This window comes from Psychrobacter halotolerans (genome assembly GCF_039680845.1).
GTDB lineage: Bacteria > Pseudomonadota > Gammaproteobacteria > Pseudomonadales > Moraxellaceae > Psychrobacter.
In genome coordinates this window covers 115,344-173,014 of sequence record NZ_JBDKWD010000007.1, presented here as the reverse complement: position 1 = coordinate 173,014, position 57,671 = coordinate 115,344, and the positions used below count along the sequence as shown (strand labels likewise).

43 protein-coding genes (2 of these 43 cut by a window edge) are annotated in these 57,671 nt (G+C 41.5%); 33 read left to right on the top strand and 10 right to left on the bottom strand.

Features of this window, described 5'->3' with window-relative positions; all coding sequences use genetic code 11:
• Window positions 1-733 carry the 5' portion of a type I methionyl aminopeptidase gene (gene map, locus AAJP47_RS12825; RefSeq protein ID WP_497198732.1) on the bottom strand. It extends 59 nt beyond the left edge of the window, so 733 of the gene's 792 nt are visible here — the first part of the coding sequence; the start codon lies at window positions 731-733; the stop codon falls past the left edge of the window.
• A gap of 339 nt (window positions 734-1,072) precedes the next feature.
• On the opposite strand from map, the gene AAJP47_RS12820 reads away from it, so the two are divergent.
• The 12 genes from AAJP47_RS12820 (at window position 1,073) to AAJP47_RS12765 (ending at window position 20,273) form a co-directional block, all read left to right on the top strand.
• Window positions 1,073-2,146 (top strand): esterase/lipase family protein, encoded by a 1,074-nt coding sequence (locus tag AAJP47_RS12820; RefSeq protein ID WP_346718283.1) that lies wholly within the window; start codon window positions 1,073-1,075, stop codon window positions 2,144-2,146.
• A 244-nt stretch (window positions 2,147-2,390) separates the two neighbouring features.
• A complete protein-coding gene (locus AAJP47_RS12815; protein WP_346718282.1) occupies window positions 2,391-3,497 on the top strand; it encodes a lipase secretion chaperone in 1,107 nt (368 codons plus the stop codon).
• Between the two features lie 158 nt (window positions 3,498-3,655).
• On the top strand, window positions 3,656-4,144 hold the full coding sequence (locus AAJP47_RS12810; RefSeq protein ID WP_346718281.1) for an META domain-containing protein: 489 nt from the start codon (window positions 3,656-3,658) through the stop codon (window positions 4,142-4,144).
• Window positions 4,145-4,305: 161 nt separating this feature from the next.
• A complete protein-coding gene (gene fos / locus AAJP47_RS12805) occupies window positions 4,306-4,704 on the top strand; it encodes a fosfomycin resistance glutathione transferase (protein WP_346718313.1) in 399 nt (132 codons plus the stop codon).
• Window positions 4,705-4,843: 139 nt separating this feature from the next.
• Window positions 4,844-5,854 carry a Xaa-Pro aminopeptidase gene (locus AAJP47_RS12800; protein ID WP_346718280.1) on the top strand — a complete coding sequence of 337 codons (1,011 nt, stop codon included), beginning with the start codon at window positions 4,844-4,846 and terminating at the stop codon, window positions 5,852-5,854.
• A 149-nt stretch (window positions 5,855-6,003) separates the two neighbouring features.
• Entirely contained in the window at window positions 6,004-6,660 is a 657-nt protein-coding gene (locus AAJP47_RS12795; RefSeq protein ID WP_346718279.1) for a hypothetical protein, read from the top strand.
• 142 nt (window positions 6,661-6,802) lie between these two features.
• Complete coding sequence (locus AAJP47_RS12790; protein WP_346718278.1) at window positions 6,803-8,815, top strand: flotillin family protein; 2,013 nt, start codon at window positions 6,803-6,805, stop codon at window positions 8,813-8,815.
• Window positions 8,816-9,265: 450 nt separating this feature from the next.
• Complete coding sequence (locus AAJP47_RS12785; RefSeq protein ID WP_346718277.1) at window positions 9,266-15,526, top strand: DNA repair ATPase; 6,261 nt, start codon at window positions 9,266-9,268, stop codon at window positions 15,524-15,526.
• A 231-nt stretch (window positions 15,527-15,757) separates the two neighbouring features.
• Complete coding sequence (locus AAJP47_RS12780) at window positions 15,758-15,919, top strand: DUF2256 domain-containing protein (RefSeq protein ID WP_075106903.1); 162 nt, start codon at window positions 15,758-15,760, stop codon at window positions 15,917-15,919.
• A gap of 174 nt (window positions 15,920-16,093) precedes the next feature.
• The gene (locus AAJP47_RS12775) at window positions 16,094-16,240 is read left to right on the top strand and encodes a DUF2256 domain-containing protein (RefSeq protein ID WP_346718276.1); all 147 of its coding nucleotides are present in this window, start codon (window positions 16,094-16,096) and stop codon (window positions 16,238-16,240) included.
• Between the two features lie 99 nt (window positions 16,241-16,339).
• On the top strand, window positions 16,340-18,505 hold the full coding sequence (locus AAJP47_RS12770) for an ATP-dependent nuclease (protein WP_346718275.1): 2,166 nt from the start codon (window positions 16,340-16,342) through the stop codon (window positions 18,503-18,505).
• A complete protein-coding gene (locus AAJP47_RS12765; protein WP_346718274.1) occupies window positions 18,495-20,273 on the top strand; it encodes a UvrD-helicase domain-containing protein in 1,779 nt (592 codons plus the stop codon). The genes AAJP47_RS12770 and AAJP47_RS12765 overlap by 11 nt, the downstream gene beginning before the upstream one ends.
• 166 nt (window positions 20,274-20,439) lie before the next feature.
• Here AAJP47_RS12765 and AAJP47_RS12760 read toward each other — a convergent pair whose 3' ends face one another.
• The gene (locus AAJP47_RS12760) at window positions 20,440-21,369 is read right to left on the bottom strand and encodes a bile acid:sodium symporter family protein (protein ID WP_346718273.1); all 930 of its coding nucleotides are present in this window, start codon (window positions 21,367-21,369) and stop codon (window positions 20,440-20,442) included.
• A gap of 469 nt (window positions 21,370-21,838) precedes the next feature.
• Window positions 21,839-25,633, bottom strand: a complete 3,795-nt coding sequence (gene metH / locus AAJP47_RS12755) for a methionine synthase (RefSeq protein WP_497198731.1) — start codon at window positions 25,631-25,633, stop codon at window positions 21,839-21,841.
• Window positions 25,634-26,439: 806 nt separating this feature from the next.
• Between metH and AAJP47_RS12750 the strand changes: the two genes are divergently transcribed.
• Both AAJP47_RS12750 and AAJP47_RS12745 read left to right on the top strand, forming a co-directional pair.
• Window positions 26,440-26,994, top strand: a complete 555-nt coding sequence (locus tag AAJP47_RS12750) for a fasciclin domain-containing protein (RefSeq protein ID WP_346718272.1) — start codon at window positions 26,440-26,442, stop codon at window positions 26,992-26,994.
• Between the two features lie 583 nt (window positions 26,995-27,577).
• Entirely contained in the window at window positions 27,578-28,204 is a 627-nt protein-coding gene (locus AAJP47_RS12745) for a fasciclin domain-containing protein (protein WP_346718271.1), read from the top strand.
• Window positions 28,205-28,367: 163 nt separating this feature from the next.
• On the opposite strand, the gene AAJP47_RS12740 is transcribed toward AAJP47_RS12745, so the two are convergent.
• Entirely contained in the window at window positions 28,368-29,915 is a 1,548-nt protein-coding gene (locus AAJP47_RS12740) for an alanine/glycine:cation symporter family protein (RefSeq protein WP_346718270.1), read from the bottom strand.
• Between the two features lie 1,069 nt (window positions 29,916-30,984).
• On the opposite strand from AAJP47_RS12740, the gene AAJP47_RS12735 reads away from it, so the two are divergent.
• From AAJP47_RS12735 to AAJP47_RS12720, 4 genes are all read left to right on the top strand, one after another.
• A complete protein-coding gene (locus AAJP47_RS12735) occupies window positions 30,985-31,617 on the top strand; it encodes a LemA family protein (protein WP_346718311.1) in 633 nt (210 codons plus the stop codon).
• 231 nt (window positions 31,618-31,848) lie between these two features.
• Window positions 31,849-33,036 (top strand): TPM domain-containing protein, encoded by a 1,188-nt coding sequence (locus AAJP47_RS12730; RefSeq protein ID WP_346718269.1) that lies wholly within the window; start codon window positions 31,849-31,851, stop codon window positions 33,034-33,036.
• Between the two features lie 51 nt (window positions 33,037-33,087).
• The gene (locus tag AAJP47_RS12725) at window positions 33,088-33,612 is read left to right on the top strand and encodes a TPM domain-containing protein (RefSeq protein ID WP_346718268.1); all 525 of its coding nucleotides are present in this window, start codon (window positions 33,088-33,090) and stop codon (window positions 33,610-33,612) included.
• Between the two features lie 255 nt (window positions 33,613-33,867).
• Complete coding sequence (locus AAJP47_RS12720) at window positions 33,868-34,866, top strand: adenosine deaminase (protein ID WP_346718267.1); 999 nt, start codon at window positions 33,868-33,870, stop codon at window positions 34,864-34,866.
• Window positions 34,867-35,001: 135 nt separating this feature from the next.
• Here the strand turns inward: AAJP47_RS12720 and AAJP47_RS12715 are convergent, their stop codons facing one another.
• Window positions 35,002-35,796: an SIR2 family NAD-dependent protein deacylase gene (locus tag AAJP47_RS12715; RefSeq protein WP_346718266.1), complete on the bottom strand. Its 795-nt coding sequence runs from the start codon at window positions 35,794-35,796 to the stop codon at window positions 35,002-35,004.
• Between the two features lie 34 nt (window positions 35,797-35,830).
• Between AAJP47_RS12715 and AAJP47_RS12710 the strand changes: the two genes are divergently transcribed.
• The 9 genes from AAJP47_RS12710 to AAJP47_RS12670 all read left to right on the top strand — a co-directional run bounded on the left by AAJP47_RS12710 (window position 35,831) and on the right by AAJP47_RS12670 (window position 43,543).
• Window positions 35,831-36,190 carry a hypothetical protein gene (locus AAJP47_RS12710; RefSeq protein WP_346718265.1) on the top strand — a complete coding sequence of 120 codons (360 nt, stop codon included), beginning with the start codon at window positions 35,831-35,833 and terminating at the stop codon, window positions 36,188-36,190.
• Window positions 36,191-36,793: 603 nt separating this feature from the next.
• A complete protein-coding gene (locus AAJP47_RS12705; protein ID WP_346718264.1) occupies window positions 36,794-37,237 on the top strand; it encodes a type IV pilin protein in 444 nt (147 codons plus the stop codon).
• Window positions 37,231-37,716: a pilus assembly FimT family protein gene (locus AAJP47_RS12700; protein ID WP_346718263.1), complete on the top strand. Its 486-nt coding sequence runs from the start codon at window positions 37,231-37,233 to the stop codon at window positions 37,714-37,716. Before AAJP47_RS12705 ends, AAJP47_RS12700 begins: the two co-directional genes overlap by 7 nt.
• Window positions 37,694-38,119: a prepilin-type N-terminal cleavage/methylation domain-containing protein gene (locus AAJP47_RS12695; protein WP_346718262.1), complete on the top strand. Its 426-nt coding sequence runs from the start codon at window positions 37,694-37,696 to the stop codon at window positions 38,117-38,119. Before AAJP47_RS12700 ends, AAJP47_RS12695 begins: the two co-directional genes overlap by 23 nt.
• Window positions 38,116-38,757, top strand: coding sequence for a PulJ/GspJ family protein (locus AAJP47_RS12690; RefSeq protein ID WP_346718261.1), 642 nt, complete (start codon window positions 38,116-38,118; stop codon window positions 38,755-38,757). Before AAJP47_RS12695 ends, AAJP47_RS12690 begins: the two co-directional genes overlap by 4 nt.
• A 12-nt stretch (window positions 38,758-38,769) precedes the next feature.
• Window positions 38,770-40,791 carry a hypothetical protein gene (locus AAJP47_RS12685; protein WP_346718260.1) on the top strand — a complete coding sequence of 674 codons (2,022 nt, stop codon included), beginning with the start codon at window positions 38,770-38,772 and terminating at the stop codon, window positions 40,789-40,791.
• A 335-nt stretch (window positions 40,792-41,126) separates the two neighbouring features.
• On the top strand, window positions 41,127-41,579 hold the full coding sequence (locus AAJP47_RS12680) for a DoxX family protein (RefSeq protein WP_346718259.1): 453 nt from the start codon (window positions 41,127-41,129) through the stop codon (window positions 41,577-41,579).
• A 57-nt stretch (window positions 41,580-41,636) separates the two neighbouring features.
• Entirely contained in the window at window positions 41,637-42,590 is a 954-nt protein-coding gene (locus AAJP47_RS12675; protein WP_346718258.1) for a glutathione S-transferase family protein, read from the top strand.
• Between the two features lie 134 nt (window positions 42,591-42,724).
• Complete coding sequence (locus AAJP47_RS12670) at window positions 42,725-43,543, top strand: DODA-type extradiol aromatic ring-opening family dioxygenase (RefSeq protein WP_346718257.1); 819 nt, start codon at window positions 42,725-42,727, stop codon at window positions 43,541-43,543.
• Window positions 43,544-44,088: 545 nt separating this feature from the next.
• On the opposite strand, the gene AAJP47_RS12665 is transcribed toward AAJP47_RS12670, so the two are convergent.
• From AAJP47_RS12665 to AAJP47_RS12655, 3 genes are all read right to left on the bottom strand, one after another.
• Window positions 44,089-44,535 carry a TM2 domain-containing protein gene (locus AAJP47_RS12665; RefSeq protein ID WP_346718256.1) on the bottom strand — a complete coding sequence of 149 codons (447 nt, stop codon included), beginning with the start codon at window positions 44,533-44,535 and terminating at the stop codon, window positions 44,089-44,091.
• A 560-nt stretch (window positions 44,536-45,095) separates the two neighbouring features.
• On the bottom strand, window positions 45,096-45,716 hold the full coding sequence (locus tag AAJP47_RS12660) for a hypothetical protein (protein WP_346718255.1): 621 nt from the start codon (window positions 45,714-45,716) through the stop codon (window positions 45,096-45,098).
• Between the two features lie 133 nt (window positions 45,717-45,849).
• Window positions 45,850-46,149 carry a contact-dependent growth inhibition system immunity protein gene (locus AAJP47_RS12655; RefSeq protein ID WP_346718254.1) on the bottom strand — a complete coding sequence of 100 codons (300 nt, stop codon included), beginning with the start codon at window positions 46,147-46,149 and terminating at the stop codon, window positions 45,850-45,852.
• A 196-nt stretch (window positions 46,150-46,345) separates the two neighbouring features.
• On the opposite strand from AAJP47_RS12655, the gene AAJP47_RS12650 reads away from it, so the two are divergent.
• The 4 genes from AAJP47_RS12650 to AAJP47_RS12635 all read left to right on the top strand — a co-directional run bounded on the left by AAJP47_RS12650 (window position 46,346) and on the right by AAJP47_RS12635 (window position 51,732).
• Entirely contained in the window at window positions 46,346-46,762 is a 417-nt protein-coding gene (locus AAJP47_RS12650) for a DUF8426 domain-containing protein (RefSeq protein WP_346718253.1), read from the top strand.
• Window positions 46,763-47,029: 267 nt separating this feature from the next.
• Complete coding sequence (locus AAJP47_RS12645; RefSeq protein ID WP_346718252.1) at window positions 47,030-49,402, top strand: type I restriction-modification system subunit M; 2,373 nt, start codon at window positions 47,030-47,032, stop codon at window positions 49,400-49,402.
• Window positions 49,402-50,739, top strand: coding sequence for a restriction endonuclease subunit S (locus tag AAJP47_RS12640; RefSeq protein WP_346718251.1), 1,338 nt, complete (start codon window positions 49,402-49,404; stop codon window positions 50,737-50,739). The genes AAJP47_RS12645 and AAJP47_RS12640 overlap by 1 nt, the downstream gene beginning before the upstream one ends.
• Window positions 50,740-50,781: 42 nt before the next feature.
• On the top strand, window positions 50,782-51,732 hold the full coding sequence (locus tag AAJP47_RS12635; RefSeq protein ID WP_346718250.1) for an SMEK domain-containing protein: 951 nt from the start codon (window positions 50,782-50,784) through the stop codon (window positions 51,730-51,732).
• Window positions 51,733-52,162: 430 nt separating this feature from the next.
• Here AAJP47_RS12635 and AAJP47_RS12630 read toward each other — a convergent pair whose 3' ends face one another.
• Complete coding sequence (locus AAJP47_RS12630) at window positions 52,163-54,373, bottom strand: KAP family P-loop NTPase fold protein (RefSeq protein ID WP_346718249.1); 2,211 nt, start codon at window positions 54,371-54,373, stop codon at window positions 52,163-52,165.
• A 439-nt stretch (window positions 54,374-54,812) separates the two neighbouring features.
• On the opposite strand from AAJP47_RS12630, the gene AAJP47_RS12625 reads away from it, so the two are divergent.
• Window positions 54,813-55,436 (top strand): hypothetical protein, encoded by a 624-nt coding sequence (locus tag AAJP47_RS12625; RefSeq protein WP_346718248.1) that lies wholly within the window; start codon window positions 54,813-54,815, stop codon window positions 55,434-55,436.
• Between the two features lie 22 nt (window positions 55,437-55,458).
• Here the strand turns inward: AAJP47_RS12625 and AAJP47_RS12620 are convergent, their stop codons facing one another.
• On the bottom strand, window positions 55,459-56,175 hold the full coding sequence (locus AAJP47_RS12620) for a hypothetical protein (protein WP_346718247.1): 717 nt from the start codon (window positions 56,173-56,175) through the stop codon (window positions 55,459-55,461).
• Between the two features lie 167 nt (window positions 56,176-56,342).
• Between AAJP47_RS12620 and AAJP47_RS12615 the strand changes: the two genes are divergently transcribed.
• Window positions 56,343-57,671 carry the start of a type I restriction endonuclease subunit R gene (locus AAJP47_RS12615; RefSeq protein WP_346718246.1) on the top strand. 1,926 nt of this gene lie beyond the right edge of the window, so the window shows 1,329 of its 3,255 coding nt (coding positions 1-1,329); its start codon is at window positions 56,343-56,345; its stop codon lies off the right edge, out of view.

Below are 57,671 nucleotides of genomic sequence, written 5' to 3'. Positions count from 1 at the left end.
TGTCAGTCACAACCATCGTGTGTTCCCACTGAGCAGACAGCTTACGATCTTTGGTAATCGCTGTCCATTCGTCTGGTAAAATTTTGGTCTGCCACGTGCCTTGGTTAATCATCGGCTCGATCGTAAAGGTCATGCCTGTTTTTAGCTCAAAGCCTGTGCCTTTTTTGCCATGATGCATAACTTGTGGCTCATGATGGAACTCGTTACTGATACCATGACCACAAAACTCGCGCACGATACTAAAACGCTCAGGCTCAACCACTTCTTGAATAGCCGCGCCCACATCGCCCAAGCGTGCGCCGTTTTTGACCACACTCATGCCAGCATATAGCGCCTCTTGAGCCACTTTGCAGATACGCTGTGCCATGATAGAACCCTCACCAATGATCCACATTTTTGAGGTATCGCCATAGTAGCCGTCTTTGATAACGGTCACATCAATATTGATGATATCGCCATCTTTAAGCAATTTGCTTTCGGTTGGAATACCGTGACAGACCACATGGTTGACAGAGGTACAAATAGATTTTGGGAAGCCATTGTAGTTGAGCGGGGCAGGAATGGCTTTTTGAACGTTCACGATATAATCGTGGGCAATTTGGTTCAGTGCCTCAGTACTGACACCGAGCTTTACGTGCTCATCAAGCATCACCAGAACATCGCTGGCAAGTTTTCCGGCCACACGCATTTTTTCTATGGCTTCGGGGGACTGAATAAGGGATTTTTTAGTCATCATAATCTTACTTATAGTTATGGAATGAATGTGAGAGATTATAGCATAAATGTAGGGCTTACGGTTTTGAGAGAAGCACTGTATTTATCACTATATCTCCTTACTTTTGTGAAATTTTTCAATGCCTATATGGGTGTTTATATATTCGCAATTGTGACTATAAAGTCACTAAAATATTGAATATATTCAATAATGTGATTGTATATTGCAAATTATAAAAGTATGGTAATTCTAGTGGCTAAATGGATTAGCGCTGGTTTTTAGAGCTTTTTTGCGGTATGAAACAAATAAGCTCATACATAAAAACGACCAACCTCTAATGATAACAAGGATGTTATTATGATTCTCAAAGCATACTTCTCAAAGTCTGTATCAGTAAAACTCCTACCGACGCTAGGCGCGCTCAGCACAGGCGTTCTTCTAATGACCATGCAAACGACTTCTGCACAAGCAGCAGGCCAATATTATAATTGTGCCAATGCCAACGGTTGTCAGCTGGTTGACAGTCAATATTTTACCTCTAGTTATACTAAGACTCAGTATCCAGTCGTTATGGCTCATGGACTTGGTGGTTTTACGACATTCTTTGGACTTATCGATTACTTTAATGGTATTCCGGATGAGTTGATGAAAGGTGGTTCAACGGTATATACCACCAAAACCTCTGCCGTCAATAACAGTGAAGTGCGCGGTGAGCAACTGCTACAACAGGTCAAAACCATCACCGCCATTTCAGGCAAACCTAAAGTCAATTTATTTGGGCACAGCCAAGGCGGTATCGATATTCGTTATGTCGCTGGGGTCGCGCCAAAATACGTCGCTTCAGTCACGGCAGTCTCAAGTCCAGAGCAAGGTTCAAAAACAGCAGATTTTGTTAAAGCAACGCTTGAGCCGAACAATAATACAGACCAGTCAGCAAACATCACCACGGAGTTGGTCGCAGGTGTGTTCAACCTAATCGGTGGCTTTACAGATATTGGATCAGGTATCAGTTATAGAGATATCCAAGAGCAAGACGGCTGGCAAGCGCTAATGGCTTTATCGACCGATGGTGCGGCTAAATTCAATGCAAAATTCCCAGCGGCGATGCCAACCTCATATTGTGGCATGCCAACCAGCACTAAAGTAAACGGTATCAACTATTATTCATTTAGTGGGGTTGGACAACTTACCAGCGGACTCGATCCTAGCGATTATCTGTTAGTGGCGACGGGCGCACCATTTGGCAGTGATGCAAACGATGGTTTGGTTTCTGCTTGTTCAAGTCGGCTTGGTTATGTCATTCGTGACAATTATAAAATGAATCACTTAGATTCAGCCGATCAAGTATTGGGTTTGACCGCATGGGGTGAGTCTGAGCCAAAATCTGTTTATCGCACGCAAGTGAATCGTCTGAAAAACGTCAATCTATAATGCGTGTTCTGGATGCTATAGAAAACAGAGTCAACCGCGATTCTGTTTTCTATCTATTAACCCTAGATAGTTAATCCAAAATAAAAGTGGTATATACGGCAATCACGTTCTAGTGGTATTAACTTTCCTTGCTGGCTGTTCGCAAGCGTGACAGAGGCTTTGGAAAATCAATACCAGTAGAACCATACTCTTTTTACAGTAAATGAACGATATAAATTGACCCATCAAATAAGACGTTTTTGCTATGTCAAATAACCGCCGTTTCCCTATTTTCCCTATCATTATTATCGTAGTGATCATCGCGCTCACGATAGCGATTATTCTATGGTTTAAACCCAATGATAGCAGCGTAGCTTCTTCCGAGCTGGCGTCTACAGCAACGGATAACCAAGACAACAATAGCGCGCTAGACATGGCCAATCCTAATAACACGGCTACTTCGACATCTCAAAGTAATAAGCCGTTTGTCACGGGGCTAGAGAACCTACCGCGCTCTTTGCAAGGGACAAGTATCGATGGTGAAATTATCATTGATGAAAACAAGCAATTGGTCGTCACCGAAGGCTTACGGCGCTTGTTTGATTACTTTTTATCAGCGCTTGGTGAAGAAGAGGAGAGCGTTATCTACGCACGCGTAGAGAGCTATATTCGCAATCACACGCCGGAGCCGGCCGCCAGTCAAGCGGTTGCGATATTTAATCAGTATGTGGTGTATCTCAAAGCGCTGCAAGGAATAGAAAAGCGCTATGGCAATTTGCAATTACAAGCCACCAAAAGCGGCGAGTTGGATTTAAATGTCGTCGCGCAACAAAAGCAAGATGTGACAAGATTACGTCAGCAGTATTTCTCAAAAGAAACCATTACTGCCTTCTTTGGCGCAGAAGATGACTATAATGAGTATAGTACCGAGATGATCAGAATTAACCAAAACGATCAGCTATCGGCGGCTCAAAAAGAAGCAGCTCAGCAAGACTATATCAGCCGTATGCCAGACAATGCTACCAAAGCCAATATCACCCAGCAAGCCAATCTAAACGAGTTGATAGATCGGACAGAACAGATGAAAGCAAAAGGTGCCACCGCTGAGGAGTTGTACAAAATGCGGCGGGATCTGGTAGGCGCACCAGCTGCTGCAAGATTGGCGCTAGTAGATCAAGAAGATGCCAACTTCGATCAACGCTTTAATCAATATCAAGCTCAAAAGCAGCGTCTTCTCAGTCAAGGTGCTGATCCGGCGCAAGCGCAAACCCAAATCAGCCAAATTGAGCAACAACTATTCAATGAAGAGGAGCGCAAACGTTTATCAGGTTATGCCGCACTGCAACAGCAAAAATCTACCACGCCTGATTAGGTGGTTATAAAACGGTAGTCGTTATAAAGCAGCGATCGTTATCAAACAGCGATTGTCAACCCAAAACAAAAGTGGTACATACAGTCCTATCCTCTACTGGTATAAACTTTTCTCACGAGCGGTTCTTTATATTGAGTAAAACCATTAAAGGAGTTGAGATGAAAACTATGACGAAAACCATGGGCGTCGCTATTCTTGCGGTTGGCACATTGGCTGCTGGTTGCCAAAGTATGCCTAGCATTACGTCACTAGTCGCCAAACCGGTAACCGTTAATGCCTTGCAAGCCTATAATTGGCAGCTGGTCGATGCCAAACGTACCAATGGTGATAAAGTCGATCAGCTGTTTATTAATCCTGCCAAACCATTGACGTTAAACTTCTCTAAAGACAACGGCAATAACCGCGTCAGATTTATGAATACCTGTAATAACATGAGTGCTGAATATACGGTAATGAATGGTACAGTACAGATTAAAAACGGCATTAGCACGTTAATGGCCTGTCCTGAGCCGCAAGCAAGCTTTGATAAAGCCACATTAGAGACGGTACAAGGTAAATACAGCCTTAATAATAACGTCAATAATATGCCTATCTTGACCATTAGAAATGACAACCAAGTCGCTTATTTTAAAGCCGTTGCTAGATAAGCCAATCATCAAAGATAAGAGCTTAAGACGTTCCGCTCATTTCAAATCTTATTCAAGATGCCTCACTAACAAGTGGGGCATTTTTTTGTCCAAATGAAAGTCCAATGTACGTTACACTGAATGCTTGTCACTACAAAAAAATCTACGATGGAGCTATGCCAATGCTGAAAGGATTAAATCATATTACAATAGCTGTCAGTGATTTGGAGCGCTCATTACACTTTTATACTCATATTCTAGGTTTTACTGCACATGTAAAATGGCAAGGCGGTGCATATTTAACGCTCGGTGAGTTATGGCTTTGCTTATCTTGCGATACGCCCTGTGCAAAACGAGACTATACGCATATTGCGTTTGATATAAGCAGCAATGATTTTGAAGCGTTTGTGATTAAATTAAGAAATTTTAATGTAACTGAGTGGAAAGAAAATAGCAGTGAAGGGCAGTCTTGCTATATTTTAGACCCAGATGGAAACAAGCTGGAGGTTCATGTCGGAGATTTACAGTCAAGGCTTCAAGCGTTAAAGCTACAACCTTATAAAGGGTTAGTGTGGCTATAATCTATAAAGTATTGTCTCAAGTAAAATAAAGACCGAAAAGCATTTAATCTTCTAGACTAAGGTTACTGTCTAGATAAGAAATTCTAAATTTGCAGTTATTTTATAACGCGTTTATCAACGTTCTACTGGAATCGCTCTTATGTTAAAAACCTCTGCACCACAGCCTAGTATAAGAATAATAAGTAGCACCATTGCGTTGGCATCCTTCAGCGTATTAACGGGCTGTCAAACGCTACCAAACTTGTCTGCCACTAATACTCATATAAAAACAAGCAGCAACCAAGTGAGCAATCCGCTGACGGCACGTATGTCCGCCATCGATCGTCAAGGACGTATTGCTTATGTAGAAGAACAAGGCGTCGGCACCGCCAAAATATCGACACTTTATAGTATTCGTCCGGATGGTAGCGATCGCCAACTGATTGATCAGCTAACTGGTTATATTTACGCGCCTGCGTGGTCAGCAGATGGGCAACAGCTTGCCTATAGCAAACAAGCCCCACGTGAGCACCCCAAGATTTATATCTATGATCGCAACCGTAAGACACAACAATTAGTCGTCAATAGCGAGGGCAGCAACCTGTCAGCGTCATTTTCACCTGATGGACAAAAAATACTGTATAGCTCAACGGTTGGTGGTAATGCGGATATTTATGAGAGACGTTTAAGCGACGGTAGTACCAAACAGCTCACCACCTTACCCAGTACCGAGGTGCAGCCAAGCTATGCTGTTGATGGCAAAAGCTTTGTTTATACCAGTGACAAAGTCCGTGCAGGTCGCCCAAGCGTCTATCGTTATAACTTTGCGACAGAGAGTGCGACGCTCGTATCGACGGGCAGCTATGCGGCCAGCCCGCAGCTTAGCTTAGACGGTCAGCGCATGGCATATCTCAATGGTCGTAAGGCGGCGGTCATGATGCTCGCTACTGGCCAAGTCATTAATTTGGCTGACACGGGACTCGATGAACCAGCACGTCTCTCACCCTCTGGACAGTATGCTGTCTATCCCACACGTAATGCCAATTTGGGCGGGCAAGTCGGTAGTCAAAACGGCGGCAGCTTGGTCATTCACTCGTTAACTGGCAATACCAGCTATGCCATCAGTGGTCAGGCAGGCGGGCTAGTGCGTTCACCCGTTTGGGGACGTTAATGGCAAAACCTATGTATTATCTCATGCAATGTATATATAATCCCCTATAAAGAAACATAAGTTGATTCTATCTCATAAATATTAGAGGTTGTTATCTAGCGATTCAAGCAGTTGAATCCAGTTGGACAAGCAAAAGGAGCACGCATACCATGCAAGAGTCTTTTTTAGTATTCATTACTAAAATCAGTTTATACCCGACTGTGGTTTTTACGGGTCTTGTGATGTTCGTGACTTTGTATTGGCTGGTGTCTTTGCTTGGGATGGCAGATATGGATTCTGTCGAGTTTGGGGAATCAGGCAGCGATGCCGATGTCTCCAACTTAACATCGACCGGATTTTTTACTGGCCTTATGCTCAAATTCGGTCTGTACGGCGTGCCTTTAGTTATCATTTTGACCTTAATTAGTTTGATTGGTTGGGTGCTCAGCTACTTATACACCAGCTTTTTACATCAGTATTTTGACTCAGGTCTTTTGTATTATGTATTTGGCACAGGTGCTCTCATTTTTGTCTTAGTGATATCGATGTGGCTTACCGGTCTTATTATCTCCCCCATTCGTAAAAACATTGCCAATATTCCCAAGCGCAATGCCGCCAGCAATATCGGTAAAATCGCTATCGTGCGTACGCTGAGTGTGACTGACAAACATGGCGAAGCAGAACTGCATGACGGCGGCGCTGGACTTATCTTAAAAATTCGCTCAGATGCTGATGCCAGCTTGCTTAAACAAGGGGATGAAGTGGTGTTGGTCGAGTATCTAGAGGCCGCCAATACCTATCGCGTGGCACCTGCTAAACACAAATAACTATAAAATTTATCCCAGTCGCCCTACAGTTTTAAAATAAGTAGATGACAGTTTAATAAAGCATATTAATAAGAGATTTAACTTTAGAAATAGTAGGAGCAGTTTTACATTTGCTTGGAATGTTTTCATTAAAGGAATGAACATGGATATACTCATTATCGTCGGCGTGGTTGTGGTGCTGGCGTTTGTTTTTATTATGGCAGCCCTACTCATGCTCAAAGCCTTTTACATCAAGGTGGAGCAGGGTACAGCACTAATTATTAACGGCGTTAACAAGATCGCCGTACGTTTTGATGGCGGCTTTGTTTGGCCAGTCATCAACAAAAAAGAATTGATGAAAATCTCGCTAATCACTTTAGAAGTGGATAGACGGGGCAAAGAAGGACTGATTTGTGCGGACAATATGCGCGCGGACATCACGGTCGCGTTCTATTTGCGCGTTAACGAAACCGAAGAAGACGTGCTCAAAGTGGCCAAATCGGTTGGGGTGGATAGAGCTTCAGACAAGGTCGCGGTCAATGAGCTGTTCAATGCAAAATTCTCAGAAGCCCTAAAAACGGTCGGTAAGCAGATTGATTTTGTCAAACTGTTCGAAAACCGCAGTCAGTTCCGCGACAGTATCGTCCAAGAGATCGGCAATGATCTAAACGGCTATATCCTAGAAGATGTGGCAATTGACTACCTAGAACAAACGCCAAAAGTATCCTTGGATTCCAGCAATATCTTGGATGCCGAAGGTATCAAAAAGATCACCCAGCTAACGGCTTTCCAAAACGTCATCACCAATGAGCTTGAACGTGATGAAGAGCTGGCGGTCAAAAAGAAAAATGTCGAAACCGTAGAAGCTATGCTGGAGCTGGAGCGTCAACAAGCGGATGCTGAAGCCAAGCAAAAACGTGAAATTTCATCAGTCATTGCCCGTGAGACCGCTGAAACACGTAAGATTGAAGAAGAGGAGCGTAAAAAGTCCGAAACTGCCATCATCATGGTTGAGCAAGACCTAGCGATTCAGCGCGAAAACCAACAGCGTGAAATCGAAGTCGCGGGTCAGAATCGTCTGCGTGCTGTGGTTATCGAAGAAGAAAAAGTCACGCGTGCTCGCGATTTAGAAGTCGTCTCGCGTGAGCGTGAAGTTGATCTGCAACGTATCGAAGCTGAGCGTGCGATTGAGCTTGAGAAAAAAGAGATTGCCAATGTCATTCGTGACCGTATCGCCGTAGACAAAACGGTCGCGCAAGAAGAAGAGCGTATCAAAGAAGTTCGCGAAGTCAGCGAAGCTGAACGTTCTAAGCAAACGCGCGTACTGGCAGCAGAAGCGGACGCAGAAGAGATCAAAGTGCGTCAGGTCAAAAAGGCCGAAGCAGAAGAGCTGTCTGCCAAGCACAAAGCGGTTGAGATTACGACGCTTGCCAATGCCAATCTAGAAGCGGCTGCCAAAGACTCAGAAGCCAAAATTAGAATGGCGGAAGGCATCAAGGCAGAAGAGTCAGCGCACGGCTTTGCTGAAGCGGCGATTCAAGAAGCTAAAGCATCTTCTTTAGAAAAAGAAGGCATTGCCAAAGCCAATATTATCAAAGCGACTGGTCAGGCAGAAGCACAATCAGAGCGCGAAAAAGGCATGGCAGATGCCGAAGTCATCGCCGCTCGCGGTGAATCTAACGCCAAAGCTGAGCGTGATATCGGTCTGGCGAATGCTCAGGTTATCGCGGCGCAAGGTGAATCCAATGCTAAGGCCGAACGCGACGTTGGCTTGGCCAAAGCCGAAGTTACTCGCGCGCATTTCCAAGCCGAAGCAGATGGTCTGGTCGAGAAATTCAATGCGATGGGCAGCATGAGCGTCGAGGCACGCGAGCACGAAGAGTTCCGTATGGGTCTCGAAACGGCCTTGCAAGAAGCCATGGCATCGATTGACGCTGGTAAAGAGATCGCCAAAGAAAACGCCGAAGTCTTGGCAGTGGCGCTCCAAAAAGCCAAAATCGATATTGTGGGCGGCGAAGCGCACTTCTTTGATAACTTTGCCAAGTCACTATCGATAGGTAAAGCCATTGATGGCCTCGCTGGCAAGTCAGACACGTTGAGCGGTCTTATCAATACTATGATGGCCAATCAAGTTATGACTAAAGCCAATCAGTCAAATGACGACAAGCCTGCTTAAATGACGCGCGACTGGTATAAATTTTCTTTGCTTGCTGCTAGCACAGAGGCTGCAAAAAATTCATCCCAGTCGCCTCGTAATGCTCTCGAGGTGAGTCAGCTATATAAATAAGCACTCTGCCGCTTAGGTGGCAAAGTGCATTAGGCAACCTATTAATCGTATTACCAATATAGTCAGTTCGAAATAAGATCGATACGTTAATAGTGATAGGCTTCTGGTATAAATTTTCCTTACTTGCTGTTCAACATAGGCTGCGAAAAATTTACCCCAGAAGCAATCATCCCAGTAATAGAGTAACGGCTCTAAAATGAATCAACTATGATCATCGCAACTTTAATAATTTGGCTCATCTAAAAAAATCCGCTGTTGTGACTGTTTTTTTAGATGAGCTTCTTTTTTAAACTTTCTCCTATTTTCTTTATTGCTAACAATAAACACGGACGAGCAACGATGGCGGATACGCAAAAACCAACCGATTCGGCTAGCAAAAACACTGACCACCAAGCTGAGCAAACCGATCAGGCGGTGGCATCAGGTAATGCTTATGAGCTGATAAAAAAACGCCTGACCGAACAAGGCAGCCGCTTAGAGCAGCAAACGGCCAAGCTCAATCAAGCGCGTCTGACGGAATTTGGTAGCACGCAGATGCAAGTCATTGCGCGCACGCGGATTCGTACCGAATACAACTGCGTGGCGCAGGACATGGTGCAAGTCGGCGGCTATTTGTTGTTTGGCTACAACGTGTTTATGGGTCTCAAACGCGCAAGCAACATCAAAGACGTGTTATCGCTGTATCGCTTGGTCGAACCTGCTGACCCACAAAACGAGCGTGAGGTAAGTGCTGACCGTAGTAGTGAACATATCAATGAAAACGATGATAGCGACGATCATATTAATGAGCAAATCGCTAAAACATCGGACACAAATGACATTAGCGACAGCGTAAGCAGCAACGAGCAAGACTATCGCTTAGAAGAAGTGGATTTAACAGACACCTTTTTAGATCAAGAGTCGTTCGTCCAAGATTTTAATGAGCTGTATCGCTATTACAAACAGACGCGCCTGATTCAGTTGACGGTCAAAGACAGCAAACTGCTCTTGGCGTTTCAGATTGGTGAGCGCATTACCGATATCCGCGTTTTTCGTTTTGCGCTGGATTTTAGCCAAGGCACGCCAGAATCTGCGCAAGTCGCCTACGTCGACAATCGCGGCGAGCGCGACATTGAGCTGCCGCCTGCTTATGATTTCGACTGGATTGACACCACGCGCGATCAGATGATCAATGGTAAGTATCCGCATATGAATATCTTGGATACGATATTCGTAGAGACCGTGAATGGTGACTTGACCATTAAGATTGAGGATAACACGCAATCGGGGCAGGGCATTTATAGCGAACCTGTCAATGACCGCACTCAGTCGCTGACTGATGCTGAGATTGCTTATGCCAAAGTCGGCAGCTTAATATTGCTAAAAATACGGCCTTATCGCGAGGACAGTTATCGTTATTTTGTTTATAACACTTTGACCGAAGCGGTGCTGCGTTTGGATGCGATTGGTCAGTCATGCGTGCAGTTGCCCGAAGATCACGGCATTATTTTCCCAGGTGGCTATTATCTACAAACAGGCGAGTACAAGCTGTTCGATGCCAATCATGCTGGCGCCAAAGACTTAAAGTTCAAATGCAAGATTGTCTCGCCAAATGGTGAGGACGTGTTGTTTTTGTTTTATGACATAGCGCTGGGTATCACAGGGCTATTCCCTTACAACCTCATCAAAAAACAGTTGGCAAATCCCATTTATTGCAACGGCATGGCGCTGGCAGACAGTGGGCGTTTGGTGCTGTTTAATGACCAAAGCGAGCCGTCGCGCATTCATCCCATGCAGATATGGCACACGCCTTATGCTTCCTCTGAGTACGTCAGCGAGCTGCCAGAAAGCACCAGCTTTTATGGCAAAATCGGTAACAAAGAATTGGTACGCGGTATCTCCGACCTTTATAGCATCGCCCGCTTAATCGACAATCAAAGCGTGTCACAGAAGCTCTATGAAGAGCTGGCTGATAATACCAGCCGTCTGTTTGATAGCTATTATTGGCTGTCTGAGCCGGATTTAAGCGAGATTGCGAGTAGCATCAAAGCCGTCACCGCCACAGCCGAGCTGGTCATCGATGAGTTTGCCAAAGTTCAAAGCATTCAAAAACAAACCCAAACCGCCATTAGCGATGCCGAGACGCAGCAAGATGAGATATTGCGGCAAATACGTGTCACCACTTTTGAGTCGGCGAGCGACTATGTGGAGCAGCTCTCAGCATTAAGGCGACAAAAAGGCCGCTTGGTTGGGCTAGAAGAATTGCGGTATTTAGATGGCAATAAACTACAAGCGCTGCAAACCCAATTAGAAGCAGCAGAGGGCGAGCTTGCCGAAAAAACCGTGGTGTTTTTAAGCGGCGACACGGCATTATCGAGCTACGAAGAGATCTTGGCAGATGTGAGTGAGCGCTTAAATGTAGCGGAAACCAACGCCGAGTTAAAGCCTGTCTTGGATAAAATCGATGAGACAGCGCAAGGTCTAGATTTACTGACCGAACTGCTCGGCACGTTGGATGTGGCTGATGCCACGGTACGCACGCAAATCATTGACGACATCTCGACCATTTATGCCAATTTAAATCAAAGCAAAGCCAAGCTCAATCATAAGCGTAAAAACTTAGGCTCAGCGGAAGCGGTGGCGCAGTTTGGCGCGCAGTTTAAGCTCTTGGGTCAGTCGGTTGCTAATGCTTTATCCATTGCCAATACGCCTGAAAAATCAGACGAGCAAATGGCAAAACTGCTGGTGCAATTAGAAGAACTAGAGAGCCAGTTTGCAGATCCAGAAACCAGTAACGGCGATCAGTTTTTAGCAGACATTATCAGTAAGCGCGAAGAGATTTATGAAACCTTTGAAAACCATAAACAGCAATTGCTCGATGCCCGCAACCGCAAAGCGCAAAACTTAGGCGATGGCGCATTGCGTATGCTTGAGAGTATTAAAAAACGCACGCAAAGCACAGGCGTCACAGGTTTTAGCGAGGAAGAGGCGTTAAACACGTATTTTGCCGCCGATGGCCTCGTTCAAAAAGTACGTAACATCGCAAAAGAGCTACAAGCCATGGGCTTTAGCGTCAAAGCCGATGATATCGATGCGCGCCTAAAAGCCATTCAGATTGAAAGCTATAAGCGTCTCAAAGACAAGTCTGACATGTTTGAAGACGGCGGACAAATCATTAAGCTTGGCAAGCATCGCTTTTCAGTCAACACTCAGCCGCTAGATTTGACCTTACTCAGTCGTCAGCAGACCGATAGCAAGCGGGTACTTAACCTACATCTGACAGGGACAGACTATTATGAAGTGCTCGATAACGCTGAGCTAAATGCTTTGCGTCCGTACTGGGAGATGAACATTGCCTCCGAGTCTCATATGGTTTACCGTGCCGAATACTTGGCGTATAGCATCATTGAGAGCGCTAAACACAACCAAGACGGTCTGAGCGAAGCTGAGCTGTATCGCGCCTACGACGAAACCGTCAGCACGATGAATGTCAGTATTATCGATGCCAATAGCAGTGGCAATGACGATCTCGATAGCAACAGTCCGCTTGCCAAGCTGGTCAAAACCTATGCAACCCCGCGCTATCAGCTCGGTTACGAAAAAGGCATCCATGACCATGATGCCGCGCTGCTATTGATGCAGATATTGCCAACGCTGAGAGAAGCGGGCTTGTTAATTTATACCCCACAAGTTCGCGCGCTGGCACAGCTCTTCTATTGGCAAGTGAGCCTCGTACAAGCGCTCGGTTTAGAGCCACTGCGTCAGTTCGGTTATGATACTTGGCTAAATGAGGCGGCCCTTATCCGTATCAGCAATTGGCTGGATAGAGCCGTGACCGCCGAGCAATTGCGCCGTACCTTGGGTAGTGACACTGCCAAAGCGCTACTGGTTGAGGACATGACCCACGTCATGCGTGGATTTGTCGCCGCTTACAATGACGAGCCGTTGAATTTAGAAACAAAGCAGAGCAATACTGTCTTTATACAAAGTAATGTCCAGCTTGCTAGCGAATATCTGGTAAGCGTGATGGGACAGGCTGCAGCATCTGATGCGGATGTGCATAAAACGCTCAATTGGCAGACCAGTCGGCAGGCCGAGCAGCTATGCGAGCAATTGACCAACACCTTGAATAGTCCTTCTGGCAACTTACAACAGACAGCGGGTTTTGAGCAACTACAATCGGCTATCAGTAAGCTTGGCTTGCAACCCAAATCCGCTTATGAGCTACTCGCAACCTGGTTTTATGCGTTACTCGATAGAAACTATAACAACGAGAGCAGCAACGAGAGCAGCAGCGAGCAAATGGCTAGCACGGACAATGGTAGTGAGCCGCTGAGCGAATCAGCGCTTGCTGACATTGAAGAAAAAGCGGCGCTACGCAAGCAGGAGTTAGACAGCGGTCGCCATTATGTGCCCGAAGCGATTGCTATCTTACTAACGCAATTGAACGATGCTCAGCGTGATGCCTTGGTACAGCGTTTGATCGATGCAGGCGCAAATATTGAAAAAGGCGGCGCGAAAAAAGACGCAACTGGCGCATCGTCCACTTTGTCATTCTCCTCAACGTCCGCGCTAAGCGGTATTAACAATCCGCTTAATCAAGTAACGAGCTTTGAGCGTAGTACGGGTAAAGTGTCACTTGAGATTCAAGTACACAATCTACTAGGCGAGCATGAGCGCATTCACCAGCAGACGCTACGCTTTTCTGTCGATGATTTTTTAAACCGTTTGCATCATCACGACACGCAAGTGATTCCTGCTTATAAGCGCTATCTTGCCATGCGCTCAGAGATTTTACATGAGGCAAAAGACGCCTTGCGACTGGACGAATTTATGCCGCGTCCCTTGTCTTCGTTTGTGCGCAATCGCTTGATCAACGAGAGCTATTTACCGCTCATCGGCGACAATCTTGCCAAGCAAATGGGCACAGTGGGTGAGGACAAGCGTACCGACTTGATGGGTATCCTCATGATGATATCGCCACCAGGTTATGGTAAAACGACCTTGATGGAGTACGTGGCCAACCGTCTCGGCCTGATTTTTATGAAGATCAATTGTCCTTCACTCGGTCATGATGTTACCTCGTTAGACCCCGAAAAAGCGCCCAATGCCACTGCACGCGAAGAGTTAAATAAAATCAACTTAGCCTTTGAGATGGGCAACAACGTCATGCTCTATCTCGATGATATTCAGCATACACACGCCGAATTTTTACAAAAATTTATCTCGCTCGGTGATGGCACGCGCCGTATCGATGGCGTTTGGCAAGGCAAAACCAAAACCTATGACATGCGCGGCAAAAAGTTCTGCGTGGTCATGGCGGGTAACCCATATACCGAAAGCGGCGAAGCCTTTAAAGTGCCAGACATGCTCGCCAACCGCGCTGATATCTATAACTTAGGCGATATCATGAGCGGGATGGAAGAGATCTTTGCGCTCAGTTATATCGAAAACGCGTTGACGTCTAATGCGGTGTTAGCGCCGCTTGCCAATCGCGATCTTGCCGATGTCCATCGTTTGATTAAGATGGCACGGACGGACAATGCCAATGCGATGCAAGCGCAAAGTAGCGATCTGACCTATCCGTATAGCAGCTCAGAGATTAATGAGATTACGGCCATCTTGCGTCATATGTTTGCGGTGCAAGAAGTAATCCTCGATGTCAACCAAGCCTATATCGCGTCCGCCTCACAAGATGATAAGTATCGTGTTGAGCCGATATTTAAGCTACAGGGCAGTTATCGTAATATGAATAAGATGACCGAAAAGTTATCGGCGGTCATGAACGACAGCGAGCTGAACCAACTTATCGACGATCACTATCTGGGCGAGTCGCAGCTCTTGACTCAGGGCGCAGAGAGTAACTTGCTTAAGCTGGGTGAGATGCGCGGAACATTAACGCAAGAAGAGTCAGAGCGCTGGGCGCAAATCAAAACCGACTTCTTACGCAATAAAGCCATGGGCGGCGAAGATGGCGACACGGGCGCGCGCATCGTCGCGCAATTGGTGGACTTGGCGAATGGTTTCAATGCGATTAGCAGTCAGTTTGATAAATACTTGACGCAAAACGACCCTGAACAAATCGCCCGCTTGCGAGAAGCAGGACAGCAGGCCCAGTTAAAGACGCAGATAGAGGCGCAACTCGAATCCCAAAAAATCCTCGCCGATAGCTTTATCAACAATGCCAAAGTCGTCAGCGACAGCATCGACCATGGCTTTGAAAAAAGCATGACTCAGCTAACACAGCTCTATAAGCACGACCATAAAGCAGAAGGCGAGTACCTCAAACAAAACCAAGAGATGCAAAAACAACTCATGGTACAACTAGTCGGCGCGGTTGAGCAACTGGCACAAAAGATGGCTGAGAGCTTATCGGACAATCAGCTTTATCGTGAAGAGAGAGACGCGCAGCGCGCTGTAGAGATGGACACACCTGACGCAAATGTACCTGATATCGCTGAGCAAACCACGCTCATGGCAAACGCGCTTAAGCAAGCATTAGAGCCGCTGACGATGCGTATGGATGAGAAGCTCGCCATCGATACCAGCACCGATCAATCTGGTAAGCTGATCGTCAATAGCTTGAACAGACTTAATAAAATTTTTGATGATTATGATTAGTATTTTCGACTAGTACTTAAAATTAGTACTTGTGACTAGCAATTGTCATTAGCACCGTTCTACTGGTATAAATTTTCCTCGCTGGCTGTTCGGGGGCGTGACAAAGGCGTTAAAAAATTTAGCCCAGCAGAACGGTATTCAGTTTAGAATGGATGGGCTATGGTTCGTACTTCTAGTCAATAAATCGTAGCGACACGTTATGTATGTAGTAAATCAACCAATGAGAAAATAATGGCGCACAAAAAGAAAAACGTCCGTAAAAAACTCTGCCCCGTCTGCGAACGCGAGTTTAGCTGGACGAAGAAGCTGGATAAAAACTGGGAAAGCATGGTCTATTGCTCAGACCAGTGCCGACGGATTAAGAAGTATGAGGGCGTAGAGCATCAGAAGTAGACAGATTGATAAAGGTTTATAGAGATAGTGGGTTTGTAAAAAACAGATACGTTAACAGCCCCGTGCTACTGGTATAAATTTTCCTTGCGTGCTGCTAAACAGAGGCTGCGAAAAATTCATCTCAGTAGCACGATATCGGTTTTGCAGTAAATCTACTATACAAGGATAAGAAAAATGGCACATAAAAAAGTAAACTTACCGCAAAAAACCTGTCCCGTCTGCCAGCGTCCGTTTACGTGGCGCAAGAAGTGGGAGAAAGATTGGGAGCAGGTGATTTATTGTTCTGAGCGGTGTCGGCGTGGGAAGGGTAGAGCAGATTGAGCTGAAATTTAGAAAATAAGCATAGTCTATTAAATAAGCAACGTAGTTATATCAACCATTATAGATAGGTCAAACATTAACTAGAAATAGAGATTAAACGTGCATATATCAAAATTTTTCATTAGAAATTTTCGAAACTTCGAATCTGCTCAATTAAATTTTTCCGAAGGAGTAAATACAATAATAGGTGAAAATGGCTCAGGTAAGACTAATTTGTTCTATGCACTTAGACTAATGTTAGACGATACACTACCTCGATACCTTAAACTTACTGAAAACGATTTTAGCAGACAGTTATCTGATTGGAGAGGGCATTGGATAATACTAACTTTAAATTTCCAAGCACTAGGTTTCGATGATGCTACTCAGGCGCTTAGTATTCATACTTGTGGAGATATAAGTAATAGTAACGAACGAAATCAAACTCAAGGAAGCTATACGCTTTGCTTTCGTCCTAAGCGTCATGTTAGACAGGAAATTTATGACTATTCTCAAGAGGTGGATAGAAACAAAGATGGATTACAAGTATTGTTAGATAAAATAACCATTGATGATTATGAAACAGTTTATCTATGTAAGGGGTCAGCACAATGTAGTGAAGATGACTTTTATGATCAGTACGTTGGTAATTTTGAAGAAATTATATTCCCAAATCCTAATCAAGCTGAAACACAAGTTTATGGTGTTTATTTACCTAGAGAACTAAACTTATACGACGAAATATCTTGTACTTTTATTAAAGCATTACGTGATGTAAGTAGTGATTTACGCTCTTACTCGAAAAATCCACTGGTTGGTTTATTGAGAGGTAAGGATAAAAAAGTAGAAATAGGTATCCAGTTAGATTTAGTTAATAGTATAAATGAACTTAATGAAAACATTTCAAAGCTTGAGGAAGTATCTACTGTGCAAAAGGGAATTGATAGTAGCTTAAAACAAGCAGTTGGTACAACTTATGCTCCCAATATAGAAGTAAGAGCTGAACTACCTAATGAAATGGATAAGCTGTTACAGTCTTTGAAATTATGGGTAGGTGATTCAGATAACGAACATGTAGGTAGATTGTCAGAGTTGAGTCTAGGTGGTGCTAATCTTATTTTTCTTTCTCTAAAACTATATGAATATGAAAAAATAAAAACAGATAAAGTAGCTAATTTGTTACTAATAGAAGAGCCTGAAGCTCATATACATACTCATATTCAAAAGACGCTTTTCGATAACTTGGGTAGACATGAACATAAGCCACAAATATTCATCTCTACCCACTCTACACAAATATCTTCTGTAAGTAGAATTAGTAGTGTCAACATCCTTAGTCGTACAGGCAATGGTTCAGTAGTGTTTAATCCCACGAATGGATTAGAGGCTAATAAAATAAAGAGGATTGAGCGTTATTTAGACGCTGTTAGAAGTGATCTACTATTTGCTAAAGGTGTAGTACTAGTTGAAGGGGATGCGGAACAAATTTTACTTCCAGTAATATTTCAAAAAGTATTTGGTTTATCTTTGGATGAGATTGGAGTCAGTGTTATCAACGTTGGAAGTACAAGTTTTGAGAACATTGCTAATATATATCATCAGCAAAGAGTTAATCGAAGATGCGCTATTCTTACAGATTTAGACGAGGCATTCATTCAACTCCCTAATTTAAATTCTGCTAATACCACGGCTCAAATTAAAGCTAGAAATTCACAAAAGAGCGGTCAAGAAAGAAGAGAAAAGCTTGAAGATTTTTGTAATACAAACGAATGTATTAAGACTTTCTATGCTCAGCACACATTCGAAGTCGATTTAATTAGTAATGACAATAGCAATATTTTTGTACCAGTCTTAAATGAAATCTATGAAGAAACGTCTTTATCGGCTATTGCGTCCTCAAGAAACCAACTCGAAAGTTCTGATATAGAGATTCAGGGTACAGAGGTACTAAGACTGGCTAAGAAAGTAGGTAAAGGCTGGTTTGCTATCGCAGTCGCAGATCACGTGACTGAATATGTAAATATACCTGACTATATTCTGGAAGCAATTGCTTGGGCCTCACCTCATTTGAACTTATCTTCCAAAGTTAAATCAGCAGAGTATAGATTAAATACACGTTATGAACCGACGCATAAAGATTATATGGATGGAGGAGAGTTGGAATACAGTGAAGAATGGGAGTGGTGTGAAGAGCTAAAAGATGATGAAGAGTTTTTTATAAGTAATTATCAGAAGGAACTACCAGCAGATCCATTGACAAAGTTGTTAAGTTTATATGATTTTTAATAATCTCACGCCTGAACAAATAGTTGCAGTTAGACAAGAAGGCCATGTCTTACTATCTGCTTGTCCTGGTAGTGGTAAAACTAAAACGATTATTCATAAATTAGCATATGAAGTTAGTAAATTAGATGATCTAAGTAAGAAAAAAGCTATTGCTGTCACTTTTACTGTTCGAGCAGCTGAAGAGATATTCAAGCGATTAGAACGTATGGGCATAGATAGCCAAAAGGTTTGGTCAGGGACGTTACATTCTTTCTGTTTAGAGTGGATTATAAAACCATATTCTTGTTATTTAACTGAGCTTCAAAATGGTTACACTATTGCTGACGAATCCTTCAAACTAGCATTATTAAGTCAGCTGAAAAGTAAGTATGGGGTTCGAACCTTTGAAGATATTAATACTCGGTTTAAACGAGATGGGAGCTTTGCAGAACTAAAAACAATAAAGAAGTTAATACTAGAAGATTATCACGCAGAGTTAAGAGTTCAAAAAATTATAGATTTCGATTTAATGCTTTATTATTCATATAAATTACTAACAATATATCCTAAAATTGCAAAAGTCATATCAAGTTTGTTACATTTGATATGTGTTGATGAGTATCAAGATACTCAAGATTTATCCTATGCTATTCTTTGTACAATAATAAATGCAAGCAATGATAGCACTTCATTATTTTTAGCTGGTGATATTGATCAAGCCATTTACCATTCATTAGGCGGAATTGCTAAAGATAAAACTAAGATTGAAGGTGAGCTACAGGGGAAGAGGGTTAGTATGCTCCCCCTAACTGGTAACTTTCGCTCAAATCAAAGAATTATTGATTATTACAACAGCTTTCAGAGTAGCCCTATACAAATAGTCGCAACAGGTACTAATGCCAAAGAACGAGGTGTTATTACCTATAACAATAAAATACACAAGGATGATTTAGTAGTTGAGATTGCTAGACTAGTTCAAGAAAGTCTTTATAAAGATATTCCTGAAAATGAAATATGTATATTAGTTCCTCAGTGGTGGCTTGTGACATCAATGACGAGAAAACTAAAAATGATGCTACCGAATGCAAGTTTCGATGCTTCTAGTCTTGCTCCTATGTCTAAAAATAGAGATAATTTTTGGTACAAATTATCTCGACTATTTTTAACAGAGCCTAGTCCTACGATTTATTCTTTGCGATATAAATGGGCAGGAGAATTATTAGATAAATTTCATGAACATACTGGTACTAAATTTTCTGAACCATACAGTGTTGAACGTAATATTTTACGCTTAATTAATACTATTTCTTCTAAAGAAACGGAAGCAATACTTTATCTTGAAGATTGCTTTAAACAATTTATCAGTAGGTTAAAATTAAATCAGAATGATCTAGATATCTTGAAAGATAGTTGGGATATTTATTTTAGGAACATTAATAATAGGCTTAGTGACCCTGAATATGATGTGCCGAGCGATATTGTGGCTTTTAGAAACCTATACAAAGAAAGCAAAGGAATTGTTATCAATACATGTGTAGGTATTAAAGGAGAAGAGTTTGAAACAGTTATCGCATTCGGTTTATTAGAAGGTTTTATTCCACATTGGAATGATATTTTTTCTACAAATACCAATGAGATGGAAAGCTCTAATAAATTAATGTACGTAATTTGTTCTCGCGCCAAAACTAACCTTCATTTAATTAGTGAGCTAGGAAGAACAACTAGAAGAGGTGTTGCCCTTAAAGTCACCCCTATATTAAATAGTAAAAACTATACTTATGATAATTAACTGCCAAATTTTTTATACTGATTTATCTATACTATCCCTATAAGACATGTATACCTACAAGTTGAAATTTAACTATTTTCAATCTTTTCCAGATACCAATCTTTGTTTTCAACACTACCTTTCTCAAACTTAAAGTATTAACGACTAACCCAAAACCTATAAACCCCTACCTACCATCTCTCTTCGCAAAAATATTCGCAACCAACGCACCACTAAAGTTGTGCCACACACTAAATATGGCACTCGGTAAGGCAGCGACGGGGTTAAAATATGTCGCGGCAAGAGCAGCGCCCAGACCAGAGTTTTGCATGCCCACTTCTACCATAATGGCGCGGCGCTGTCTCTCCGTAAACCCAGACAAGCGCGCGATCACATAGCCTAAGGTATATCCCAGCATATTGTGTAGAGCAACCACGATAAAGACGATTGCACCGCTATCTAAGATCGTCGCTTTAGACACCGCGACCACGGCTGCGATGATAATAGAGATACCCAATACCGACACCATTGGTAATACTTCGGTGACGAACGCGATCTTGCTACCCAAAAACTTGTGGAAGACGACACCCAATAAGATAGGTAAGATCACAATTTTAGTGATAGTCACCATCATACTCGCCAAGTCGATATCGATCAGCTGACCGGCAAACACGTTTAATAAGATAGGCGTTAAAAAGGGCGCAAGTAGGGTAGAGATAGACGTAATTGCCACGCTCAGCGCTACATCTCCTTTGGCCAAAAACGTAATCACATTACTAGACGTACCGCCGGGGCAGCAACCGACTAAGATCACGCCAACCGCGATTAAAGGGTCAAGGTTAAAGATAACAGTTAGCAGGTAAGCAATCAGCGGCATCAACGTAAACTGTGCCAACAATCCCACCAACACAGGTTTGGGACGTTTAACGATCTCTAAGAAATCTTCCGTTCTAAGCGTCATGCCCATGCCAAACATAATGATGCCAAGAATTGGCACAATCAAAAACGCTAACGAGGCAAAAAACTCAGGAAAAACGAAACCTAAAATGGCACTGACCAATGCCCAGATTGCAAACGTTTTGCCAATCCAACTAGAGAGTAATGCAATCTGATTCATAGCCTGTCTCAAAATAAGAAAAATGAAGTAGGCAATAATTTAGCACGGTTATTGGCAGCAAATGATAAAAGTATTTTGTGATACGTGCAGCGATAAGTTTACTGAGAGCAGACAGAAGAGGGCGCAATAAAAAAGGCCTACTCATGTTAAATGAGTAAGCCAAAGGATGTAGTCATTAATAAGGATAGTAAAGCTCAATTTTATAACGCGCTACTAGGATGAATTTTACACCTCCTCTATCTGCCCAAACACAGGAACAGCAAGCACGGAAAATTGTACTAATAGTGCATTTAAACTTATATATAGTCGATCCACTATAAAAGAGATGCAGCAATACTGGTGTACATTTTGCGCCGCCTCTGTCTGCGCAGGCACAGCAAGCAAGGAAAATGTACACCAGTATCGCACGATCATAGGCGTATCTTTTTTATTTAGGAATGACTATAGCCGTTAACCAATTTTTAAAAATTTACAAATTCGGATTTAACCATTTCTCTGCCGTTTTTATGTCCCAGTCTTTACGCTCAGCATAGCTCTCTAACTGATCGCGGCTGATCTTACCGACGTTGAAGTACTCACTATCAGGATGCGAGTAGTAGAAACCGCTGACCGAGGACGCAGGCCACATGGCATAGCTTTCGGTTAAGGTTGTACCAATCGCCTCGACTGTGCCAAGCCAATCAAACAGTTTGCCTTTTTCGGTGTGCTCAGGGCAGGCAGGGTAGCCAGGCGCTGGACGGATACCGACGTATTTTTCTTTGATCATCTCATCATTGGTGAGCGACTCAGTCGGTTGGTAGCCCCAATAGTCTTTACGGATTAGCTCATGCAGATGCTCAGCAAAGGCTTCTGCCAATCGATCAGATAATGCTTGTACCATAATGGCATTATAATCGTCGCCCGCTACTTTGTACTTTTCCGCAAGCGCTTCTGTGCCAACGATGGAGACAGTGAAGCCGCCCAAGTAATCCGTATAAGCATCAGACGGTGAGATAAAGTCTGCCAAGCTTAGGTTTGCCTTGCCGCTGGCTTTGTCGCTCTGCTGACGCAGATGCTCAAACTGATGGGTCGGCTGACCGTCTTGTTGCGGGTCATTGTCATAGACGGTGACCGTATCCGCGCCAGTACGGCGCGCAGGCATGAGCTTAAACACACCTTTGGCCACGATTGATTTTTCCGCAATCATTTTGTGTAGCAAGTCTTCAGCATTGGCAAACAGATCGCGCGCCGCTTCGCCCACTACGTTATCTTGCAATATTTTTGGATATTTACCCGTTAATCCCCAAGAGATAAAGAAAGGCGTCCAGTCGATATAAGGCAGCAGATTATTGATGGGATAATCATCAAATATCACTTGTCCCAACTTATTGGGTACAGGCGGTACGTAGTTTTTCCAATCATATTTAAAGCCAATCTTGACCGATTCGGCATAGGTGATTTTAGCGGCTTTGGGTTGACGTTTGGCAAGACGCTCACGTACTTTGACATACTCTTCGCGCGTCTCATCAATCAGCGCTTGTCGGTGTTCTTTTGAGAGCAGCTTAGTGACCACGCCCACGGAGCGCGAGGCATCGGCGACATAGATGACGCCATCGTTTTGATATTGCGGCTCGACTTTGACCGCCGTATGCGCTTTTGAGGTAGTGGCACCGCCAATCATCAATGGCAAAGTCATACCGCGCTCTTGCATTTGCTTGGCGACATAAACCATTTCATCAAGGCTTGGGGTAATGAGGCCAGACAGACCGATGATGTCTACTTTTTCCTTAATGGCAGTATCAAGGATGGTTTCGCACGGCACCATCACGCCCAGATCGACGATGTCATAGCCGTTACAGCCGAGTACCACACCGACGATGTTTTTGCCAATATCATGGACATCGCCCTTGACCGTCGCCATCAGAATTTTACCTTTGACTTCGCCTTCGACTTTTTCCGCTTCGATGTACGGGTTAAGCCAAGCAACGGACTGTTTCATCACGCGCGCTGACTTAACAACCTGCGGCAAGAACATTTTACCCGCGCCAAATAGGTCACCGACGATGTTCATACCATCCATCAATGGCCCTTCGATGACTTCTAGCGGTTTGGGGTATTTCTCCCACGCTTCTTTGGTGTCCGCTTCGATAAAGGTCGTGATGCCTTTGACCAACGCATGAGCGATGCGCTCTTCTACCGTGCCTTCGCGCCAGCTCATATCGACGGTGCTGTCTTTTTTCTTACCGCCGTCTTGGTAGTTTTCAGCAGCGCTCATGAGTCGCTCGGTCGCATCTTGTCCCGTCTCACCTTGATTGCGGTTGAGCATCACATCTTCGATGGCATTACGCGCCTCAAGAGGGATGTCGTCGTACAATTCAAGCATAGAAGGGTTGACAATACCCATCGTTAGACCGTTTTTGATGGCATGGAACAAAAACACAGAGTTGATGGCTTCACGAATCGGGTTACCACGGAAACTAAATGAGACGTTAGAAACGCCGCCGGATACCATCGCATTTGGTAAGTTTTCGGTGATCCAGCGTGTGGCATTGATAAAATCCGCGCCGTAGTTATTGTGCTCAGGTATCCCCGTTGCGACCGCAAAGATGTTGGGGTCAAAGATAATGTCTTCAGACGGGAAGCCCACATCATTGACCAACACATCATAGCTGCGCTGACATATTTGGATTTTGCGCTCGTAGGTATCCGCCTGACCATCTTCATCAAAGGCCATTACGATAATAGCAGCACCATAACGCATACATAATTTAGCGCGTTCAACGAACTCATCGTAGCCTTCTTTTAAGGAGATGGAGTTGACGACCGATTTGCCTTGCGTGCGTTTGAGACCTTCTTCGATGATGTCCCATTTAGATGAGTCAATCATCAATGGCACACGGCTGATATCAGGTTCACCAGACACCAAGTTGACGAAATGAATCATTGCTTGCTTAGAGTCCAGCATGCCTTCGTCCATGTTGATATCGACGATTTGCGCACCGCCTTCGACCTGATCGCGCGCCACATCCAGCGCTTCGGTGTAGGCTTCGGTTTTAATCAAGCGCAAGAACTTCTTGGAGCCTGTGACGTTGGTACGCTCACCCACGTTGACAAACAAGCTCTCAGGCGTGATGGTAAAAGGCTCAAGTCCCGATAAGCGGCAGGCAGGTGGTATTTCAGGAATAGTACGCGGCGCGTAGTTCGCTACCATCTTAGCGATTTGGCGAATGTGCTCAGGCGTCGTGCCACAGCAGCCGCCGACGATGTTTAAGATGCCTGCTTTGGCAAAGCCTTCGAGTAGGGCAGCGGTTTCTTCAGCCGTTTCGTCATATTCGCCAAACTCATTGGGCAGACCCGCGTTTGGATGCGCGGACACATAAGTATTGGCAATATTGGACAAGGTTTGGATATGTGGGCGCAGTGCATCGGCACCAAGCGCACAGTTAAAGCCAACGGATAAAGGCTTGGCATGGCGTATCGAGTTATAAAAAGCTTCAGCCGTTTGGCCGGACAATGTCCGACCTGAGGCATCGGTAATCGTCCCTGAAATCATAATCGGTAATTCAAAACCAATGTCGTCAAACACACCCGTCACCGCAAATATCGCGGCTTTGGCATTAAGCGTATCAAAGATCGTCTCAATCAAGATAAGATCGACACCACCTTCTATCAATGCCAGTGCCGCTTCTCGGTAATTGAGCACCAACTCATCAAAAGTGATGTTACGAAACGCTGGATCATTGACATCGGGCGATAGTGAGCACGTCCGGGAGGTTGGGCCAATGACCCCAGCGACAAAACGTGGCTTATCAGGCGTCTTGGCGGTGAACTCATCTGCCGCTGCGCGTGCAAGCTTAGCTGCCGTCTTATTCAGCTCAGGCACCAGATATTCCATCTCATAGTCCGCCATCGACAGGCGCGTACCGTTAAAGGTATTGGTCTCGATGATATCGGCACCCGCTAACAGATGATCGCTATGAATCTCTTGGATCATGTGCGGCTGCGTGAGTACCAGCAGATCGTTATTGCCTCTGACATCTTGGTCGATGTCCGCAAAACGCTCACCACGATAATCAGACTCTTCTAGCTTATAGTTTTGAATGTGCGTGCCCATCGCTCCATCCAGCATCAAAATTCTTGATGCCATCTGTGCAGTGATGCGGTCACGTACGGTCAGTTGCTGCGCTTTGTAAGGAAACTCAGCAGGCGGCGTTAAAATAAAGCCACTCGTAGAGTATGAAGGGTTTGAGGTGGTGTCAGTATCAGAAGCGTTTTGCGTAGTCATCGTTTGAGTCGTCATTTGAGTCATAGGAGCGCTGCTTATATCATCAATATTATAAAAGAGAGGAATAACAAATCGGATGCCTATCTTTAAAACTATTAGGCTTTAAAAAGAACTAGGCTTTAAAAAACAGCCAAGATTTAAAAGGCAATCAGGCAAATTCGTATTATCTTACCATGAAAATTATGATGTACTGCGGGACGTCCTTATTCTGCTTGGGCAATACAAAATGCTTGACGTCTATTCACTTAACATCTGTTAACTCTGCCTTTATATTAGACGGATTTACGATAGTTGATCCTAAATAAAATGGATACAAGAAGGGATAGAGCGAGATTGGAAGCAATCTTTCTTTCTTGCTGGCTGGCTTGCTGTGCCTCCAGTGGCAACGTCATCAAAAAATGAGTTTCATTCTCGCTGTGCCTTTTTTATATTGGATTGACCATACATAAGATCTAAGTACGAAAATGACTATTTTAGCGCCTAAAGACTACACAACTTGTCGCTTTGGTAAATGAAAGCAAACGCTTACTTGTAAAAGGTAGACGCAATTTACATCGCTACTACAAAAAGTAGCGTAAAGATAGATTCATAAATTTTTATATATGTTAATTTGTTTTCAGAAGGATTGGTTTTCCGTAAGCAGTACTTACTAATACGACATGACTAAATGGACATGACTAACTGACTGTTTTCACCCGCAAGATTTATTCATGTAGTCGAAAAGCAATATGCTGACAGAAAAGCAATTCGACCTGTAAGACCATAATACGTTATTCAATAAATAATTAATCATTAAGGACAATGTTATGAAAATCTCTAAAATAGCGACTATTGGTACGCTAGCGATCTCAATTGCTGGCCTCAGTGCTTGTAACAACATGATGCCAAGCAAAAGCGCAGACATGAAAGCACCTATGCACAGCCAGTCTATGGCAAAAATGAATGTGGTACAAGTTGCCCAAAGCAACCCTGATTTTTCAGTGCTAGTAGAAGCCATCCAAGCAGCGGGTCTAACCAGTGCATTGGCCAATCCAAATGCGCATTACACCGTATTTGCGCCAACCAACGAAGCATTCATGAAAGCGCTACAAGAAACAGGTATGACCAAAGCGCAATTGTTTGCGAACAAGCCATTATTGACCAAAATCTTGGGCTACCATGTCATCAGCAGCGATATGGCCATGTATAAAAAAGATGTGAAGCCAGGCAACGTCATGACATTGAGCAAAGACACGCTAATGGTAACAAACCAAGGCAAATTGATGGATGAAATGGGACGTACTACCAACATCATCAAAACGGACATTCCAGCCAACAATGGTGTCATCCACGTTATCGACAGAGTACTAATGCCTAAATAAGTATTAGGACAAGAATAAGTATTAAGACAAGATAGTTTTTAATACAAAATCATTCTAAGTAATATGTATTGTTTTATATAGTTTGTAAGACGATAGCTGGTACTGGTGACGATGCCCATTACTAGCTATCGTCATTCATGGTCTAACCATTAGACGAACGCTGTTTTATTACGATGCTTTATGGTTGCTTTATTTTTAGAAGAGTCGCTTCTTGCACCAAGAGCTTTTTAAACGAATAAACTTTTAAACCAATCATCGTTCTACAGTGTTATTGTTTATTTACTTCATCTCCTATTTCAGGCTTCTGAAATACGTTCTCAACGCTTTTACTCCATTCTATCAACATCTTGATGTGCGCTATACAAACCAATCACGTGATTGATACAGTGTCGCTACTTAAGTCGGCACCAATTAAAAATGAATCAGCTACAATCGTAGGCATTGATATAACAACACTTATATCATTGAACGGCATGACTGATGGTGCTTTCAATTTTTAAGCCATTTGTTGTTATGTATTTTTGTTGAGGATGGTTTGTATGACAAACGGTTCAACTCATTGTTTATTTATAAGGAAATACTTATGTTAAAGAAAAACTTATTATCGATCGCCGTTGTTACCGCTGCTATGTCATTGGCTGCTTGTAACGATACCGAGACTGTTGCTGAACCTGCGCAGCCTGATACCACCACTGAAGAAGTCGTTGCAGAGCCAGCTGTTGGCACCGCGCCAGTTGCTGAAGCCGAGCCAATGGCTGACCCAATGGCAGAAACAGATGGCATGGCGACTCAAACAATTGCTGAAATAGCCGCTGGCAATGAAAACCTAACTATTCTGACCGCCGCGCTTCAAGCAGCAGGTTTAGATACCATGTTGATGGAAGAAGGGACTAAATACACCGTATTTGCGCCAACAGATGACGCTTTTGCCCCAGTACTAGAAAAATTGGGCGTGACCAAAGAAGAGTTGCTAGCGAACACGGAACTATTGAAAAAAGTCCTTCCTTATCACGTCGTTCCAATGGAAGTGAAAGCTGCTGATATCCCATATGGTACTGATATTACAACGGCTAACGGCGCAACCATTTCTATTAGCGATGCTAATGTTATTACTGACGCGACTGGTGGCACAGCTAACATCACTGGTACAGATATCATGGCAACCAATGGTGTGGTTCACACTATCGATGCGGTACTAATGCCTGAATAAGTGATTCTTATAAATAGATTGTTGTCATAGATTCATTATAGATTTATGGATGACACAAAAAAGCCCGAGACCATCGTCTCGGGCTTTTTGATGGTACTGGTTATCTATCAGTAATCAGATAACCAGTATTAAGATTTAAGATAATGTTCACTGCGTAGACGAGTTATCTAACGTCTTTACGTAGTGGATCTGCGGCCATTCTTTGTTGCTCTGCTAGATGACGCTCTTCCCAATAAGGGGCGTTTTTGATACCGAATTTTGCAGGATCAAAACTATAGCGGGCAACACCTGCTTTACGCTGAGCTTCATAGTCTTTAAGCATGGTAAGCGTTGGGCGTGCGACCACGAAGATCACAAGGATACCAACAATGTTCAACCAAGCCATGAGACCAACACCAATATCACCGATAGCCCAAATGTAACCAGCTGAGTTTAGACCACCATAAGCAACCATCACCATGATAAGTACTTTCACTAAGAATACACCCGTCTTATGTGCATTACGACCAAGGAAGCGAGTGAGATAAGCCACGTTTACTTCAGCGATGTAGTAATAAGCCAAGATAGTGGTGAAAGCAAAGAAGAAGACAGCGATTGCGATAAAGATGTTACCAAATGAGCCGTATACAGATTCCATTGCCATCTGCGTAAAGGCAGGCGCATTGATTTCAGTGGTAGCGGCAACGTTTTGTACGATGAATTGACCATCTGGTAATGTACCTTGGATGTTGTACATACCCGTAGATAGGATCATGAAGGCAGTCGCCGAACAAACCAATAACGTATCAACGTAAACTGAGAATGCCTGAACAAGACCTTGCTGTGATGGATGCTCAACTTCAGCAGCGGCAGCCGCGTGAGGGCCTGTACCTTGACCTGCTTCGTTTGAGTAAATACCACGTTTTACACCCCAACCGATAGCGGCACCAAAGCCTGCTTGTGCGGTGAATGCATCACTGATGATCAAACCAAATACATCTGGAATCAAACTGAAGTTACTGAACATGATGATTAAAGCTAAAGCAATATAACCGACTGCCATGAACGGAACGGCAAATTCAGTAAAGGTTGCGATACGCTTAATACCACCAAAGATGATGATACCTAAGATGACCAAGATGATGGCTAAGCCGACCAAACGCATAGAGCCAACTTCTAGGCTACCAATGTTCATGATCGTGCCTTCACCCATTACTTGAGCGAATGCATTAACAACACCGTTTGCCTGTACACCGGGTAAGAAAATACCACAAGATAAGATAGAAGCGAATGCGAAGAGGATGCCGTACCATTTTTGACCAAGTGCCCGCTCAAAGTAATAAGCAGGGCCACCGCGGTACTCGCCAGTGAGAACGTCTTTTTCTTTATAAATCTGTGCAAGTGTAGACTCAACGTAGGCGGTAGACGCACCTAAGAAGGCCACAATCCACATCCAAAACACTGCACCTGGACCACCGAAGCCGATAGCAGCAGCTACCCCAGCGATGTTACCCATACCCACACGTCCTGCGAGAGAAACGGCAAGTGCTTGAAATGATGAAATACCTTGTGCACTAGATTTACCAGTGAACAGTAATTTGGTCATTTCGCCGAACAAACGCACTTGTACAAAGCGCGTCATGATGGAATAGAATAAACCTGCGCCCAAACACAGATAGATCAGTGCGGGGCTCCAGATAATTCCATTTACTAAGTTAACTAAACCTTCCATATTTATCTTCCTAGTACTGTCTCAAAGTGGCGCTGTATGCTAGGAGTAAGCTAACTGGTTAACTTACTTATTTTAAGTTAAGCAGTTAAATTAGCTACATTGACTCTTTTATCCGTTGAGTCTCATACGTGCTTAACCACTAAGAATGGACTGTGGTTGTCTGTATTTATCCGCCAATCTCGCTCGCAACATTAACCGTTTGCATCGCTGTCACTCTTACTATTTATCAGCTTAATGCACCCGTCTTTTGCTACGTGCATCACTCCAATATCTTATTATGACGTCTCAAGATACCGAAGCGGCGGATAAAATAGGCGGTTATATAGTCAAATACCTATTCGTATTTAACCCACTAAAAGCGATACCAATCGAAGACATAATTGGCGCGGCTGACTAGATTATGAAGCCCACATATAAAAGTGTATGAACGCCTTTATATAAAAAAACAATAGCCCACTAATACTAATCAAAATATAAGTCCACTACCAAATGTATTCAAAACGTACAGCTTAGTAACTGCAATTTGCCATACTTTTACAGCAATTACTAGAATTTTCTTTGCATATACAAATATTTTATTTATCAATACTGTTGCGATGGATATCGTAAAGATTGAGAGAAACACAATCAATAATATTGAGCAAGTAAGACAATGAGACAAATGGGATATTTTTTTGCAACCTACAACTTGATGGGTAAAACCTTTATAAGATCTTTGACTTTTAAAGCACAAGCCAAGTCAATGAACGACTTTTGCGGTTGTGTTTTGGTAACGATGAATTGTAAAAGCGCCGTTATAACGCCATTATTGCAGAATGTCTTATAGGTAGCTATTTTGTAGGTGTGCATATTGAAGAGAGATGAATAAGACAATCAATGGATGCTCATTTATCTTGTCTTAAACGTTGTCTCAAATGTGGTGTTTATATGTTGCGATATAAACAGTATAAAATAAACAATACCAACCTATCAGACCCCAAACTGGTTTAAAAAAGCATTCATAAGTTAAAACGCCTCAAAAAGTGTATGACTGGCTATTTGTTATTTAATATGATTAGGAGAAACAACGATCATGCGTCAATCCATTGTAAAACCTTTACTGTTGGCAACCGTGTTAGCAACGTCTACCGTCGGTTTGAGCGGTTGTGGTTACAACAACCTGCAAGCACAAGACGAGCAAGTCACGGCCTCATGGTCAGAAGTGGTCAACCAATATCAGCGCCGCTCTGACTTGGTGCCAAACTTAGTCAAAGTGGTACAGCAGTATGCGACGCAAGAACAAGAAGTCTTTACCCAAGTGGCGGAAGCTCGTTCTCGCGCTGGTGGTATTACTGTGACCCCTGAGGTGCTTAATGATCCAGAAGCGATGGAGCGTTATGCCGCGGCTCAAGAGCAGATGACGGGTGCTTTGTCACGTCTAATGGCAGTGTCTGAGCGTTATCCTGATCTTAAGTCAGATGCCCTCTTCCAAGACTTACAAGCCCAGCTTGAAGGGACGGAAAACCGCATTGCCGTCGCTCGCAATCGCTATATTCAAGAAGTTCAGGGTTACAACACAACCGTTCGCCAATTCCCCACCAACATCACCGCAAAAGTTTTCGGGCTTGATGCCAAGCCAAACTTTAGCGTCGCCAATGAAGATGCCATCTCAACGGCACCAAGTGTCGATTTTGGTGGCAATGACGCAGCGACCGCTGAGTAGGCTGGATGAATTGAGTAGAAAAGTAGAGCGGTGGTTGCCGCTCTATTTGTTTGGATAACCCGTTTTTAGATAACCGATTTTTGGATAATAGGTTTTTAAATAATCGATTTTTGAATAACCAAGCCAGATTCGTCTTGACATAAGCGTGTTCCCAAACTTGTTGTAAAGGTGGTTAAGGATAGAAGCACCTATTAATTTAGTACAGAGGTCACTTGAGGTGGTATAGATTAGATGAATAATTCAAAAGCAATCTTATCAACATTATTGTTTACGCTCAGCATCAGTGCAGTGTCTATGCTACACGCCGCGCCTGCTGATTCCACTGTAGCAACCGATAATACCTCAAGCATACAAGATCATAGCGTTGAGGATATGGTGGCCATTGCCAAAGCTGGCAAGTCTAATGAAGCCATCAATGATGCCGTATTGGGCAATGAGGCTTTCAATGGTGCCATACTGGGTAATGAGGCTATCAACCCCAACGCGGATAGTAACAGTAACGATGAAGTCACTGCTACTGCGTCAACACCCGATCGCCCGCCCGTACAATCAGATGCGCCTAGTGTAGATGCAGACAAGCTGATACTGAATGAGCCAGTCGTCGATCAAGCCAATATCTTAAACCCACAAGAAAAACAACGCCTAGAAGCGCAGCTCAGAAGTATTTATCAACAAGGTCTGGCGCAAGCTGCGGTCGTTATTGTACCCACGACCAACGGTATGCCTATCTTTGACTATGCCCTACAAGTCGCTGAAAAATGGCAACTGGGTGATGAGGATATCGATGATGGCCTGTTAATGGTCGTGGCGGTCAATGACCGTGATATGTATGTTTTGACTGGTTATGGATTAGAAGGCGTACTACCCGATGCCGCGGTCAACCGCATCATTCGTGAAGACATTACCCCGCTGTTTAAACAAAACAATTATGGCGCTGGGATTATAGCTGGCGTGGATGCGCTTAAAACTCGACTCACAGCCGATCCAGAAGTGTTGGCGCGTGCCGATGCGCAAGCAGAGGAGCGCAGTACCGAGCAAGGCTCAGATGAGCTGCCAGCTCCTATTTTCCTATTTGTTATGTCGATGATATTTGGTAGCTTTATTACCAAAATATTGGGTCGCGTGTTTGGTTCTATTTTGACTGCTGGCGGATTCTTTGCAGGCTCATTGGCACTCGGTGGCGGCTTTTTCATGACCTTGATCATGGCGATATTTATATGGATGTTCCTGATTTCACGCGGTAGTGGTGGCGGCAAAGGCGGCGGCGGTAAAGGTGGACGTAGAGGCGGTGGCATGATTTTCCTCCCTGGTATGGGCGGCGGTAGTGGTGGCGGCTTTGGCGGTGGTGGTTTCGGAGGCGGCGGCTTTGGCGGTGGTGGTGGCGGCTTTGGCGGCGGCGGCGCAGGCGGCTCATGGTAGACCCATCCATTAAATGACTATCAGCAATGACGTATTTGAGGAAATAATATAATGGCAGAAAACAACGCTTCACAGTCCAGTTTGGCCCGCTGGTGGCGTCAGGTCTTGTTTGTCCCTTTATTACACAGCAAGTGGCTGACAGCAGAGGCAAAGGCACGGTTGACAGAAAAAGTAACCAGCGCTGAGCGCGGGCATCGCGGAGAGGTGTTTTTAATCATAGAAAACCATCTACCCATTCAAGATGCGTATTACATCAACTGCCGTGAACGCGCGATTGATTTATTTAGTGAATATCATGTGTGGGATACCGAAGAAAATACTGGTGTCTTGGTCTACGTCAATATTTGCGAGCATCAATTAGAGATAGTGGCTGATCGCGGCATCAGCGCCCACGTTAGCCCAACTGTTTGGCAAGCCATGTGTGAAAAAGCAGTGTCAGGCATTGCCAACAAAAAAACAGAAGAAAGCGTGGGGGAGTTGTTGGCTGAAGTCGGGCAGGTACTGCGCCAGTATTATCAGCTCGAAGACAATCCGTCAGGCAATGAGTTGTCCAATACGGTGGTGTTTTTAAAGTAGTGTCGTTGAGATTCTACGAGAAGGTTAATACCTAAAGCAAGAAGTGCGACAAGAAGCAAGAAATGCGACAAGCCATTTCATTAATGAGATATATAGATTGGTATGGTTTGTTTTAGTCTATGGGGTTTTGCTAGCAATTCAAATATAATAGCGCCTCTAGCAATAGCGCGTGGCTACTGTATCGAGCCTCTGCCTTTGTTTTACTAAAAACTTCGTACTGGAACATCCTCGTACTGGAAAACCATTTGGAACATTATGATTGATCTGATAAAAAAATTGCCAAAAGCCGAGCTTCATCTGCATATTGAAGGCTCATTGGAGCCTGAGCTTATGTTTAGACTGGCCAAAAAGAACCAAGTAGAGATTCCTTATAAAGACATAGAAGACGTACGCAATGCGTATAATTTCACCAATCTACAAACCTTTTTAGACATCTATTATGCAGGTGCCAACGTTCTGCTCACTAGAGACGATTTTTATGATCTGACGTGGGAATACATTGTTAAGTGCGTCGAAAACAACGTCATTCATACTGAGATATTTTTTGATCCACAAACGCATACCGCAAGAGGCGTGCCTTTTGACGCGGTGATTACCGGTATCAAAGACGCGCTACAGGATGCCAAAGCACAATATGGTATTACCTCTTGCATTATCATGTGTTTTTTAAGACACCTATCACAAGAAGACGCCTTTGAGACATTGGAGCATGCGTTAAAGTATCGAGACGATATTATTGGCGTTGGTCTTGATTCTTCTGAGCTTGGTAATCCGCCTTCAAAATTTAAAGACGTCTTTAAAAAAGCAAAAGAAGCGGGCTTTAAATTGGTTGCCCATGCAGGCGAAGAAGCCGATTTTTCGTACATCTACGAGGCATTAGACTTACTGAGCATTCATAGAATCGATCATGGCGTACAGTCTATCAAAAGCGCGGCACTCATGCAGCGACTCAAAGAGGAGCAAATGCCGCTGACGGTATGTCCCAACTCAAATATTGAGCTCAAGGTTTTTGAAACCTATAAAGAGCATAATATTAAGGAGCTTTTGGATTATGGTCTAAATGTCAGTGTCAACTCAGACGATCCTGCCTATTTTAAAGGCTACATGAATCAAAATTTTATCAATTTACACGAGCATTTGGACTTGTCAGAGGAAGATATCATCACCTTGGTCAAAAACTCTTTTAAATCGGCATTCATCGATGACGAATTAAAGACGGCGTATTTAGCAAAAGTTGATCTTGCGCTGCAATAGGCTTTGACTAGAGTATTATCTAACAGATTACGGTCTGGTAGACACGGCTCAATGGTTGTAGTAACCATTGGGCCTTTTTTATATTGATTTAGTCATATCCAAACGTCACTGTATGCCAAGCCACCCGTCCATTTATCACGACAACTCAGCCATGTGTTTCATCAATAACGGCATGACCACGCCGGCTTTTTCTGCCAATGTGATGTCAACGATGGTGTTCGGCGTCGGATCAGGATTGATCTCAATGATTTTAGCCCCATTTTGTTTGGCCAATTGTGCAAGGCCTGCGGCTGGATAAACAAGACTTGAGGTGCCAATACTGATAAATACGTCACAATGAGCGGCAGCATCTTCAGCCGTTTGCCACGCCTGTGCGGGTAATGATTCTCCAAACCAAACGATATCTGGTCTGATATAACCGTCGCAGTGCGGGCAGGTGAGTAAGGATTCATCAAAGCGAATATTACTATCACTCATACCTTGTGCCTGATCCTCATAAGGTGCTTGGCATTGACTGCAACGATTGCGCCACAGATTGCCGTGCAAATGAGTCACAGTACTGCCAGCTTGCTCATGTAAGTCATCAACGTTTTGGGTAATGAGCGTCAATTGCTGGTGGTTTGACGCGCTCTGCTGCCACTGCGCTAAGGCCACGTGTGCTGGATTGGGTGTTTTATCCGCAACCAGTTGTCTGCGCCACTGATACCACGACCAAACCAGTTCTGGATCGCGAGCAAACGCATTGGGGGTTGCCAAGTCTTCCGCGCGATAATTCTCCCATAGGCCCGTTTGCTTGTCGCGAAACGTAGGAATGCCACTTTCTGCTGAAATGCCCGCGCCTGTCAAAACACAAATACGCTGCTGCGCTGCCAATAGTTTGGCCGCCTTCTGTACGTGAGCTATTAACGCTGGTGATAATTCTGCTAACATGAGCCAACCCTTGCTGATAATGGATACCCTTTTTATGATAGACGGAATTTGGTGGCTTGTCATATTGTTCGCTGTGATTGTAGTGTTATGGCTCTTAGCAAAGTCGCGCGGTATAAAATCGGGTGACGCTTCTCATCGTGGGCAGTCCAAAACGCCTACTAATGATAGTTTGCAAAAGACGTTGGCCCTATTAAAACAGCACTTTCCTGATTATCGAGTCACGCGTAAAACAAACCATTTGTTGCTGAGCCAGCAAGACAAAAAAATTGCCATGATTACCATTGATAAAAAAATTGCCACGGGTCAGCGGCGTCTTGGGAATGTGCCTGTGATTAATTATCACTATGTTCCAAGTCATGCTCAACTAAGCGAGTTGCTCAAAAATCCGACATAGGTTTATATTTTTAAAATAAGAGTGGGATAGAAACAGTATTAAACAGGATTGACATTAGTTGAATATGTAGACAATGATACGAGCATAATACTATAGTTTTTGCAACCGTAATTTTTTATTGGCCGCATTATGTTTTTATGAACTATTTTATTTAGCCGATTTGATGTATTTTTTCGAACTAAATATAAGCGTTAAGAAACAAAAAAATGATAAAAATTTATAATAAAAATCTTTTCTAAATCAAAAATTTACTCATTTTTTTGATGAGATTTATTCTTTCATAAAAAATTGTTTTTTAATTAAAAATATTGTTCACATTTATGGTGTGAACTCGGCAGGATAAAATATAACTATCAATGTCATTTTAAAATGGTAAAATTGTATTTAATAAACGTAAAAAAATGTTGCCAATTGATAAAAGGGAGTTTTTTAAGGAGCTGCATAGGATCATAAAAAATTAAGATTTCTGTATACAAGTGTTAACTGATATTTTTTTATATAGAGCTGTGTTTTATAGGCTCTTTTTTTATTGGTTTCGAAAATTTATGTATATGGTTTCTATTCAATTTGAATACGAGTGGTTTTTTATACGGGATCTATTCCATGCATCATAGTGTTAAAAAAAGTCTTAATAATCAATCAGGCTTTACTCTTATAGAGTTAATGATTACGGTAACAATCATAGCAATTTTGGCAGCGATTGCGCTTCCTGTGTATACATCATATATCAAGAGAACCAATATTAAGGCGGCACAAACCGACCTAATATCGTTAGGTCTGGTACTCGAAAATCATTATCAACGTAACCTCTCTTATCCTAATCAGGACTACGTCTCTACAACCACTCTTTCGGCTGCTTTTCCCCAGTGGTCGCCCAGTAAGACGGACATCTTTGGTTTTTCAAGCACCAAAATAGGCAACGGAACAGGTTATACGCTCATCGCTACTGCTGATACCGCCAGCAACCTTAATGGTTGTATATTGACGCTTACCAATAATAATATCAGAACGGCCACCTCAAGCTGTGAAGGTGGCAGTGCATGGTAAGCATCAATGAGAGGGAGGCTGGGGTAAGTCTGATTGAGCTCATGATCACTATTGCGATACTGGGTATCTTGGCAACAGTTGGCATTTCTTTGACCAGTGTTTGGTCTAAGCAGATGGAATTAGACAAAGCGGCAATGTCGATAAAAAGTGCCATGTCGTTAGCCAGGTCTACGGCAATGCGTAATGAGTTTCCCAAACAGACAGCTGATATAGCAAGCAAAATTTGTTTTGACAAAGCTAACCACGTACTTTCAGTTCACAAAACGACGGCAGCAGATTCGGCCAGTTGTTTAACCCCTATTGTATTCAAATATGTATTTAGTAGCACAATCGAGATTAAAAATACGGATGCTACTGATTTCGCTTGTTTTTCTTTTAACCACTTTGGCCAGATTACAAATGACAGTGGAAGCTGTGGTCTGAATTTATCACTTAGATTAATTAATGGGTCTATCGATGAAACACTCAACCTCAGCTAAGAAAAATCAAGCGGGTGTCGGTTTGCTAGAAGCCCTTATTGCTGTAGTGCTCTCAAGTATTGTTATTTTGGGTGCAGTCTATAGCACCAGCCGAATGCTGGCCAGCCAGCAGCAAAACAACCTTCAGTATATCATTATCAATGAATTGAGCAGTAAGCTACAGATGGCAACGACAGAGCAAAAAGCTGATTGGTGTGCAGGTAACTCAAAACCCACAATAACACTTCCCAAGGAAAATGCGGCGACCGATATCACGGTAAATTGTGGCACCGTAGACATTAAAGTTGTTGGTAATACAAGTAATCCCACTTACCAGACAACGTTTACGGAACAGCAGCCAATTAGCTTTGACATACAAGTACCGACGTTAGGCGGAAAAATTACCGTAGGGGAATCATTATGATGAGACACCAAGCGGGAGCAACGCTCATTAGTCTATTGGTCGGTATGCTCATATCCATGTTGTGTCTTCTTGGAGTGCTGAGTGCTTATCGTACGATGGTTAAAACGGGTGTGGTGTCACGTGTTGCAGCGACACACGATGCTGAATTACAAAACGGTTTGACCACATCACACTTGTATGTACAGAATGCTGGATTTGGTCTAGAAGGACAAAACAACTTACTGATTGCCACCATCTCTATCAACTCGCAAAGCACATCCGCATTATTATGGCGTTACAAAGACAATGGTAGTATTGTCTGTCAAGGTCTTGCCGACATCCAAAGTACAGACAGTAAAAGAAACCTCATCCTTCTTGAAAACAATACTAGCTGCAACAGCACTCAACCCCTCAATGAAATTACTTGGCTCACAAAAAGTACATTGGCACATTTAGAAGACTATTCATCAGACCACTCAAATCCTCAGCAAGTCAATTTTGTAGAACACCCCTCTGCTTGTACGCCTTTTGGCGCGTTAACACAAGAGAATCCTGAGCTGCATCCTTTGGTCACCATCTCTGCAAAAACAAGCACACAGAGTATTGCGGGTTTGGATTCGATCCAAGTTCCCTTATGCCTTTTGAACATTACCTCTTAGTGAGCCATATTTATGTTAATAGATAGTCAACAGAACCCTAGTACACAGTCTGGCTTTGCAACTATTCTTATGGTTCTACTTATTGGGCTGGCGGTGACAGCGTCGGCTGTGGGCACTGCCTATTATATTAATACATCTCAAAAAGGCTTGGTATCGAGTCATGCGTTGACGAATGTGGAGTCTGGTGCTTGGGCAGGGGTGGAAACCTTTCGAAAATACTTAAACAATCTCAATCCTCAAGATATTCAGGATTTAAACGGTCAAAGCCTAATACTTAAAATATCAGATGACCGTGAAATGAAAGTAAATAACATTTCTATTGAAAAAATAGGAACAGACAATCAAAAATATTATGTCACTACAAACATTCAAAACATCAGTGAAAAAGCGAAAGCCGCTTCGACATTAAAAATTGTGTATGAGATATCTTTTGATACAGATAGCTCAACAGCAACCCCAGGTTCAGAAAAGGTTGTGGTGTTTCCAAATGCAATGAACTTTTATGGCGACCTTATTGCAGACGGAGGTATCGAGTTTTCAGATAGTGTAAAAAACGCAGTGGTCAGTGTTGATGGGAAGTTTAGTACCAGTTCAGGGCTCAAAGGTGTTCGTGAGCTCAAAACAACAGACGATGTCAGTATTAGTGGCGGCGGTGCTGAAGGCTTAGAGAACATCTATTCAAATGGTGATGTAGAACTAACAGCCTCCGGCAGTTATTCTTTGGTTTCGGCAAAGGGTAAGGTGAAGACCACAGGCGGTGTGTCTATAAAAGATATTTATGCCGATGGTAATGTGGATATTAAAAGTGGCGGTATCTTTAATAGTATCGATACAAAAAAGTCTATCAAAGTTGAGGCAGGTCCCACTATTACTAAGGCAGTAGCAGAGAAAAAAATTGATGTGAAAAACGGTACTATCCATCATGCTTTTGCAAACTCAGATATTGACTATGATTTATGGAATACAATAAAAACAGCCGAAAGCGGCGGTACTTTTAAGTGTGTCAGTGAATACTGGAGTAACTACGAAAAAATATCTGCAGTGGATTTTAAGTCCTGTCCTAGCAATAAAGGAAATCTTGTTACGCTTCCAAAAGGTGCAAAAGTAGCCTCTCCAACAGGTGCGCTAGTGGAAGTGACGATAGATAAAAAGCCAATGGTTAATGCCTTGGCGTATGAAGAATCTGCCAACTATGTTTTTAGCGTTGATAATCGAGATAGAATCAAGGTTTATGTCAGACAAGTTAAGGGTATCGCCGAAGATAGCTATTATCTTGGAAAAACAAAGGTTAATTATTCCCAATCATGGGGTTACCTATGCAAGACCGTAGATAATGAAGGTTATTGTACAAGCAAAGTCGTTGGTAATTTTGCTAAAAACTATAGCTGGATAAATCAAATCATTACTTATAAAAATAATGAATGGTTATTAAGAGACACACAAAACAGTGAACTTTCAATCGCCAGTGGTGTGCTGTTTTTTAAAGGCAAAGTCAATTTGAGTATGGGCAAATATGCAAATACAATCATTGCAACAGATGATATCGATTATGGTGGTAGCATTACCTTGAAAGCACCCAACCATGCTGGTGCTCAGCAAACATGTGGTTCACAGTATTTCCCAATGCCAACCAATTTATGTACGCCAGATAGAAAATTAAGCTTACCTACTATAGGTAATATAGCGTTACTGTCAGGGTCTTGTAAGAATGCTACGTCGATGGACAAATGCTCTAAAAATTACGATGGTGGAGATATCAGACTTGGTGCTCAAGCAACGGTTGAAGGCAGTATTATTGCTGGGAATAAGCTAGAGTCAAGCGGTCGGACAGTTATTAAAGGCCCCATCTTGGCAGCAGCAATGTCAAAATCCCACGGAGGTAATGACTCTAAATTAGGTGGCTCAACCAGTATTGATTTTAATGGTGTTGATGATGACAGCACGGTAATCACACTACCAAGTGGAGAAGATGAAGAAGACAGTAGTGCCAGTACGACCCAAAGAGTAAAAGTAAAATGGGCAAAATACGTTTAAAGCAAGCAAACACGAGGTTGCATTTTGATATGCAGCCTTGTGTTTGATACGGCATACTATATTAAACTCTATTCAATGATATCTAATTTCCCATCGCTATTTTTAATCAATGACGCCACGAACGTGCACCTATGTCACTGCTTCCTATCTATTTGTCTGATTTAATCTAACTATTTACCCTTACCTTTCCCTCTATTCTCAATCTGATTATCAACGTTTTGTTGTTAATTATTCAATATAATTGGTCTTACTCTTTTTTAACGTTGATAGTAAAGTAGGTTCATGCCAAGTGGCTAACCCTTTTATCTTAACTGAGCGTTATGGAGTAATCACAAATGAACAAATCACTATTGAATAAAATCTTAGCATCGAAAGCTGGCTATGCCGCTTTAATCCTGCGTGTACCAGTGGGCTTAATTTTAGCCGCTCACGGCGCGCAAAAGCTGTTTGGCTGGTTCGGCGGCAATGGCTTGGCAGGTACAGCAGGCTGGATGAGCAGTATCGGTATCGAGCCTGGTTACTTGATGGCAATATTGGCAGGCAGCGCAGAGTTTTTTGGCGGTATTGCGCTAGTACTTGGCTTATTAACACGTCCTGCTGCTGTAATTGCTGCTTTTACCATGCTGGTTGCTATTTTCTCTGTTCATATCAGTAATGGATTGTTTGCCTCTAATAATGGCTACGAATACGCCTTAACCTTGATGGTGGCTCTAATCTCTTTGTCGATACAAGGCGGCGGTTACTTAAGTATAGATAAAGCGTTGTCAGACAAATCTCACCGCGTTTAATAGCAATCGTGTCTTATGATAGGCAAACCCAACACTGTATTTAATCGTTAGGAGTATATGATCGTGCTAATCAATGGCGAATGGACAGAAGACTGGCAGCCAGTACAAAAAGAAGATGAAGCGGGACGTTTTATTCGCCAAACCTCCTCTTTTCGTCACTGGATAACCCCAGATGGGCAACCAGGTCCGACTGGTGTTGGTGGCTTTAAAGCAGAAAAAGGTCGCTATCATTTATATGTGGCACTGATCTGCCCTTGGGCATCACGCACCTTGGCCGTACGCCAGCTAAAAGGCTTGCAAAAGATGATTGAGGTCACGGTTGTTAATCCAGCGCTTAGCAATCAAGGCTGGCAGTTTGGTGGGTTTGATGGAGCAGATATCGACACCATTAATGGCGTTCAATTTGTCCATCAGCTCTATACCCAAGTAGATCCTAATTTTAGCGGACGAGCCACCGTACCCGTATTATGGGATAAAAAAACGGGCACTATCGTCAACAATGAGTCCGCTGATATTTTGCGAATGCTTAATACTGCTTTTTCGGAGTTGGTGCCGAGCGAGATTGATTTGTACCCCAGTGGGTTGGCTGCTGATATTGATGCCCTAAACGCGATGATATACACCAATCTAAATAATGGGGTATATCAAGCTGGATTTGCCACAACGCAGATGGCTTACGAAGAAGCTTATCAGCAAGTGTTTGCAACGCTCGACTCTCTTGAGCAGCGCTTGAGTGATCATCGCCGATACTTATTTGGCGAGCAATTGACCGAAACTGATATTCGCTTGTTAGTGACATTGGTGCGCTTCGATGCCGCTTACTATGGTTTGTTCAAATGTAATCGCAACTTAATCAAAGACATGCGTTATCTTCATGCTTATATGTTACGACTACTAGCAATAGATGGTATCGCCACGACAGTAAATTTAGCTCATATTAAGGCGGGATATTATTCTATCAAGGCGCTCAATCCGAATGGTATTGTTCCATTAGGTCCTAAAAACATTTAGCTATTTGGCATTCAATTAGCTAAGAAGCAAGAGATTAATAGATCACTTTTAAAACTTAATATTTTTAACGTTTAATAGTTATATCTCTCGCTATTTTATTTATCGTCCACATGAAGAGTAATGAGGTAAACGCCATGAGTCATGAATCAACATCAGTCACACAGCCTGTATTTTTTATCCCTCATGGAGCTGGGCCTTGCTTTTTTATGGATTGGCAACCTGCGGACACGTGGACAGAGCTGGGCGATTTTTTAAAAAGCATCCCAAGTCGTCTGCCCGAGCGTCCGAAAGCGATTTTGATCATCAGCGCACACTGGCAAACGCCAACCTTTAGCATCACCGCTAGCAAGCAACCTGATCTAATTTATGATTATTTTGGCTTTCCTGAGCATACTTATGAGCTGACTTATCCGGCACTAGGAGCGCCACTATTGGCTGAGCGTGTCGGTAAGCTGCTCGCTGAGGTAGGTTTAGACAATGAGCAAGATGCGGCGCGGGGATTTGATCATGGAGTGTTTATCCCTTTAAAGATGATGTTTCCTGAAGCCGATATTCCGATCGTGCAATTGTCATTGCGTCAAGATCTTGATCCCAAAACGCATCTGTTGGCAGGCAAAGCCATTGCTTCTTTGCGCAAAGAAGGTGTACTGATTATTGGTAGCGGGATGAGTTTTCACAACATGCGCGGTTATGGTGATGCAAATTTCACTGCGCCTTCAGAGCATTTTGATAAATGGCTGACCAAAACAATCAATGCTGATGCGGACAAGCGTAGTAAGGCACTTACTGAATGGTCGCAAGCGCCATATGCTTTGGACTGTCATAAATTGGGTACAGAAGAGCATTTGCTGCCTCTGATGGTAGTGGTAGGCGCCGCAGGTCACGATCAGGGTAGTCAGATTTATTCGCAGCAAGTGCTTAAAACGCAAGTATCTGCTTTTAAGTTTGGTTGATTGATCCAAGCAGGCGTGATAATTGTAAAGGGCTTTATGAATATGAGGTAATACTAGGGAAGGAGTAAATACAATGATTGGTGCGCTCGGCGGGAGTCAATCAAGTAACGTAAGACATTGATAAATAAAGTTAATTAAAATATATTTATTTATATGAACAACAGTATGTACAACATTTTAGTATTATTACTCTCTGCTTATGACGTGGAAATTTACTCATAGCTGTTTACAAAATAATTATGTTAACGAGAATAAATTAACTGACTTTAAGCAGATATCATTAGAGTTTATGGAAGTTAGTCTTATCTAGAGACGGAATAACACTACTTACCTATTTTGATAGATAAGTATAGAGATGCTATCTTGAAAAATTTTGGTGCATCAGCATAACTCTATTTCAAATGGCCGATGGTAGGTTTTTTCTCATTATTCTATAACGGCAAGTTACATTTAATCATTCGCCTGTAATTAAAGCTTTTACTATAGAAGTAGGATTTTAGCTCTAACTATCTTATAACATTATCGAAATATTGTATTATGACTATTTAACCGAAACGTCTATTGAACTCAGATTCATTCATAAATAGAAGAATTATTACTTCGAAAATAGAGATTATCGCTGGTATAAATGTCCAACAGAATAATAGATACAAAATACCCCAGAGAGTTTGACCTAAATAAAATTTATGTATTCCAAAGCCTCCTAAGAATAAAGCTAACAATGCTGCAACACCTTTACTTTTACGGTTTACATGTACGATTGTGGTGTAGTTATTGGTAGGCAAAGGAGGCGGAACAGCTTTAAACGGTGCAATATTAGCAATAGGAAAGCCGCAATTAGTGCAGGAGATACCTTGATTACTAATAGACTCAGAGCATTCAGGACATTTCATTAAAAACTTCATTTTAGAAGTTGGAAACCCGCAATTAGTACAACAGACGCTTTGGTCGCTAATTTTTTGTGTGCATTCGGGACAATCAATAATGGCCATATATTTTCCGCTTCTTATAATTTTTTAGTGATCGTTTTAATATCAATCGTTACTTACGCTGTGTTCTTCTCAATGTGAGGATAATCCTAAAAACTTTGTAAAATGTGGTGAATATCTTCTTTAGCTAGAAAGTAAATGATAATGCAGCTAATGATAAACATATTTGTATGATTGAAAATTCCGTAGTCGTCAGGTTTCCCAACTTTTTCAAGCTTCTTAAGAAGATTAAGCTCTTTAAGTTCCTCGGGTGAAAGTTGAATATCTTTAGATGGTACAGATTTCACAAGAGGAAAGCCGCAACTGGTACAGGAGTTGCTTTGATTACTGGTGAACTCAGAGCATTCAGGGCATTGAATAGAAAAACTCATTTTAGAAGTTGGGAGCCCACAGTTAGTACAAGAGACGCTTTGGTCGCTAATTGTGTGTGTGCATTCAGGACAATTGATTAAAGCCATATTTCTTCCTATTTGAAACTTATTTGTCCATAGTTTAAGAAAGCTATAAATTTCACTTAAATTTAGGAAGATGGTTTCACACTTGCTCGGTTAAGTTATTAGCGGCTATTTGCATATGAAATTAACAATATCTTGATCAGTCCAATCTGGTGTTGGTGTATACCAATCCCCTAAATCTGCTGATGGTAAGGCTTTTAAACTCTCGGATGAGCTTTTTCTTATCTCATTACTTTTGCAGTTAATTTGCATCTGCCCATAAGCGTCACTTTCTTTCCCTCTGCGTACATAATCAATATGTTCAAGTTCATAAGATGTAGAATGAGAGATGAGGAAATAGCGCCCATCTTCACCTGAACCAGAAAGTAACATTGGTATCTGTGTTAATTCAGAATCAAGTAATGATTCCTCGACTTCAGATGGTTCTGATTGCTCTTCGCTGTATTGTCTTGCTTTTTCTGTGTAGCTGTCATAACTATCCATAAGCCAGTAGCCGATAGCAATTATAATAATGAGCAGGAAGATAATTACGCCAGAACAGCCACTATTCTTTTGTCTTTTACGGTTACCTGCTACTGAATTACTATTATTGTAATTTTTCTTTGATAAAGGAGGTGGGACATGGCTATTGAACGTCTCGGATTTAGGAGTAGGGAAACCACAATTAGGACAGGAAACACTTTGATCACTGACGCTTTTAGAGCATTCAGGGCAACTAATTAGAGCCATGTTATTCTCTACTTCAAGTTAATGTATTCAAACACTATTGTTACTGTATTGTACGGGTTTTAATAAATAAATCATCAGTTATTTTTATAGGTAAAAATAATATTATTTAAATCACCATAAACTGACACGGAATTTATAATGATCTAATCTCAGAAATAAGTGTTCTATAAGCTGACTCAATCCATGCTTGCTCACTAGCATAGCCATTTAATATTGGATCGAAGTCAAAGCTGTTACTTTCGAAAGTTATTTTTGCAAGACTGTTCTCTAGTATATATTCAAGGTCTTGAACTAAACTGTTTAAAATCTCTGTGTTCTCTTTAATTACAAAACGCATGAGTACGTCCTTATCATTCGCTTTATGTTCAGAATACTCCGCCCACCAGTCTTGATAGAAGTAGGCATTCATTAGATATATAAATGTATTGATCATAATGTTTCCCAGTACATAATTCTTTTGGTCATACGTTTTCGCGTAATACAGAGTCTTTTGATAGTAATAATTAAAGATTATAGCTATCTACTTTTCGCTCCTAAATTCATGTAATGTTTAGGACGCAAATTAGCTTACACAGAATTGCTTATAAACAGTATACTTTTGGCTCGTTCATAAACAAAAGTGGAAAAAGATGAAAGTATGGTTAGTCAATACGAATACGAAAGGAGAGAATGGCAATCCTAACGGCTTCAAGTATATGTTAAGACAAAATAAAGCCTCTGCCTATTATGATCGAGCTTCGGAAGTAGATAAGATTAAGAAAAGCGATCTTGTGTTGTTGTACCATAATGAGAATCGAATTATTGCGGTTGGTGCTGTCGTTAATCATTATGAAGGTCATGACTATAAAGTTTTGAACGAAGTAGAGCATTGGGTGGATGTAAACTGGCTATGGAAAGCCAGTTTTGATGATAACTTCATGCCAACTAATTCTATCAATAGAAATAAACTTGGCATTACGATGGTAAATGGAACAGTGATTAATGTCACTGATCAAGTTGGCTATAAGGCTTTATTCGAAGAAATAGCCATGAAGCAACAATTTTAAATATCAGTACACGAAGTTAATGGTTGTAATGAAGCCGAGATATGATGTAACCCTATAAGTGTCAATTTAGATACCTATAGGGCTTTTTATTGTGCCCGTTAAGGAGTAGTCGATTGCTATAAACTATCATTACTCTAGCTATATATGGCATTTAATAATTATCTCTCTTCAACACCTGCCATGTCTGTAACTTACCTATATACCTGATATAATTTCGAGAACTTTACCAAATTTTTATCCTTGCCCAACAAAAAATAAGACAACTCCATGACCAAAAACTTCTCTCAAACAGCGGCTTTCATCTGGTCTGTCGCTGACCTGCTACGTGGTGATTTTAAGCAATCTCAATACGGCCGTATCATCTTGCCATTCACACTACTGCGCCGCCTAGAGTGCGTATTAGAAGAGACCAAAGCCGCTGTCGTCGCTGAGAACCAGCGTATCGCTGATATGGGTCTGCCAGAGGAAGCGCAAGAAAAGTTCATCATTCGTGCTAGCAAGCGACCGTTCTACAATATCTCGCCGATGGATCTAAGCAAGATGGGTCAAAGCGATATCAAAGACAACCTCAACACTTACGTGCAATCCTTCTCTAAAGATGCGCGCGAGATATTTGAGCACTTTAAGTTTGAAGAGTTTGTCGGTCAGCTTGCAGACGCCAATCTGCTTTATAAAGTGGTGCAGAAATTCGCCAATACTGATCTCAGCCCTGAGGCTATCTCTAATCATGAAATGGGTTTTGTCTTTGAAGAGTTAATCCGCCGCTTTGCTGAAAGCTCGAACGAAACGGCAGGGGAGCATTTCACCCCGCGTGATATCGTTCGCCTGACGACTTCACTGGTATTTATGGAAGATGATGACGCACTGACCAAAGACGGCATCATTCGCACCATTTATGACCCTACAGCAGGTACGGGCGGCTTCCTATCCTCTGGTATGGAATACGTGCTAGAGCTTAACCCTGATGCGGTCATGCGTACCTATGGGCAAGAGCTCAACCCTGAGTCTTATGCCATCTGTAAAGCTGACATGCTGATTAAAGGGCAAGAGGTGAATAACATTAAGCTAGGTAATACCTTGTCTAGTGATCAGCTGGCAGGTGAGAAGTTTGATTACATGCTATCGAATCCGCCGTTTGGGGTCGATTGGAAAAAGATATCAGGCGAGATCAATGATGAACATACGCAAAAAGGCTTTGACGGTCGTTTTGGCGCTGGCTTGCCGCGCGTGTCTGATGGTTCGCTATTGTTCCTGATGCATTTGATTAGCAAGATGCGTCCGATCACTGATAATACTAAACATGCGGATAGCAGCAGCACTCAAAATAGCAATCAGGGCAGCCGTATCGGTATTATCTTAAATGGGTCACCGCTATTCACAGGTGGCGCAGGGAGTGGCGAGAGTGAGATTCGCCGTTATATCCTTGAAGCAGATTTACTAGAGGCAATCATCGCCCTGCCTACTGATATGTTTTACAACACGGGTATCGCTACCTATGTATGGGTATTAAGTAATAAGAAAGCGTCTGAGCGTAAAGGTCACGTGCAATTAATCGATGGCAGTAACCTATACAGCAAGATGCGTAAGTCCCTTGGTTCAAAGCGTAACGAGATGAGCGATGACGATATCAAGACCATTATCCGTAGCTTTGGTGACTTTGAGGTGGTTGATGCGCGTGTGCTCGATAAGCCTGAAGAGGTGAAGTCTAACCGTGGCCGTCAGTCTGCCAATCCTAAAGCTGAACCTGCTAAGACCTTTGCCAGTAAGATATTTGCCACTCATGAGTTTGGCTATCGCCGTATCACCATTGAGCGTCCGCTACGTCTATCGGCTCAGTTATCTGATGATGCTATCGAAACCTTACGTTATGCCTCTAAACCATTCGATATGGTCATGCCAGCGCTATATGAGGCCTTTGGTGGTGACTGGACAATGAATAGCGAGAATAATAACTATGGTGACTTATCAGCGGTCACGTTAGAAGCCCGCGCGATGATTAAAGCCGACTTTAGCGAGCTAAAAGAAAAGCAAATAAAAGACGTGATCGATGCCAAGATTTGGCAGGATCAGCTTGAGATCATGAATAAAGCCAAAGCCTTGCAAGCGGCTATCGGTGAAAACCAATTCGATGACTTCAGCGAGTTTGAAAAAGTGCTCAAACAAGCGTTAAAAGATAGTGATTTGAATCTTGATGCTAAAGAGAAAAAGCAACTGATGGATGCCATCACTTGGAAAAACCCTGAGGCAGAACCCGTCATCAAAAAAGCGGTTAAGGTTGCCAATCCGCTTTATGGTGCGTTTAGCTATACCGACCCTGCTAGCAAGACCAAAATAGTTGAGTTCCAAACGGACAGCGACCTACGTGATTATGAAAACGTACCGCTTAATCCTGAGGTGACGACCACTGAGCTGATTGAAAGTTACTTCGCCCGTGAGGTACAGCCACATGTTTCTGATGCGTGGATCAATGGCGATAAGACAGATGCCATCGATGAAGAGATTGGTATCGTGGGCTTTGAGATACCGTTTAACCGTCACTTCTATGTGTATGAGCCGCCACGTCCGCTGGCTACGATTGATGCAGACTTGGATGCGGTCAGCACTGAGATTATGCAATTATTGGGCGAGGTGCATTCGTAATGGCTGAATTGGTAATGAAGTATCGGCAATATGAGGGATATAAAGAATCAGGCGTTGAGTGGCTTGACGTTATACCAAGTCATTGGGTTATGAGTAAAATTAAGTATATCTCTCCATTTCAAGTAGGCTGGACACCCCCTACAGGTAATGATTCTAATTTTATAGGTGAGAATATTTGGGCGAATATATCTGATTTGAGAGGGAAAATAATTACCGATACCGTAAAGAGAATCTCAGATAAAGCCGCTGAAGAAGCCTCTATGGATATAACTCCAAAAGGCTCATTACTTTATAGCTTTAAATTATCTGTAGGCTCTGTATCTTTTGCTGGTTGTGATATGTACACGAATGAAGCTATTGCATCTTTCACATCAGATTCTTTGCTACCACTTGAATATTTATACTATGTTTTACCAAAATTCTTAATTGAAAATGCATCTACAAATATATATGGAGCAAGGATTCTTAATCAAGAGTTGATAAGAAATGCGATTATTCTTAAGCCTACTTATGAAGAAGCTGAAACAATCGCCAACTTCCTCGACCATGAAACCGCCCAAATCGATACCCTAATCAAAAAACAGCAAACCCTTATCCAACTGTTAAAAGAAAAGCGACAAGCGGTGATCAGTCATGCGGTGACTAAAGGCTTAAATCCTAATGCACCGATGAAAGATTTGGGCGTTGAGTGGTTGGGAGAAGTGCCTGAGCATTGGGAAGTTACTAAATTAGGTTTTCATACCTCGAAAATTGGCAGTGGTAAAACACCTAGAGGTGGAGCTGAGGTTTATCAGGAAGAAGGTGTTTTGTTTATTCGTAGTCAAAATGTTTATGATAGTGGTTTAAGAGTCGATAAATCTGAGAGTGTGTTTGTCTCAGAGATTATTCACGAAGAAATGAGTAATACTAAGGTTCAAGGAGGGGATATTTTATTAAATGTCACAGGCGGCTCAATAGGACGTACGTGTATAGTACCGAATAGTTTTATTGAGGCAAACGTAAATCAGCACGTTTGTATAGTTAGGTTGCCTATATCAATGCGTTACTTCATCGCATTTGTATTAAAGTCATCTCTAGTTAAAGAACAAATAGATTCTATTCAAACAGGTGGTAATAGAGAAGGTTTGAATTTTGAGCAGATTTCTAAGTTTATAATCTGTCTTCCACCTGAAGAAGAGCGCGCAGACATAGTAAGTTATATTGAAAGAGAAACTAAGAAAATAGATAGCCTTCTAGAACAATCAAATAATGCTATCCAACTCATGCAAGAACGTCGTACCGCTTTAATCTCTGCTGCGGTTACGGGCAAGATTGATGTGAGGGGCTGGAATGGATAGGAGTGTTTACTACTTATTTTCATGAACTTAAGGGTTATACTCATGTCAATCCGCCGTCAACAGTTAATAAAGAATATAAATCGTTTACTGTCAATGTTCATCGATGAGCTAGCATTAGATAATGGAGCAAGTTATTTCGATTCTAATATAAGTTCAGAATATTTCTTTATTGAAATTTTAAATGTAATTTACGATTTAAATTTAGAGGATATTAACCAACTTAAGAAGAACTACCCTGCTATCGACTTAGTTGATAAGAGTAGAAAGACTAGCTTTCAGGTCACTTCACAATCAGACCGTAAGAAAATTAGAACAACTATAGAAAAGTTTAAGAGATACCGACTTCATGAGCATTATACAAATCTCAAGTTCCTGATTTTGTCTAAAAGCAGCACAAGTTTTTCTATAGTAGATACTGATTTCGATGTTGAAGTAATTGATCTTTCAAAGCTAGGAAAAAAGATTAGATCGCTTGACTCCTCAAAAATAGAAAGCTTGCATAGCTATATGATTAAGGAACTAGATTATACAAATGTAATTGAACCTAGCAGTAAACTGTTTGCCTTAAGACCATTACAAGATAGTGAGATCAATGCAACTAATTTTTTCATCTATTGGAAAATTAATGATGAAAAAGAAAGAGATGGTTATATTGAAGATTTTAAGTTATTGCGAAGAGTGATTCATGAATTAAATGAAAATCAAAGGGAGTTTTTTTGGTTCATTGTTGAAAAAAGTTATTCCGATAGATTAGAAAGTAGTTTGATATTACATCCTCAGGAAATTATGAATATAGCACAATACCAAGGAATTATAGATTCATTAGTATTAAGGAAGTTGCTGCATGATGATAAAGAGCCAATCCCTATGCTTGTTCCGCATTTCTTGACGCCAAATAGCATTGATTTAGATATAATTTATTTGATCAAGTTCTCTTCTGATTATTTGAACCTAAGAAAAATTATAATAGATTGTAATTTTTCAAATGTGTAAAGGTTGTACATTCTCATGATAAGAAATATGTTGTTTAATTTATATTATTACAGCTATTATTGCTGTCAATTTATTTTGAATTTTATCTTTGATGCACAGGTTGTTTGTAATAATTAAACGGACTTAAAATGACTAACGCACATAACGTCACCTACGAATCAGTCTTTCAAGCCGATATTGTCAGTTAGATCAAGCGTAAGGCTGGCTAGTAGCTCATACCAGCGTCTATTAGATAGCGGTGTTATTGTTTGGTAGTTATGAATGATTAATCCAAATTATGTAAGACGCTGTACTGCTTTAATATCTGCTGCTGTCAAGGGCAAGGTTGATGTTAAGGGCGGAACTGCGCCTAAGGATATAATTATATTATCTATTTTATACGTTATAATTCCATAGCATAGATTTTTTATTCTTATATAAATGACTATTGTCAGCTAAATCTCCTTTTTGAATATAGGTGCGAAACATTATTTAATAATTCATCATTTGGATTTCTTATTAAGGATTTGTCTAATAACTTCTTAAATTCAGCTTCTTTAATTATTTTGAATAAAGAACTTGCGTCTATAGACTCAGATTCAAAAGGACCGAAATCACCAATAAAAATACTCAAGGTTTTCTTGAATGTTCTTTCATCATTTAGTTGTACAGTAAAAAAAGCTTTAGCATACTTAGGGTTATGTTTTTGGAAAAATAAATACATTGATTTACTGTATTCATCAGTTATAAATTTATCGTAGTCCACTCGGATATAGTATTCTATTTTATTTAGTGTTGACTGTATTATTTCAGAAATTTGCACATCACTAAGCCCATATTTATATTTTTCTAATGAATTTATTAGAAAAATAATTACGTAGGGATGTATATCGGCATGATTAAGGTTATCGAACGTTGTAATTTTTATATCAACATTATCTATACTGCCGATTATATTTTCAACAAGTACCAAGAGGTTCTGTCTCTCTGAACTAATAGACAATGTATTGTTTGTCTTTTGGAAAAGATGACTTAAAGCAACTACGAGATTACTTTTCTCAATATTGTTAAATTCTTTAGCTAGCATATATATCTGTGCTAGCAAACTGGTTCTTTTTGTTGAAGAGAAATAATTATCGATAATGGTTACTGAGTTAGTATCGCTAGTCAGGTTATTTTTTATTAACTCTGTATCATATGAGCTGATCTTAGTTTTTGAAGTACTATAAATAAAATAATTATCGAATTTCTCAGCACTTGAAATTTTTAAGTTTTTTAATGCAGTTCTATCTGAGTAATCGGTAAGTATTGGGAACATGTACTCTAATAATGTAGCATTTTTCAAAGAAATGTTTCTTTCTTTAAAACTATCTATCTCTTCTTTTACCTCGTTACTCTCCGCTATTCTTCCTGTTCTTTCAAAGTAAGGTTGGCCCGTTAGAAAACTACCATTGGATTTAATACTTTCAAATAGTTCTGGTTCGAATAGTCTAATTGTTTCTAGTGCCATAAAATCTATAGCATTTACTTCGAGGTGATTATTGTTGATTAAGCTTGCTAGATTAAAGCGATAAGAGTTAAAGAAGCGATATATTGCTCTCATGTCTATTAAATAGTTTAGGACACCATTAATAATTCTTTGAAAGTCTTCTGGGTTGGCTATATCTTTCTTATTTTTAATATTTAAGGTATTCATAAACATGTCAAAATTATTTACAATCACTTGTCGTAGTTCGAAACTTTCAATTACTGGTGTGGCAACTTCATATTGAATAATTTTTTGTAGATAGTCTACTCCTTTCTGAGAACTATCAGTTAGCTTTTTTTCTACAACTTCTTTCGAATATAATAGAAAAAATATTAAATTATTAAAATCTAAATTGGATTTTATTAACTGCATGAGCGATTCTAACTGAGATTTGTTTAGTCTATCTAAGTCATCAAAAATTATTAAAATAGGGTGTTTTATGTTTATCAAAGATTTGCTTAAATTATTTTTATTATCTCTTAAACTATTTGTTTTTGCATAAAAGTATTGATAGATATTGCTAATTGATCCAAGTATAAATAAAGATAAGAAAACATAAAGAAAGTGCTTTTTGAGACTATCATCAATTATAGGTGAAATAAGAATCCCTGTACCGAAAACTGGTAAGAGTTTTATAATTGGTTCGTATAGAACGGTAGAGATATTATGAAGAGATAGAAGTATAATTTTAATAATATTTAAAGGGAGATTTTTAATTTTTTTTAATTTTTTAAGATCTAAAAATTTTAAATTTCTAACGTTTGATTTTTTTAAAGTAAAATTTTTATAATCTACAAAATCAAGAGCAATTTTTCTATTTTTTATAATTAATTTTTTTTCAAGCTCATCGAAAAACGCTTGAGTGATGAGATCCTGTGAAGACCATTCCCATGGCGAGAAGTCTAATATTATCATGTCTTTATTTTTATCATTGATATGCTGGATGACAAGGTTTTTAATAGAAGTTTTGCCACTTCCCCATTTTCCAGTGAGAGCTACCACCCAGCTCTCTTTATGTTTCCAAGACAATATTGATTTAGCTAAATTTTCTGAAAAATAATTTCTACCTAAAAAATCATCGGCTTTAGATGAAATAGGTTTATCTTGATGAATAAAACTTTGGTTATCTGTCATATGATGTATTTACTTAAGTAACTATTTGAGGATAGGATAATATGAAAAAATTGCATATATGTAATAGGGTTTTTTAGTTCAATTTGAGGTTATATTATATTTTCTAACTATGCATCTGATAACAGCATTATAGTAGGTCTTTATTAAATTATTATAAATAGTAGCCGCTTATATAATGCCAAGACAATCTAGCATTTATTTATTATTATCAATTATTGATTTAAAATTAAATTAGTCACTTTGGAGTTCTGCGCTGAACTCACGGTATATTGATTCTGCTGAATATTAATTTAACATACATTTATAATACTAACATTATCAAGTGTATGAGCTTGTATTTTATCTTTTATTTAGATATTTACTGCGACAGTAAATAAAGTTTACATCGAGCTTATCTTAGCAAATTTAAACACGATTTGAACTGAGAGTAGAACTTCCTATGAAAAACAACGCTATAAAATACCGAAAAATAAGAGGCATCAACCGCCGTAAGCGTGCTATTGAGCAGTGGGGCGAAGTTAATAAAGTTCTTGATGTCGATCTGTTAAACCAAGACAAGAGAGATTACGTTGAATTCTTGGTAGATCCATGGTCACGCTTGTCTTTGATTAATAGTATCTATCCTGAGCCAACGAGCGACTGCGAATATCTATTGATTAAAAGTGTGCAAAATATCTATCAGTCATGGAAAGATTCGCTAGAAGCGTTGCAAACCCCTTATTACTTGCAAATATGGCTACGTGAAAACTACGTCAGCCGCTCACAAGTGGTTTGTGCTATCGATGAGATGAAAGATTTCTACGATGATACCTTTGAAGCGATAGATAAACAGCCCAAAAATGGTATTCAAAGTTCTATCCACTATAACTCAAACACGGCTGAATACTTAGATTGTTTTGAATGGAAGCTATATCGTTGTGTTCAGGCATATGACTTAGCTGATCCTTGGGACGCTGAATATGTCCAGAGCTTAAATAGCCAGCAACTATTAATAAAGCAAATCATAGGGCAAATAGAGTATCAAATTGTCGAGATTGATAAAGTTTGGTTGATCTGTACCTAGCAGACGTATTCTCATTATTTTTTCATTGACTCCATCTATCAAAGTCGCGCTCGGCGAATGATTTTGGGCGGATACCGACTTTTCGTAAAGTCTCCTTAAACCACCAGTCCTCATCAACTTTGATATATTGCGGCAGCTGGTCTGCTTGCGCTAAGATTCGGATTACTGAACGAAGCAATTTGGCCTGTTTGAGCTTATCAAGAGCGAGAAACAAATACAGTAATGCTATGAAAATATAATATGCGATATCAGGTATGCTGAGATTTCTGTAAAAAAATAAAGGTATGTAAAAGCATAAAAGACCAATTGCGCCTAAGAAAAACGCAAAAAATATATTCAGTTTTTTAAAAAAATTTATCCAAGGTCTATATTCTATAATCATATAACTATCTTTAAATCTTATATGAAAGAAAGATCGCCTAATATCTTCAAAGTCAATATTGATACTGGTTTGATTGGCGATACTTATTACAAGGTCTCTATATTTTTTATTTAAATTAAATCCATGTATTCGTTCAAATACAGCCCTATCTCTAGCATCAATAAGACTATCTCTAAGCTCTGGACTAAGGGTGCTTTCATAGTCTTTCGTATTGATAATTTTTCTAAATCTTGATACCTCAAAATCAATAAAAATTTCTTTCAGAAATTTAAGCAAAGGTATTAGCGATATGATGACAGCCACTATTATCAATATAGGGTTTGACGGGAGTTCACTAACAAGGCTTTCTATATTCATATATGCTTATTAACCAGAAAATTATATTTAAACAATAGTTTTGTATTATAACGTGCTTTTATGATAAAAGCCCCAACGTCTAGCGTAAAAAATGGCTTTAACCATACTGTTATAGTATCGTACAAGATATAGCGCCCACCTAACAAAACTAAAAATAAGATAACGCCATGAGCCAAAGCGCCACCTACGAATCTGTCTTCCAAGCCGATATCGTCAACCAAATGCAAGCGCACGGCTGGAAGCTGGGTAGTTCTAGCGGCTATCAGGCTGAGACCGCGCTCTATGAGCAAGACGTGCTGGACTTTGTACAGACGACTCAGCCGAAGGAGTGGGAGAAGTTTTGCCGTACTTTTCCTATCGACTCAGAGCGCCACTTTATCGCCGCATTGGTTAAGCAGCTTAATAAAGCCGATGAGCACGCCACCGATAGAGCGTCGCGCACTTATGGCACACTTGGTGTATTGCGCCATGGTCTCAAGATTCGTAACGCGCGTTTTGACTTATGCCAGTTTAAGCCTGAGCATAGCCTCAACTCTCAGACTATGGCACGCTACAAGGCCAATATCTGCCGTGTTGTACCTGAGGTAGTCTATAGCCCTCATGCCAGCTTAAAAGGCAGTCCAAAAGGCAAAACAGACGGCAAGGTTGCTAAGCGTAACCGTATCGACATCGTGTTATTCGTCAATGGCTTACCTGTCACCACGATGGAATTAAAGTCTGAGTTTAAGCAAGCGGTACAAAATGCTATTACTCAGTATAAGAAAACACGACTATCTAAAGATCCAGACACTAAGAAACCTGAGCCGCTACTAACGTTTAAACGCGGCGCATTGGTACATTTCGCGGTCAGTCAATATGAAGTCTATATGACCACGAAGCTGGATGGCGCGCGTACTTATTTCTTGCCGTTCAACAAAGGTACTATTGAGGGCGGCGCGGGTAATAGTATTCCTAGTGATAGCAGCCGTTATGCTACCGATTATCTATGGAATGAAGTGCTTACGCCAGAGAACTTGCTTGCGATACTTGGGCACTTTATGCACTTGCAGATCGACGAGGAAGAAGACGCAATTGGGCGCAAATCCAAGCGCGAAACCATGATGTTCCCGCGCTATCATCAGTGGGATGTGGTGACTAAACTGGTTAGTGCTGCCGTTACCGAAGGTGCTGGGCAAAAGTACCTCATTCAACATAGTGCAGGCTCAGGCAAGTCCAACTCTATCGCATGGACGGCGCACCAGCTCTCCACCTTATATAGTGATCAAGGCGATAAGCAGTTTCACTCTGTCATTGTTATCACTGACCGTACCGTACTTGATGACCAATTACAGGACACCATCTATCAGTTTGAACATGCCGATGGTGTGGTCGGTAAGATCAATAGAAAAGAAGGTGACGGCTCAAAGTCGGAACAGTTGGCTGCCGCACTAGTAAACGCACAACCGATTATTATCGTCACTATTCAAACCTTTCCGTTTGTACTCAAAGCGATTGAG

Coding starts and splice junctions, on each gene's coding strand:
- AAJP47_RS12820 (WP_346718283.1), top strand. CDS start 1,073: ATGATTCTCAAAGCATACTTCTCAAAGTCTGTATCAGTAAAACTCCTA.
- AAJP47_RS12815 (WP_346718282.1), top strand. CDS start 2,391: ATGTCAAATAACCGCCGTTTCCCTATTTTCCCTATCATTATTATCGTA.
- AAJP47_RS12810 (WP_346718281.1), top strand. CDS start 3,656: ATGAAAACTATGACGAAAACCATGGGCGTCGCTATTCTTGCGGTTGGC.
- fos (WP_346718313.1), top strand. CDS start 4,306: ATGCTGAAAGGATTAAATCATATTACAATAGCTGTCAGTGATTTGGAG.
- AAJP47_RS12800 (WP_346718280.1), top strand. CDS start 4,844: ATGTTAAAAACCTCTGCACCACAGCCTAGTATAAGAATAATAAGTAGC.
- AAJP47_RS12795 (WP_346718279.1), top strand. CDS start 6,004: ATGCAAGAGTCTTTTTTAGTATTCATTACTAAAATCAGTTTATACCCG.
- AAJP47_RS12790 (WP_346718278.1), top strand. CDS start 6,803: ATGGATATACTCATTATCGTCGGCGTGGTTGTGGTGCTGGCGTTTGTT.
- AAJP47_RS12785 (WP_346718277.1), top strand. CDS start 9,266: ATGGCGGATACGCAAAAACCAACCGATTCGGCTAGCAAAAACACTGAC.
- AAJP47_RS12780 (WP_075106903.1), top strand. CDS start 15,758: ATGGCGCACAAAAAGAAAAACGTCCGTAAAAAACTCTGCCCCGTCTGC.
- AAJP47_RS12775 (WP_346718276.1), top strand. CDS start 16,094: ATGGCACATAAAAAAGTAAACTTACCGCAAAAAACCTGTCCCGTCTGC.
- AAJP47_RS12765 (WP_346718274.1), top strand. CDS start 18,495: ATGATTTTTAATAATCTCACGCCTGAACAAATAGTTGCAGTTAGACAA.
- AAJP47_RS12760 (WP_346718273.1), bottom strand. CDS start 21,369: ATGAATCAGATTGCATTACTCTCTAGTTGGATTGGCAAAACGTTTGCA.
- metH (WP_497198731.1), bottom strand. CDS start 25,633: ATGACTACGCAAAACGCTTCTGATACTGACACCACCTCAAACCCTTCA.
- AAJP47_RS12750 (WP_346718272.1), top strand. CDS start 26,440: ATGAAAATCTCTAAAATAGCGACTATTGGTACGCTAGCGATCTCAATT.
- AAJP47_RS12745 (WP_346718271.1), top strand. CDS start 27,578: ATGTTAAAGAAAAACTTATTATCGATCGCCGTTGTTACCGCTGCTATG.
- AAJP47_RS12740 (WP_346718270.1), bottom strand. CDS start 29,915: ATGGAAGGTTTAGTTAACTTAGTAAATGGAATTATCTGGAGCCCCGCA.
- AAJP47_RS12730 (WP_346718269.1), top strand. CDS start 31,849: ATGAATAATTCAAAAGCAATCTTATCAACATTATTGTTTACGCTCAGC.
- AAJP47_RS12725 (WP_346718268.1), top strand. CDS start 33,088: ATGGCAGAAAACAACGCTTCACAGTCCAGTTTGGCCCGCTGGTGGCGT.
- AAJP47_RS12720 (WP_346718267.1), top strand. CDS start 33,868: ATGATTGATCTGATAAAAAAATTGCCAAAAGCCGAGCTTCATCTGCAT.
- AAJP47_RS12715 (WP_346718266.1), bottom strand. CDS start 35,796: ATGTTAGCAGAATTATCACCAGCGTTAATAGCTCACGTACAGAAGGCG.
- AAJP47_RS12710 (WP_346718265.1), top strand. CDS start 35,831: ATGATAGACGGAATTTGGTGGCTTGTCATATTGTTCGCTGTGATTGTA.
- AAJP47_RS12705 (WP_346718264.1), top strand. CDS start 36,794: ATGCATCATAGTGTTAAAAAAAGTCTTAATAATCAATCAGGCTTTACT.
- AAJP47_RS12700 (WP_346718263.1), top strand. CDS start 37,231: ATGGTAAGCATCAATGAGAGGGAGGCTGGGGTAAGTCTGATTGAGCTC.
- AAJP47_RS12695 (WP_346718262.1), top strand. CDS start 37,694: ATGAAACACTCAACCTCAGCTAAGAAAAATCAAGCGGGTGTCGGTTTG.
- AAJP47_RS12690 (WP_346718261.1), top strand. CDS start 38,116: ATGATGAGACACCAAGCGGGAGCAACGCTCATTAGTCTATTGGTCGGT.
- AAJP47_RS12685 (WP_346718260.1), top strand. CDS start 38,770: ATGTTAATAGATAGTCAACAGAACCCTAGTACACAGTCTGGCTTTGCA.
- AAJP47_RS12680 (WP_346718259.1), top strand. CDS start 41,127: ATGAACAAATCACTATTGAATAAAATCTTAGCATCGAAAGCTGGCTAT.
- AAJP47_RS12675 (WP_346718258.1), top strand. CDS start 41,637: ATGATCGTGCTAATCAATGGCGAATGGACAGAAGACTGGCAGCCAGTA.
- AAJP47_RS12670 (WP_346718257.1), top strand. CDS start 42,725: ATGAGTCATGAATCAACATCAGTCACACAGCCTGTATTTTTTATCCCT.
- AAJP47_RS12665 (WP_346718256.1), bottom strand. CDS start 44,535: ATGGCCATTATTGATTGTCCCGAATGCACACAAAAAATTAGCGACCAA.
- AAJP47_RS12660 (WP_346718255.1), bottom strand. CDS start 45,716: ATGGCTCTAATTAGTTGCCCTGAATGCTCTAAAAGCGTCAGTGATCAA.
- AAJP47_RS12655 (WP_346718254.1), bottom strand. CDS start 46,149: ATGATCAATACATTTATATATCTAATGAATGCCTACTTCTATCAAGAC.
- AAJP47_RS12650 (WP_346718253.1), top strand. CDS start 46,346: ATGAAAGTATGGTTAGTCAATACGAATACGAAAGGAGAGAATGGCAAT.
- AAJP47_RS12645 (WP_346718252.1), top strand. CDS start 47,030: ATGACCAAAAACTTCTCTCAAACAGCGGCTTTCATCTGGTCTGTCGCT.
- AAJP47_RS12640 (WP_346718251.1), top strand. CDS start 49,402: ATGGCTGAATTGGTAATGAAGTATCGGCAATATGAGGGATATAAAGAA.
- AAJP47_RS12635 (WP_346718250.1), top strand. CDS start 50,782: ATGTCAATCCGCCGTCAACAGTTAATAAAGAATATAAATCGTTTACTG.
- AAJP47_RS12630 (WP_346718249.1), bottom strand. CDS start 54,373: ATGACAGATAACCAAAGTTTTATTCATCAAGATAAACCTATTTCATCT.
- AAJP47_RS12625 (WP_346718248.1), top strand. CDS start 54,813: ATGAAAAACAACGCTATAAAATACCGAAAAATAAGAGGCATCAACCGC.
- AAJP47_RS12620 (WP_346718247.1), bottom strand. CDS start 56,175: ATGAATATAGAAAGCCTTGTTAGTGAACTCCCGTCAAACCCTATATTG.